General features: G+C 38.7%; 56 protein-coding genes and 1 tRNA gene (1 of these 57 running past the window's edge). 25 read left to right on the top strand and 32 right to left on the bottom strand.

Features of this window, described 5'->3' with window-relative positions:
• From ACESQI_RS04450 to ACESQI_RS04385, 14 genes are all read right to left on the bottom strand, one after another.
• Positions 1 to 455: the 5' end (the start) of a Gfo/Idh/MocA family oxidoreductase gene (locus ACESQI_RS04450; protein ID WP_122202034.1), read on the bottom strand. 604 nt of this gene lie to the left of the window's left edge; the window shows 455 of its 1,059 coding nt (coding positions 1-455); it begins with the start codon at positions 453 to 455; the stop codon falls past the left edge of the window.
• On the bottom strand, positions 446 to 1,255 hold the full coding sequence (locus tag ACESQI_RS04445; RefSeq protein WP_002560317.1) for a patatin-like phospholipase family protein: 810 nt from the start codon (positions 1,253 to 1,255) through the stop codon (positions 446 to 448). The genes ACESQI_RS04450 and ACESQI_RS04445 overlap by 10 nt, the downstream gene beginning before the upstream one ends.
• Before the next feature lie 160 nt (positions 1,256 to 1,415).
• Positions 1,416 to 2,939 (bottom strand): 4Fe-4S dicluster domain-containing protein, encoded by a 1,524-nt coding sequence (locus tag ACESQI_RS04440; protein ID WP_373125496.1) that lies wholly within the window; start codon positions 2,937 to 2,939, stop codon positions 1,416 to 1,418.
• A gap of 4 nt (positions 2,940 to 2,943) precedes the next feature.
• The gene (locus tag ACESQI_RS04435; protein WP_007485570.1) at positions 2,944 to 3,873 is read right to left on the bottom strand and encodes a DUF362 domain-containing protein; all 930 of its coding nucleotides are present in this window, start codon (positions 3,871 to 3,873) and stop codon (positions 2,944 to 2,946) included.
• An 85-nt stretch (positions 3,874 to 3,958) separates the two neighbouring features.
• On the bottom strand, positions 3,959 to 4,354 hold the full coding sequence (locus ACESQI_RS04430) for a phosphoribosyltransferase (protein ID WP_002560314.1): 396 nt from the start codon (positions 4,352 to 4,354) through the stop codon (positions 3,959 to 3,961).
• A gap of 4 nt (positions 4,355 to 4,358) precedes the next feature.
• Complete coding sequence (locus tag ACESQI_RS04425) at positions 4,359 to 4,868, bottom strand: hypothetical protein (protein WP_044095258.1); 510 nt, start codon at positions 4,866 to 4,868, stop codon at positions 4,359 to 4,361.
• 69 nt (positions 4,869 to 4,937) lie between these two features.
• On the bottom strand, positions 4,938 to 6,062 hold the full coding sequence (locus tag ACESQI_RS04420; protein WP_373125495.1) for a DUF362 domain-containing protein: 1,125 nt from the start codon (positions 6,060 to 6,062) through the stop codon (positions 4,938 to 4,940).
• 176 nt (positions 6,063 to 6,238) lie between these two features.
• A complete protein-coding gene (locus ACESQI_RS04415) occupies positions 6,239 to 6,655 on the bottom strand; it encodes a DUF3788 family protein (RefSeq protein WP_002560311.1) in 417 nt (138 codons plus the stop codon).
• A 431-nt stretch (positions 6,656 to 7,086) separates the two neighbouring features.
• Positions 7,087 to 8,622: an ATP-binding protein gene (locus ACESQI_RS04410; RefSeq protein ID WP_373125494.1), complete on the bottom strand. Its 1,536-nt coding sequence runs from the start codon at positions 8,620 to 8,622 to the stop codon at positions 7,087 to 7,089.
• A 173-nt stretch (positions 8,623 to 8,795) separates the two neighbouring features.
• A complete protein-coding gene (locus tag ACESQI_RS04405; protein ID WP_229127590.1) occupies positions 8,796 to 9,464 on the bottom strand; it encodes a vancomycin high temperature exclusion protein in 669 nt (222 codons plus the stop codon).
• On the bottom strand, positions 9,464 to 10,666 hold the full coding sequence (locus ACESQI_RS04400; RefSeq protein WP_007485574.1) for an MFS transporter: 1,203 nt from the start codon (positions 10,664 to 10,666) through the stop codon (positions 9,464 to 9,466). The genes ACESQI_RS04405 and ACESQI_RS04400 overlap by 1 nt, the downstream gene beginning before the upstream one ends.
• Before the next feature lie 103 nt (positions 10,667 to 10,769).
• Positions 10,770 to 11,618, bottom strand: a complete 849-nt coding sequence (locus ACESQI_RS04395; RefSeq protein WP_182416651.1) for a hypothetical protein — start codon at positions 11,616 to 11,618, stop codon at positions 10,770 to 10,772.
• A gap of 16 nt (positions 11,619 to 11,634) precedes the next feature.
• Positions 11,635 to 12,084: a GNAT family N-acetyltransferase gene (locus tag ACESQI_RS04390; protein ID WP_044157790.1), complete on the bottom strand. Its 450-nt coding sequence runs from the start codon at positions 12,082 to 12,084 to the stop codon at positions 11,635 to 11,637.
• Between the two features lie 15 nt (positions 12,085 to 12,099).
• Positions 12,100 to 12,813, bottom strand: a complete 714-nt coding sequence (locus tag ACESQI_RS04385) for a DUF169 domain-containing protein (RefSeq protein ID WP_002560304.1) — start codon at positions 12,811 to 12,813, stop codon at positions 12,100 to 12,102.
• A 249-nt stretch (positions 12,814 to 13,062) separates the two neighbouring features.
• Between ACESQI_RS04385 and ACESQI_RS04380 the strand changes: the two genes are divergently transcribed.
• The 5 genes from ACESQI_RS04380 (at position 13,063) to ACESQI_RS04360 (ending at position 18,018) form a co-directional block, all read left to right on the top strand.
• Positions 13,063 to 14,565, top strand: a complete 1,503-nt coding sequence (locus tag ACESQI_RS04380) for a glutamine synthetase family protein (RefSeq protein ID WP_002560303.1) — start codon at positions 13,063 to 13,065, stop codon at positions 14,563 to 14,565.
• Positions 14,566 to 14,702: 137 nt separating this feature from the next.
• A complete protein-coding gene (locus tag ACESQI_RS04375) occupies positions 14,703 to 15,419 on the top strand; it encodes a DUF4396 domain-containing protein (protein ID WP_002560302.1) in 717 nt (238 codons plus the stop codon).
• Positions 15,420 to 15,494: 75 nt separating this feature from the next.
• The gene (locus tag ACESQI_RS04370) at positions 15,495 to 16,064 is read left to right on the top strand and encodes a Crp/Fnr family transcriptional regulator (protein ID WP_007485576.1); all 570 of its coding nucleotides are present in this window, start codon (positions 15,495 to 15,497) and stop codon (positions 16,062 to 16,064) included.
• Between the two features lie 529 nt (positions 16,065 to 16,593).
• Complete coding sequence (locus tag ACESQI_RS04365) at positions 16,594 to 17,310, top strand: SDR family NAD(P)-dependent oxidoreductase (protein ID WP_007485577.1); 717 nt, start codon at positions 16,594 to 16,596, stop codon at positions 17,308 to 17,310.
• A 132-nt stretch (positions 17,311 to 17,442) separates the two neighbouring features.
• A complete protein-coding gene (locus ACESQI_RS04360; protein WP_007485578.1) occupies positions 17,443 to 18,018 on the top strand; it encodes a phosphatase PAP2 family protein in 576 nt (191 codons plus the stop codon).
• A 730-nt stretch (positions 18,019 to 18,748) separates the two neighbouring features.
• On the opposite strand, the gene ACESQI_RS04355 is transcribed toward ACESQI_RS04360, so the two are convergent.
• The 7 genes from ACESQI_RS04355 to thiD all read right to left on the bottom strand — a co-directional run bounded on the left by ACESQI_RS04355 (position 18,749) and on the right by thiD (position 23,653).
• Positions 18,749 to 18,919, bottom strand: a complete 171-nt coding sequence (locus ACESQI_RS04355; protein WP_007485580.1) for a hypothetical protein — start codon at positions 18,917 to 18,919, stop codon at positions 18,749 to 18,751.
• Positions 18,920 to 19,020: 101 nt separating this feature from the next.
• Positions 19,021 to 19,230, bottom strand: coding sequence for a hypothetical protein (locus tag ACESQI_RS04350; RefSeq protein ID WP_025866387.1), 210 nt, complete (start codon positions 19,228 to 19,230; stop codon positions 19,021 to 19,023).
• Between the two features lie 84 nt (positions 19,231 to 19,314).
• Positions 19,315 to 19,779, bottom strand: a complete 465-nt coding sequence (locus tag ACESQI_RS04345) for a cold-shock protein (RefSeq protein WP_002560295.1) — start codon at positions 19,777 to 19,779, stop codon at positions 19,315 to 19,317.
• Between the two features lie 53 nt (positions 19,780 to 19,832).
• Positions 19,833 to 20,906 (bottom strand): nitronate monooxygenase family protein, encoded by a 1,074-nt coding sequence (locus ACESQI_RS04340; protein WP_007485581.1) that lies wholly within the window; start codon positions 20,904 to 20,906, stop codon positions 19,833 to 19,835.
• Between the two features lie 223 nt (positions 20,907 to 21,129).
• Complete coding sequence (locus ACESQI_RS04335) at positions 21,130 to 21,423, bottom strand: RNA-binding protein (protein ID WP_002560293.1); 294 nt, start codon at positions 21,421 to 21,423, stop codon at positions 21,130 to 21,132.
• Between the two features lie 405 nt (positions 21,424 to 21,828).
• Positions 21,829 to 22,716, bottom strand: a complete 888-nt coding sequence (gene fabD / locus ACESQI_RS04330; RefSeq protein WP_002560292.1) for an ACP S-malonyltransferase — start codon at positions 22,714 to 22,716, stop codon at positions 21,829 to 21,831.
• Between the two features lie 91 nt (positions 22,717 to 22,807).
• Positions 22,808 to 23,653: a bifunctional hydroxymethylpyrimidine kinase/phosphomethylpyrimidine kinase gene (thiD, locus tag ACESQI_RS04325; RefSeq protein ID WP_025866385.1), complete on the bottom strand. Its 846-nt coding sequence runs from the start codon at positions 23,651 to 23,653 to the stop codon at positions 22,808 to 22,810.
• A 196-nt stretch (positions 23,654 to 23,849) separates the two neighbouring features.
• Here thiD and ACESQI_RS04320 point away from each other — a divergent pair, with 196 nt between their 5' ends.
• From ACESQI_RS04320 to ACESQI_RS04280, 9 genes are all read left to right on the top strand, one after another.
• On the top strand, positions 23,850 to 24,281 hold the full coding sequence (locus ACESQI_RS04320; protein WP_007485583.1) for a DUF3788 domain-containing protein: 432 nt from the start codon (positions 23,850 to 23,852) through the stop codon (positions 24,279 to 24,281).
• 6 nt (positions 24,282 to 24,287) lie between these two features.
• On the top strand, positions 24,288 to 25,412 hold the full coding sequence (locus ACESQI_RS04315) for a GyrI-like domain-containing protein (protein ID WP_234130120.1): 1,125 nt from the start codon (positions 24,288 to 24,290) through the stop codon (positions 25,410 to 25,412).
• 12 nt (positions 25,413 to 25,424) lie between these two features.
• The gene (locus ACESQI_RS04310) at positions 25,425 to 25,895 is read left to right on the top strand and encodes a GyrI-like domain-containing protein (protein WP_007485585.1); all 471 of its coding nucleotides are present in this window, start codon (positions 25,425 to 25,427) and stop codon (positions 25,893 to 25,895) included.
• Positions 25,896 to 26,284: 389 nt separating this feature from the next.
• Positions 26,285 to 27,016, top strand: a complete 732-nt coding sequence (locus ACESQI_RS04305) for an NUDIX domain-containing protein (protein WP_002560287.1) — start codon at positions 26,285 to 26,287, stop codon at positions 27,014 to 27,016.
• Positions 27,017 to 27,132: 116 nt separating this feature from the next.
• The gene (locus ACESQI_RS04300; protein ID WP_195659892.1) at positions 27,133 to 28,623 is read left to right on the top strand and encodes a xylulokinase; all 1,491 of its coding nucleotides are present in this window, start codon (positions 27,133 to 27,135) and stop codon (positions 28,621 to 28,623) included.
• 80 nt (positions 28,624 to 28,703) lie between these two features.
• A complete protein-coding gene (xylA, locus tag ACESQI_RS04295) occupies positions 28,704 to 30,020 on the top strand; it encodes a xylose isomerase (protein WP_002560285.1) in 1,317 nt (438 codons plus the stop codon).
• Positions 30,021 to 30,151: 131 nt separating this feature from the next.
• Positions 30,152 to 31,615: a D-xylose transporter XylE gene (gene xylE / locus ACESQI_RS04290; RefSeq protein ID WP_373125493.1), complete on the top strand. Its 1,464-nt coding sequence runs from the start codon at positions 30,152 to 30,154 to the stop codon at positions 31,613 to 31,615.
• Positions 31,616 to 31,869: 254 nt separating this feature from the next.
• Positions 31,870 to 32,502, top strand: a complete 633-nt coding sequence (locus tag ACESQI_RS04285) for a peroxiredoxin (protein ID WP_002560283.1) — start codon at positions 31,870 to 31,872, stop codon at positions 32,500 to 32,502.
• 212 nt (positions 32,503 to 32,714) lie between these two features.
• Positions 32,715 to 32,960, top strand: a complete 246-nt coding sequence (locus tag ACESQI_RS04280) for an RNA-binding protein (protein ID WP_002560282.1) — start codon at positions 32,715 to 32,717, stop codon at positions 32,958 to 32,960.
• Between the two features lie 78 nt (positions 32,961 to 33,038).
• Here ACESQI_RS04280 and ACESQI_RS04275 read toward each other — a convergent pair whose 3' ends face one another.
• Both ACESQI_RS04275 and ACESQI_RS04270 read right to left on the bottom strand, forming a co-directional pair.
• Positions 33,039 to 34,427, bottom strand: a complete 1,389-nt coding sequence (locus ACESQI_RS04275) for a cytochrome c peroxidase (RefSeq protein ID WP_256142244.1) — start codon at positions 34,425 to 34,427, stop codon at positions 33,039 to 33,041.
• Positions 34,428 to 35,778: 1,351 nt separating this feature from the next.
• A complete protein-coding gene (locus ACESQI_RS04270) occupies positions 35,779 to 36,828 on the bottom strand; it encodes a DUF2776 domain-containing protein (protein WP_007485590.1) in 1,050 nt (349 codons plus the stop codon).
• 225 nt (positions 36,829 to 37,053) lie between these two features.
• On the opposite strand from ACESQI_RS04270, the gene ileS reads away from it, so the two are divergent.
• From ileS to ACESQI_RS04245, 5 genes are all read left to right on the top strand, one after another.
• Positions 37,054 to 40,479: an isoleucine--tRNA ligase gene (ileS, locus tag ACESQI_RS04265; RefSeq protein WP_373125492.1), complete on the top strand. Its 3,426-nt coding sequence runs from the start codon at positions 37,054 to 37,056 to the stop codon at positions 40,477 to 40,479.
• 34 nt (positions 40,480 to 40,513) lie between these two features.
• Entirely contained in the window at positions 40,514 to 40,894 is a 381-nt protein-coding gene (locus ACESQI_RS04260) for a TraR/DksA C4-type zinc finger protein (RefSeq protein ID WP_002560277.1), read from the top strand.
• 108 nt (positions 40,895 to 41,002) lie between these two features.
• Positions 41,003 to 41,635 carry a lipoprotein signal peptidase gene (locus tag ACESQI_RS04255; RefSeq protein ID WP_221651433.1) on the top strand — a complete coding sequence of 211 codons (633 nt, stop codon included), beginning with the start codon at positions 41,003 to 41,005 and terminating at the stop codon, positions 41,633 to 41,635.
• A gap of 8 nt (positions 41,636 to 41,643) precedes the next feature.
• Complete coding sequence (locus ACESQI_RS04250) at positions 41,644 to 42,684, top strand: DUF4296 domain-containing protein (RefSeq protein WP_002560275.1); 1,041 nt, start codon at positions 41,644 to 41,646, stop codon at positions 42,682 to 42,684.
• A 17-nt stretch (positions 42,685 to 42,701) separates the two neighbouring features.
• Positions 42,702 to 42,953, top strand: a complete 252-nt coding sequence (locus tag ACESQI_RS04245) for a hypothetical protein (protein ID WP_002560274.1) — start codon at positions 42,702 to 42,704, stop codon at positions 42,951 to 42,953.
• On the opposite strand, the gene ACESQI_RS04240 is transcribed toward ACESQI_RS04245, so the two are convergent.
• The gene (locus tag ACESQI_RS04240) at positions 42,904 to 43,668 is read right to left on the bottom strand and encodes an RNA methyltransferase (RefSeq protein WP_320969723.1); all 765 of its coding nucleotides are present in this window, start codon (positions 43,666 to 43,668) and stop codon (positions 42,904 to 42,906) included. The genes ACESQI_RS04245 and ACESQI_RS04240 overlap by 50 nt on opposite strands.
• Positions 43,669 to 43,854: 186 nt before the next feature.
• Here ACESQI_RS04240 and ACESQI_RS04235 point away from each other — a divergent pair, with 186 nt between their 5' ends.
• The 3 genes from ACESQI_RS04235 to ACESQI_RS04225 all read left to right on the top strand — a co-directional run bounded on the left by ACESQI_RS04235 (position 43,855) and on the right by ACESQI_RS04225 (position 47,976).
• Positions 43,855 to 44,217, top strand: coding sequence for a BlaI/MecI/CopY family transcriptional regulator (locus tag ACESQI_RS04235; protein WP_002560272.1), 363 nt, complete (start codon positions 43,855 to 43,857; stop codon positions 44,215 to 44,217).
• Between the two features lie 14 nt (positions 44,218 to 44,231).
• Complete coding sequence (locus ACESQI_RS04230) at positions 44,232 to 45,515, top strand: M56 family metallopeptidase (protein WP_303071576.1); 1,284 nt, start codon at positions 44,232 to 44,234, stop codon at positions 45,513 to 45,515.
• A gap of 151 nt (positions 45,516 to 45,666) precedes the next feature.
• The gene (locus ACESQI_RS04225) at positions 45,667 to 47,976 is read left to right on the top strand and encodes a BamA/TamA family outer membrane protein (RefSeq protein ID WP_373125491.1); all 2,310 of its coding nucleotides are present in this window, start codon (positions 45,667 to 45,669) and stop codon (positions 47,974 to 47,976) included.
• On the opposite strand, the gene ACESQI_RS04220 is transcribed toward ACESQI_RS04225, so the two are convergent.
• The 7 genes from ACESQI_RS04220 to ACESQI_RS04190 all read right to left on the bottom strand — a co-directional run bounded on the left by ACESQI_RS04220 (position 47,930) and on the right by ACESQI_RS04190 (position 55,024).
• On the bottom strand, positions 47,930 to 48,382 hold the full coding sequence (locus ACESQI_RS04220; protein ID WP_195659899.1) for a hypothetical protein: 453 nt from the start codon (positions 48,380 to 48,382) through the stop codon (positions 47,930 to 47,932). The genes ACESQI_RS04225 and ACESQI_RS04220 overlap by 47 nt on opposite strands.
• A 78-nt stretch (positions 48,383 to 48,460) precedes the next feature.
• Positions 48,461 to 49,015 carry a DUF3332 domain-containing protein gene (locus tag ACESQI_RS04215; RefSeq protein ID WP_002560268.1) on the bottom strand — a complete coding sequence of 185 codons (555 nt, stop codon included), beginning with the start codon at positions 49,013 to 49,015 and terminating at the stop codon, positions 48,461 to 48,463.
• Between the two features lie 121 nt (positions 49,016 to 49,136).
• Positions 49,137 to 49,580, bottom strand: coding sequence for a DoxX family protein (locus ACESQI_RS04210; RefSeq protein ID WP_007485597.1), 444 nt, complete (start codon positions 49,578 to 49,580; stop codon positions 49,137 to 49,139).
• Positions 49,581 to 50,047: 467 nt separating this feature from the next.
• Positions 50,048 to 51,346 (bottom strand): NAD(P)/FAD-dependent oxidoreductase, encoded by a 1,299-nt coding sequence (locus ACESQI_RS04205; RefSeq protein ID WP_025866381.1) that lies wholly within the window; start codon positions 51,344 to 51,346, stop codon positions 50,048 to 50,050.
• 421 nt (positions 51,347 to 51,767) lie between these two features.
• Positions 51,768 to 52,904, bottom strand: a complete 1,137-nt coding sequence (locus tag ACESQI_RS04200; RefSeq protein WP_373125490.1) for an AAA family ATPase — start codon at positions 52,902 to 52,904, stop codon at positions 51,768 to 51,770.
• On the bottom strand, positions 52,882 to 53,610 hold the full coding sequence (locus ACESQI_RS04195) for an RNA ligase family protein (protein WP_002560262.1): 729 nt from the start codon (positions 53,608 to 53,610) through the stop codon (positions 52,882 to 52,884). The genes ACESQI_RS04200 and ACESQI_RS04195 overlap by 23 nt, the downstream gene beginning before the upstream one ends.
• A 16-nt stretch (positions 53,611 to 53,626) precedes the next feature.
• Positions 53,627 to 55,024: an RtcB family protein gene (locus ACESQI_RS04190; protein WP_195659902.1), complete on the bottom strand. Its 1,398-nt coding sequence runs from the start codon at positions 55,022 to 55,024 to the stop codon at positions 53,627 to 53,629.
• 459 nt (positions 55,025 to 55,483) lie between these two features.
• On the opposite strand from ACESQI_RS04190, the gene ACESQI_RS04185 reads away from it, so the two are divergent.
• Positions 55,484 to 55,556, top strand: a tRNA-Lys gene (locus ACESQI_RS04185).
• A 331-nt stretch (positions 55,557 to 55,887) separates the two neighbouring features.
• Positions 55,888 to 56,475, top strand: coding sequence for a lipocalin family protein (locus ACESQI_RS04180; protein WP_007485603.1), 588 nt, complete (start codon positions 55,888 to 55,890; stop codon positions 56,473 to 56,475).
• A gap of 32 nt (positions 56,476 to 56,507) precedes the next feature.
• Here ACESQI_RS04180 and ACESQI_RS04175 read toward each other — a convergent pair whose 3' ends face one another.
• The gene (locus ACESQI_RS04175) at positions 56,508 to 57,086 is read right to left on the bottom strand and encodes a Crp/Fnr family transcriptional regulator (protein ID WP_007485604.1); all 579 of its coding nucleotides are present in this window, start codon (positions 57,084 to 57,086) and stop codon (positions 56,508 to 56,510) included.
• A 125-nt stretch (positions 57,087 to 57,211) separates the two neighbouring features.
• Here ACESQI_RS04175 and ACESQI_RS04170 point away from each other — a divergent pair, with 125 nt between their 5' ends.
• Entirely contained in the window at positions 57,212 to 57,532 is a 321-nt protein-coding gene (locus tag ACESQI_RS04170; RefSeq protein ID WP_025868087.1) for a multidrug efflux SMR transporter, read from the top strand.
• The last annotated feature ends 139 nt before the right edge of the window (positions 57,533 to 57,671 follow it).

Raw genomic sequence — 57,671 nt, 5'->3', positions numbered from 1 at the left:
GCAAAAGTAGATTCATATTCTACCAGTCGTCCCAGCAACCCTTTGGAAATGATCTCCTGTACAGTCTGGAAATCCGCATCCCATCTCCGATTTTGATATACACTAAGCATAAGCCCCATTTCGGCAGCCAATGCTATCAATTCTTCTCCCTCTTCCGTAGTTGAAGTAAAAGGTTTCTCAACAATGACATGCTTTCCCGCTTCAAGAGCCAAACGGGCATATTCATAATGCGTACTATCTGGAGTATTAACTACAATCAACTCTATTGCAGGATCTTTTATCAACTCTTCGAAACTGCGTACAATTGTAGCATCAGGATAGCGTTCCTTTGAAAGCTCCTTACTACGCTCTACTATTTTGCAAAGTTCAAAATGAGGATTGGTACTGATAAACGGAGCATGAAAAACTTGTCCTGACATTCCGTAAGCAGCCAAACCTACTTTTATTATCTCCATATTCTTCCTTTCTCCTGAAACAGATTTTCCAATATTTCATTGGCCGTTTTATATCCCTGATCAAATATCTCTTCTGCCTTTTCCAACTCCCGGTTGCTATATCCATTCAAGTTGTACGGTTCTATTAACAGATCGCAAAGTTCGCGTTCCGGAAATGTATTGGCACGAAACATGAAATGATAGGATCGCATCGCAATGCTGACAATATTCATTTTATATTTCTCTGCTTCTAAAGGGCTAACATTGATGGCAACTACTTTTTCACATTCTTTGCGGAGGGTAGATACCGGCAGATTCATCAACAGCCCACCATCCACGTAATGTGTACCGTTTATTCTGACTGGCGTAAACATTACCGGCATACAACATGAAGCAGCAACCCGCTCAGCGATGCTGCCTTTTCGGAAATGCATGCTTCGTCCGTGATCCAGGTCTGTAGCAGTTATAATAAGGGGGATTTGTAACTCTTCCAACTTCTGAGCTTTCAGATTACTTTTGAGGAAATCTATAAATTCTCCCAGTTCGAAGAGTCCTACTTTGGGAATCACCATTTTTGTAAGATCTTGAAATTTATGTCCGGAAAAGTAATCCAGGACTTTGTGAGGTTCGTTACCATCAGCATAAAATACACCAGCCAACGCACCTGCACTTACACCCGAAATTATATCCGGCCTGATATCATGCTCCAAAAGGGCCTGCATCACTCCTAAGTGGGCAAAGCCTTTAATAAACCCACCACTAAGTGCATATCCTATCTGAAATTTTCTGTGTTCCCAATCGGTAGTTACTACATCCTCCATTTGCTTCTTTTTATATTGTTCGCCACGAAATTAGTAAAATTCTGCAAAGAAGAACTTGATATAGAGAAAAAAGTTCACCACTGATAACACAGATTAGTACTGATTGTCTCTTCGAAAAGAAAAAGTCAGTACTAATCTGTGTCGTCAGTGGTGAATATAATCAGAATCCGAATCCGTCTATCTCGACCTCTTCCTTTTCTGCTTCTTTAAATGGTTTAGCTGCTTTCTGTATCGGATTACCTTCTATATAAACTGCACGGAACGGACGAGAGGGGCATACATATTCACAACCGCCACATCCTACACAGATATCTGTATTCACATGCGGAATTGTCAGTCCACCTTTGTACGGCACCATCGCTATAGCTTGTGTCGGGCAGTGTTCTGAGCAGGCACCACAACTGGTACCATCTGTATACACAATACAGTTTTCTTCAATAAAGACTACATATCCCATTTGCGTCAGATGTTTCTCTTCCACAGTCAATGGTTTTATGGCTCCATTGGGACATACATCTCCACAAACAGTACAGTCAAAGTTACAAAACCCTTTTTCGAAATTCACCGTAGGTTGTATGATTCCTCCTAATCCATATTCTGTGAATGCAGGTTTCAGCACATGCGAAGGACATTTACTGACACAAAGATGGCAAGATGTACAGTGATTCTGGAAGTACTCACGACTAACAGATCCCGGAGGCGTTATTGGGTTCTTTTTTTGATATGCTTTTTGACCTCCCAACAGGGTTGCCGCCGTTTCTTTAACTTGTGCCAATACTTTGGGCGCAGTAGCTGCTGTTATTGCCCCTGCCATTAAAAAACGACGTTTAGAACTATCTGCGCTCTCTTTTTTTATAGATTCTGAAGACGGAGCATAAACCAACGCATGCTTATTGCATACTTCCAAACAGTCAAAACAGTCTACGCAGCGACTATAATCAACAGCATGGTTTTTACTGTCTATGCAAGCAGCTTTACACTTAGTCGCACACAGACCACAACCATTACACTTATTCTGATCAATCCGAACTTTAAATAGGGAAAAACGGCTTAAGAATCCTAAGACAGTTCCTACCGGGCAAATTGTATTACACCATGTACGCCCATGTTTCCAAGCAAGAAACAGGATGATGATAAAAGTGAGTAATGCTATCACAAGTGAAGCCACACTCAAGACAGAAGCATCTACCTGATAGAAGGTATAATTTTTAAATTGGGAAAATACAGACTCCAATAAATTATTGCCCAACATATACACCGGTTTAAATACATTGACTACTATCCGGCCGTATGCACTATAAGGATCAAGCAGCCCAAGTATCGCAGTAAAACCACAGAAAAAGGAAATAGCTGTGATCCCTACAACAATCCAACGTAGAATATTCTTTGCCGGACTATAACTATATCTTTTCTTTTTCTTTCCAACAAACTTTGAGCCCCGTGCCACTACATCCTGAAAAATACCCATAGGACAAATAATAGAACAGTAAATCCGACCAAACAATAATGTCAATACAATTAGAAAAATCAGTACACCAATACTAAAGGACAAAAGCGCCGGAATAAACTGTATGTGTGCCAGTCTATGAAAACTATTGGGCAATATACCCGCAAAATCCAAAAAATAAAATGTAATCAGTGTAAATAGAGCCACTGATATACCTATACGTATTTTTCTCAACATGTGTTTATAACTTAATTCGCTTCACGTTCAGTTTGTCCAGATTCATTGTACCTATTTTCAAGGCTTCCCCTTTGGCAAGATGCCCTACGGTATCCAAAGGCATTTCGCGTACTTGATTGAAAAATTTAGCGGCAGCTGTATCTACGGCTACTATATCAGGTGAGATAAAAAGACCTTTAGCCAGTACAACATCTGAGGCAGAACGTCCACGCGGACCATTGGTTTTCATAATACGGTAAGCATCTACCACATTCAATACTGCCTTTTTTTGCATAGTACAGATATCAGCTATGCATTGTTGCAAATCATTCTTATGAAAATAACCTCTATCCCATACTATTCCCATATGATTTTTCATCGAAATAGTAAGGTTTGCACCACCATGATTTTTTAAGACAGGCACATTGATCCATACATCACTATTCAATATAGCTTCGTGTATTTTGGCTTTCTTCAGATTTTTTCCTTTTGGCAAATCCACAGAACGGTAATATGATTCCAGATGGGCAGGCATTACTTTGGCTCCGGCAGCTTTAGCAGCAGCTTCAATTCCGCTGTTCTTATAGCATTTTTGCCAATCGTCACAAGTATGGTCAAATACAGTAACTTCTTTGGCTCCGGCGGCAAAACACTGTTTTACAATTTCAGCAACCAACTTAGGATTGGTATTGCCTGCCAATTCCGGAACTTTGTCCCATCCTATATTGGGTTTTACCACAACTTTCTGTCCCGGTTTCACAAACTGTTTCATACCTCCCAATTCAGTAATTGCACGCTGGAACATCACTTCCGGTTCGCCACCCATTACAGCTACGAGATCTGGTTTACCAGTATTATTTACGGCTTGTGTCAGTACTTCCATTGCTTCTGAGCGCTGTATAGTCATTGCCGCACCCGCTATCGCTACTGTTTTCAGAAAATCTCTTCTGTCCATCTTTTATTTTTAATTTATTCCCTACAGTCATGACCATGATCCGATCTGTATCACATAGGTACGTTATCTATTTACAATCTACTATTCAGACAATCCACGGAAATTTAAAACAAGCTTCATCAAAAAGAGCATAGTCCGCATTTCCGTTAACGGCGAAAGTTTTTATCATTCTGGCTTCTTGCATCAATTCCTTGGCTAATTTTATAGTAGAACCGGTTTTTATACGGTCATCCACCAAGAGAATACGTTTATCTCTGAAATCGAAGTCAATTGGTGCCAGAAGTTTGGGCTGATCATACTTTGGATGTTGATATTCGTCTCTCAAATTGATTTTCAGCAAATGAATCTCTTTTTGTAAACGCTGATTAATGATACCCGCCGGAACAATTCCACCATTGGCAATGGCTACAATCATATCAAATTCATCCTCGAAGGCGATAGAACGAAAACGTTCCATCACCTCATCAAACGTTTTTGCCATATTGTCAGATTCTTGCAATAGCTTTGAGCAATGCATAACCACCAAACCATTGAATAAGCATTCCCGGAACACCTATACGGAAATCTTGTACAGCAGCAAAGAAGTCTCCTAAATAGGCCCATTCAAGGGCTGTACCTACAACCTGATAAGACAGTACTGCAAGCAGGATGGCTAATAACGAAACTTTTTTTGCATAACGGGCAGCCAATGCAGAAGCTCCCGCAAGTAAAGCAGATTTAGTAAGGATAACAGGCAGTGCAGCAGCTGCAGGCATTGCAAATAGTAAATGATTGATAACTGGTGATAAAATAGCAGTCAGTAAGCCTACACGAAAACCATATTTATACGATGCAATCAGTGTGAAAAAGTAAATAGGCAATAGGGTAGGACCACCGGCAGGCACCAAATGACACAATTGAGGTAATGCAATATTGCCTGCTACAAATAGCAAAGCGAACAAATACGTTTTCACATTACTGTAATTCAAAGAATAAAGTTTAACTGTTGTTTCCATTTCTATTCTGTTTTTGATTGATAACATTGTATTTAAAATTAGATTGTATATTTAAAGAATGGTTTAATTTCACACACGAATTAATTCATAATCCATTGTTCCTAATCCTATTTTCTCTGCATGTTTTAATCCAGCCAACCAGTCAGTATCGGGATGCATCAGATGGAATTTATCACAACCGCATAAATCATCCTGTTCATGTTTGTCAGATAAGCGGTTTCCACTATGCAGGATAGGTGCTTGTATCACTAAGTCGGCACATGCTTTATCCAGAGCTACCGGATCAAAAGATGCTAAGATCCCTAAATCGGGGACAATAGCAGCATCATTATGATTCCAGCAATCGCATTCCGGAGATACATTCATAATAAAACTCACATGGAAGTGCGGTTTACCTTTAACTACAGCAAGTGAGTATTCGGCTATTTTGTAATTCAGGCGTTCAGAGGTATCTTCGTCACCCATTACAGCTGCATCATACTGACACAGAGCAACACATTGACCGCATCCGATGCATTTTTCGTAATCGATTTCTGCTTTACGATTTACATTCAAATGTACGGCATCATGTGCACAATGTTTTACACAGATATTACAGCTTTTGCAATTATCGATATTGATTCGGGGTTGAGAAGCACTATGCAACTCCAACTTTCCACCTACGCTGGCACATCCCATTCCGAGATTCTTCAAAGCACCGCCAAATCCTGTTTGCTCATGCCCTTTGAAATGATTCATGCTAATAATAACATCAGCATCGGCAATAGCCGTTCCTATTTTGGGAGCTTTACAATACTCTCCGTTTTTTAGTGGAATTTCCTTGCAGTCAGTACCTTTCAGCCCATCAGCTATAATGACCTGACATTGTGCCGATATCGGGTTAAAACCGTTTTCCATTGCACTCTGTAAATGGTCAACGGCATTGGCACGCTGCCCGGAATACAGTGTATTACAATCTGTCAAAAAAGGTTTTGCGCCAAAACTACGTAATAGGTTGGCCATTCGTGCTGCATAATTCGGACGTATATATGCCAGGTTTCCCGGCTCCCCAAAATGGATTTTAATAGCCACAAAATTATCTTTAAGAGGTATGGTTCCAATACCAGCTTTCTTTATCAGCCGCTCCATTTTGTCAAGTAGATTGGAGGTAGGTGTAGTCCGTAAATTCGTAAAATAAACTTTTGAAGTGTTCATAATTTTAATTCATGTAGCGCATATGCCATCAAAGGTAAATTAAAAAAGATATTTCAATAGCACATTGCAAATATATCATTTGTTCTTTATTTATTGTTCTATAAAAAATATACTGAATAGTTATTGATACATTTTCTATAAAGATTGAGAGAATATTAATAAAGAGCCTCCCTCTTTTATTTCAAACTCCTTTTAAAGCGTAAAACAGTTAAAACATCTTCCAGCTTTTCTTTATCACCAACTACTATTGACATTGGCAGTAATTTGCCAACGGGTTTCATCTCATAAAAATCTTCTTTTATATAATCTGATATATTCAGATCTGCAATAGCAGATAAGTGTCTTTCCATGAAAAAAAATGATACTCTGAAGAATCCATCGTAAACATGCAACCAACCCATATTCTTCTTCTTGAACATCATTTTACACAACCAGGCTTTACCATCTCTGTAATAATTCCATTCCGGCCGTATCTCCATAGAAATCAACAAAGCGTTCAATTCTTCAAACGCCGGATAACTACTACCCAAAACAGCTTCTAAGACTTCTTGTGTTGGAAGTATATCCCCATCTCTCAGTGCCAATGTTTCCATTCTTGCGTGTTTTTTTGATTATTCATTGGAAAAATCATGTTATTATGCTGATACCCATAGTTCAACAATCTTTAATGTTGATGCAAAAATAACAGTTTTTTCTTTGCTTACCCTATCGAATTTCATAAATCAGTAATAAAGGTATATATATCAGTAATCGGTATAACAATCTATTGGTAAAATCGGAATAATTTTACACTGTAGATAGCCTGTGCAGTATTGAAAAAATGATTAATAAAGAAATATATTACAAAGTGCATACCGTATATTGGTTTTCTCTGTACATTGAATGCACTATCATGTATCAATGAGATAATTCCTGAAAATTAGTAATTCTGAGGTTACAAAAAAAGAGTGGGTAAACAAATGATTTGTTGCCCACTCTTTTTCTCTATTACAGAAGAGTTCTTTTTTCTTAGAAGAACAGATATTTACTTTTCGCTCATGGAAACGATACTTTTTGCCGGCAAAGTAAACCAGAAAGTAGAACCTTCACCTTCCTGTGAGAAAACTCCTATATTGCCACCCAAATGAGAAACAATGGTTTTACTAATAGAAAGTCCCAAACCTGTTCCCTGTATAAAACTGTTTAATTTAACAAAACGTTCAAATACCTCGTTCACCTTTTCAGCTTGTATACCATATCCTGTATCCTCTACATAAAAATAGAGTTCACCTGATGGATTTAGCTTGTAACCTATGTGAATATGTCCTTGGGGAGTAAATTTAATAGCATTGTTTACAAAATTGTGTATCACTTGTAACAAACGGTTTCGATCACTATTTACCACACATTCCGGCAGATGGTCAGTAAAGGCAATCTCCAGTTCAGGATTGTTTGCTTTCATTTGAGCGGTTTGTACTACCTCGACCAATAGATTATTCAAATCAATATCAGAATAAATAAATTCTAAAGTACCTGCTTCGATCTTAGACAAATCCAGAATATCACTGATCAACTGCAAAAGAAGAGCATTATTGTTCAAAATAATATCTGCATACTCTTTTTTCTCTTCCGGGTTATCTGTTTCCGTCAATAACTCTGAGAACCCAACAATTGCATTTAGTGGGGTTCTGATTTCATGGCTCATATTTGCTAAAAAAGCAGATTTCAGTGTATTACTTTGTTCTGCCTGTTCTTTGGCAAGCCTTAGAGACTCTTCCATATTTTTTTGTTTCGTAATGACCATACCTGAACCGATCACACTAATGGGACGTCCCTTTACATCATACCTGAAAACAGTTCCTTGCTTATTTACCCATTCATATTCACGGTCATTATACCAATGTATCTGATACACTTCATGAAATTCGGTTCGTTTTCCTTCACGTAATTCTCTGAATACAGTCGAAATATGTTCACGGAAGTCCGGATGAACTTTTTTCAGATATTCATCAATAGAAATGTTGTATTTCCCATTATCATCAGGTCCCGAAGCACTCTCATGGTGATAAAGATTATAATCGGTAGAGAAAGTATGCGTCACCAGATCAGCAGTCCATGGCAATACTTCGGCAATGCTCAAAGCAGATGAAAGTATTGAATTACTGGTCTCAAGTTCTTCTTTAGCCCGGTTAAGAGAGAGTTGTGTGCGTTCTAACTCCAGTTGTGAGATATATGCCTGAGGAATATCATGTGCGGTCATTATTACTCTATCTCTGTCAATCGGGGAGATTTGGATTTCATAACAATGCTTATTCCCGTTTTCTTCCAGATCAAGTTCAAAAAACTCAGACTTTCCGGAAGCAATAGCTTTCCGAAAATGTTTCATACAAATTCGTCCCGTTTCCCAATCTAAAAAAGTCTCTATTTTTTTTCCAATCATTCCCTCCGGATTAAATGGTAAGTTACAGCTGGGATTAATAATGTTCAAAAGTGTAGCTTGTTCATTATACACAAATATCATATCTGGCACAGTTTCTATAGTATGTTCATGTGCTCCTGTAAAAATTATATTATCCATCATTTTTTTCTCTGGTTTTGTATCAATCTTATCTGTTTCAATATAGTAGGCTGCCAAAGTCCTTTTCTTTTTACATTAAAAGAACAACAAATTATTGATTGAAAAGTTTTTAGAGGTATTATTTTATATAAACCGCTCACTCATTTAAACCATAGATGGAAAAATAGATATATATGTTATTTAATAATAATTTTTTCTCCCAGATATTTAGGGCTCTTATTTGTATATAAGTCCAGGAATAATTTAACTCTTGCAAATTTTTCGCGGAGCTGTGTTTTAAAACCACTGTAAGCATTCACATCTTCTGCATTAAAACCTACTACCTGCAAATCCCTGGCTTGGGCTATATAAATGGCCCGGCGGTTATGAAAATCCTGAGATATGACGGTAAAACTGGATTGGGCGAAGATCTTTTCCATACGTACTACAGAATCAAGCGTCCTAAAACCGGCATAATCCAGATAGATTTTATTTTTAGGAATACCTTCTTTCAGCAATTCAGCTTGCATGTCTTCGGGTTCATTATATCCCTCACGACTGTTGTCACCGCTAATAACAATCGCATCTATTTTCCGTGCTTTAAAGAGAGCAACAGTAGCCTGTATCCTGTTCCGGAAATACTGATTAGGATTACCGGAACGCAATGTTTTGGAAGTTCCCAATAATAGTCCGACTTTGTTATAAGGAATGGAGGCCGGCTCCTTATAGACCAATGAGTCAGTAGCATATTCAACAGTGTAATTAGCGGCCATTGTCATTGCAACAATCAAAAGTATTCCGATTGGAATAGCCCATTTGATTCTTCTTCTCCACCTGCCAGTTTTCTTTATTTTCATATTACGCATCATTGTTTCACTTTTTTCAAATCTGGCAGAAACCAGGTAACCAACCCAAGCAAAGGCATGAAAGCACAAACATTATAAACAGCTTCAATGCCGAATCTGTCTGCCATATTCCCCAGCACTGCAGATGCGATACCAGCAACTCCGAAGGCAAAACCGAAAAACAAACCGGAAATCAATCCAAGTTTATTAGGTAGTAATTCCTGTGCATATAACAGAATAGCCGGGAATGCTGATGAGAGCATCAGACCTACACAAAAACTAAGTACTACTGTCCATACAAGGCCTACATGAGGCATTAACATACTGAAAGGGGCTGTACCAAGAATTGATACCCAGATAACGTATTTCCGCCCGATACGATCTCCAATAGGACCTCCAACCAGTGTTCCGATAGCCGTAGCAATCAAAAAGACAAAAAGGAAAAGCTGTGACTGTTGCACACTGACTCCAAACTTATGAATCAGATAGAACGTATAATAACTGTTCAAACTTGCCATATAGATATATTTGGAGAAAATCAGAATAAGCAGAAGTGTAATAGAAAAAACAGTCTTGTTCATTGGCAATGGCATAGCAAGATGTGTATTCATTGTGACAGATTCACATTTTATCCGGTTTAAATACTTTTTATACCATCTGCAAACAGGAATCATTACTAAAATGGCCAAGAATGCCAAAATAGCGAACAAAGCTATGTGATGACGACCATAAGGAGCAACCAATAATGCCACCAACAGAGGGCCTAATGAACCACCCAGATTGCCACCTACCTGAAACAAAGATTGTGCAAGCCCCCTTCGTCCTCCGGAAGCAAGTGAAGTGATGCGTGATGCTTCCGGGTGAAGAACAGAAGAACCGATACCAATCAGAAACACCGAAAGAAGCACCCAATGCAGATTGGAAGCAAAAGCAAGATTCAACATCCCTGTCATTGTGAAAAGCATCCCTGCGGGAAGCGTCCATGCTACCGGACGTTTATCAAAAAAAAGACCGAATACAGGTTGGAATACCGATGCCGACATTTGATAAACCAATGTAATCAACCCGATTTGAGCAAAACTCAAAGCTAAATCATCTTTGAACAGGGGATAGGTTGCAGTTATGACAGATTGCAATAAGTCATTCAAACAATGAGAAATACTTAGTGCTATCAATATAGGAAAAGCAATTGAACTGACCGGACGTTGTGGATTTTGTATCATTTTATGACCTTTTGTTATCTATATATTCGTGAAATTGGCTGCAAATGTACAAAAACACAGCAGGTCTACACTAAACGAAATACTAAATAATTATTTTTTCAAGCTATAAAATGACTTCTTTGTATAAAGTTCCGTTAGTTCCGTTGTAAATTGCTCCCTGATACATATTGACCAACAGGTTACTATAATCCTGTAGAATAGTGTTACTATCCTTCGATAAATTGGCTGTTAATATTCCACTTCCAAGTATTCCCGGATTACAAGGAATGGTATTTCGTTCTATTATTTCAAGAATTAACTCTACACAAGCACATCCTTTTATTTTATTTTTTCGGAGGCCATTAAGAATATATGCATTCAATTGTTCTTTCACACTCAAAGTCATAAAGCCATACCATAAATAGCACTTTATACCTGCCTGTGCCGCTTCAAGAAACACATCAAAATAAGTAAAACCTCCCGGTTCTCCGGATTTATCTATTTCATACGGATCAATGTGTATAAAAGAAGAGACAGGAAGAGACGGTAATAGCTCCACCGTTCCTCTGATGGAATCCTGATTGAATGTTCTTATTCGGTTTCTAAATCCGTCTCGTTGGGCAAATGCTTCAATGTTTTTCAAAGGTTCCTTTTCGATATCAAAGAAAAGCAATTCATCCGAAGGAGAATTCAGAATATTCATGGCCAATCCGGGAGAACCTAAATACAAATGATCCCGGTATGCCTTTCTTTCCAGATTCAGATAATTTGAATCGGTAAATTCATTATATTCTGATACGTTATTCAAAAAATGGCAGATACCATATTGTTGCTCCAAACTATTACTTAGCATATATTCTGCACAAGCGGAATTCGTCTCTACATATAGGTCCGGTTTTTCTCTCTTTAGTACTTCACACAAGATGACATGTTTGAATACATCTGCTTGTTTTCCAAAATGCGTATAGGGCATAACGTTATTATCTTTTTTATTTTTGTCGTATGTATTTCATTGGAGTATATCTGATTCCATCTGTCAACTGCTCTTTTTCAACATCTGTAAATCCCAACTTGTGATAGAATCCCACAGCATAGCGAGAGGAATTGACAGTAATTTCTTTTGCATTACTATTTTCTAAAACTAAATTGAATAAACTACGACCTACTCCCCGGCAGTGAAACTCCTTGTTTATAAAAAATAATGAGATGTGACTTCCTGTACTTCTTGTTGCAATGATGCCCACAAGTTTGTTACCATCAAAAGCACCATAAGCATCAAGACTGTCCACCATTTCTTTATCATCAATGAAATTACGGAAGTTTCTCAATCCTTCTTCACTACAATCCGTATTATCAAACTCTACAAAAACATCCCATGACAATTGCATTGCAGTAACTTTTTCATGTTCTGCCAATTTTCTAACTATGATAGAATCCATATTAGTTTTATTTTTTTATTGAGGTTGCATGCGCTCTCTGATTTTTCCCCAGGCATGAGTGTCGAACAGGCAACTACTACGCATGGTTTGATACATTTCCCTAAAACGGGACATAGGAATTGTATAACTTAATACATCCGGTTCAAAGTAAGGGCGCACGGACGGATCAAAAAAGCCCACAAAAGTTCTTCTTCCACCTTTCCGGTTTTCAAGAATTGTTTGAGTCACTACAGTGCTACAACCGGAGCCAAACTGTGATGTCACCGCATCCTCTGAGTTATTATCGAAACAAGCCCATGTTGTAAGTCCGGAAAGCATGTCGGGTGTTGCGAGAAATAAGATTCCTTCAATTAGATCAAAAGTATCTACCTTATCTATAGGCGCAAAGTGGAGATAGTTCTTTGTAGCCCTTGGCACTCCCAGACGTTCAATAAACTCTGTTACCATTTCCGGTGTCTGTTTGTACTTCTCTTTCAGGGAAACAAAAGTCGGCACATGTTCCGGCATATCGGTAAAACCGGTATAAAACTTTCCACCACCACATCCGATGACATCTGCATTTAAGCTGATAATATGTCCGTCTCTTACCTTTTTCATGTTCTTAAAAAAACAACCATTGATCTTTTCTGTCTGGCTTTCAGGAGTATCAGAGTACCAAAATACAATTGGTAATTCTGCCGTCTCTCCAAAAGCTTCCCGATAGTTTGCTACAAATGTCTTTATTTCCATTTTCTGATTTTTTTTAAAAGTTCGTACTAAGTAGAAGGGCAATATTCGCAAATTTAAGATAAAGAATGGTATTTATCAATGAACAAGCGTTAAATAGCTGGAAAAAGAAGATAATAGCCGAATCGCTAACATTTGTTAAGTAAAGGTGTTTTATTATCAACATATATAACTTGACTAACTAACTTTTTGTTATCTTTGGTTCAAAATATAACTGTTAACCATGTAACAATAAAAAACAACCGACGTATTATGAACCAAGAACTATCAATGAGTCCCCATTCGCTGGTGGCCTTCCTTCAAAAACCAGCTTCCGAATTTACGAAAGCTGACATCATCACTTATATTCAGAAGAATGACATCCGGATGATCAATTTCATGTATCCTGCAGCAGACGGACGATTGAAGACTTTGAATTTTGTCATCAACAATGCTGCCTATTTAGATGCAATCCTGACATGTGGCGAACGTGTGGATGGCTCCAGTCTGTTCCCATTTATAGAAGCAGGTAGTAGTGATTTATATGTAATTCCCCGGTTCCGTACAGCTTTTGTTGATCCTTTTGCAGAATTGCCAACAGTTTCCATGCTTTGTTCTTTCTTTAATAAAGATGGTGAACCTTTAGAGAGTTCTCCCGAATATACATTACATAAAGCTTGTAAGGCTTTTAAGGATGTAACCGGTATGGAATTTCAGGCAATGGGAGAGTTGGAGTACTATGTGATTTCAGAAGATGAAGATATGTTTCCGGCAACAGATCAGCGTGGCTATCATGAGTCAGCTCCTTATGCCAAGTTTAATGATTTCCGTACAGAGTGCATGGCATATATTGCACAAACGGGAGGACAAATTAAATATGGCCATTCGGAAGTTGGCAACTTTGCACTGGATGGCATGATATATGAACAAAATGAGATAGAATTCCTTCCGGTACGTGCAGAAGATGCAGCAGATCAGTTGATGATCGCCAAATGGGTAATTCGTAACCTGGCTTTTTCTTATGGATACAACATTACATTCGCTCCCAAAATTACTGTTGGAAAAGCAGGATCAGGCCTGCATATCCACATGCGTATCATGAAAGACGGACAAAACCAGATGCTAAAAGAGGGTATACTGTCCGAAACCGCCCGTAAAGCAATTGCCGGTATGATGGTACTTGCACCTTCTATCACTGCTTTTGGAAATACGAATCCAACTTCTTACTTCCGTCTGGTACCGCATCAGGAGGCACCTACCAATATTTGTTGGGGAGATCGTAACCGTTCGGTATTAGTACGTGTACCATTAGGCTGGTCGGCTAAAACTGATATGTGTATGTTGGCCAATCCATTGGAGAAACCAGCCAATTATGACACTACTCAGAAGCAAACTGTAGAAATGCGTTCTCCGGATGGTTCGGCAGATATCTATCAATTGATAGCCGGACTTGCAGTAGCCTGCCGTTATGGTTTTGAAATGGAAAATGCGCTGGATATAGCCGAAAAGACCTATGTCAATGTGAATATCCATAAACAAGAGAATGCAGATAAGCTGAAAACGCTGGAACAACTTCCGGATAGTTGTGCAGCATCTGCAGATTGTCTCGAGAAACAACGTGCTTTCTTTGAAAAGTACAATGTATTCAGTCCGGCTATGATTGACGGTATTATCACTAAGCTGCGTGCATACAATGACAGCACATTGCGTAGTGATATAAAGGATAAACCCATAGAGATGATGGAATTAGTGGAAGAGTTTTTCCACTGCGGATAACACATTACCAAATTTTAGAAACAAAGGGTCCCGATATTTCTGCAAATACCGGGACCCTCTGTTTATTTACTACCGGTAGAGTGAACCATTTAAAAAAGCGACTGTTGTACTTACAATTATTTTAAAACTATAAAAGTATGTTCAATCTGATTGCTGTATTTTTTGTATGTTCCGGAATTGGTATTGCCGTTCATATCGCATATGATCTTACCAGCCATAAACAATCTATGAAAATAATGAATGTAGTGTGGATATTAACTGCATTATGGGGAAGTTATCTTGCACTATGGGCTTACAATAAATTTGGGCAAAGTAAAACCTCTAAAATGGTAATGCCTGAACAGGAAATGACCGGCGAAAGCATGAAAATGGACATGAATATGGAAATGGATATGAGCAATGCTCATCCACAATGGCAGTCCGTGGCTCTTTCCACTTTACACTGTGGGGCAGGATGTACATTAGCAGATATTATCGGAGAGTGGATTACACATTATATTCCTATAAGCATTGGTGGTAGCATGATTTTAGGGAATTGGATACTTGATTTCATTCTGGCTTTGATAATAGGAGTTTATTTTCAATTCTATGCCATTCGGGAGATGGAAAAAATCTCGGTATCAAAAGGTATAACCCGTGCTTTTAAAGCAGATTTCCTCTCATTGACCTCCTGGCAGGTAGGCATGTATGGTTGGATGGCCATTGTTTATTTCATACTATTTGTAAATTTCCCGTTAGCAAAAGATTCATGGCAATTTTGGTTCATGATGCAAATTGCTATGCTCTTCGGTTTTATTTGTGCTTTCCCTATGAATGCTCTGCTCCTGAAACTGGGGATTAAAAAAGGAATGTGACGGATTAATAGAATACACTCCTGTTACTTTTCAATATATTCTGTAACTTTGTACAGTAAAATAAATAAAGTAACAGTGAGTGATTTCAATAAATATACATCCAAAATTGATTATTCTGCAATAATAGAATTCGCACTTCAGAACGGAGAACTGATGCATTATAAAAAAAGAGAATACTTCAACCGTCAAGGTGAAGTTTGCTATAAAATGGGGTATGTTGTTTCCGGTTCTTTTCGTTATTGTTGTATCAATAGTTCGGGGGAAAGCAAAGTAGTAGGATACACATTCGAAAATTCCTTTGTTGGCAATTATCCGGCTTGTCGTCTTGAAGACCATTCAAATGTTGAGATACAGGCACTATGTGATTGCTCCGTATACGTTGTTTCAAACAAGCAGATCACTCAATTCTACGAACAGAACATTGAAAATCAACGGCTGAGCAGAAGTATTGCAGAAACATTACTGTGGGAAGTATACGACCGTATGATTGCTATGTATAGCATGACACCCGAAGAACGTTATATAGAAATCCTTGACCGTTGTCCTGCGTTACTCAATCTTATCTCCCTCAAAGAACTGGCATCTTATCTTATGATCTGTCCTGAAACACTAAGCAGACTCCGAAGAAAATTAGTACAAAAGTAAGAGCCTGTCTAAACTTTAATCAGTTTTCTCTATCATTGTCCGATTCACAAGCAATAACCTTATTAACAGGGACTATATAAAGGAATCCAAGATGTGTTATAATTTCAGATGCACATAAATACTAAATAGACAGATAAAGGATGATTTGAACATTGAAAATGCACAACATTTCAACATGTTATAAGAATATTGATAATCAACGTGTTATATAGTCTATTTTTTCCTCTACGAGAATCACCTCGTTTCTCTACGGAGATCGGGTCGAAACTCTACGAGGAACGGGTCGATTCTCGTAGAGGAAAAAACTAACCATCCATAAGATATAACAATTTGCATAAACATAAAAACGGAGACAATTATTAATTGTCATGAAAACAGAAAATAAAGTCAGAGATATCTTTTTTTATAAATAGTTGGTTTTAATAGAGCATACGAGAAGAAAATTTGAACAGACTCTGAAATCTTGATTTCAATCAAGACTTTTTTTATTCTGATGGGATACTTTTGTACCGGACGATAAAAAATGAAAATGAAAAAGGTTATTATCATAGGTGCTACATCCGGCATTGGACGTGGATTGGCAGAGACTTATATAAATGAAGGGTGTATTGTCGGCATTGTTGGTCGCCGGGAATTAATGTTACAGGAGATCTGTTCACAAAGTGAAGATTGCCATTACAGAGTATGTGACATTACCAATGACAATGATACACTTTATCAACTCAATACACTCACTAATGAAATGGGAGGTATGGATATTCTGGTGATTTGTTCCGGTGTGGGGGAAGTAAATCCAGAATTGGACTATCGGCTGGAGAAACCTACTCTTCTGACAAATGTAATTGGATTTACTAATATTGCGGATTGGGCTTTCCTATTCTTTCAACACCAGCAGTCAGGACAACTTGTTGTTATATCTTCCATTGGCGGTATTCGCGGAAGTGGTGTTGCCCCGGCATATAATGCAACCAAAGCATTTCAAATGAACTACACCGAAGGGCTAAGGCAGAAAGCTGCAAAATTACCTTATCCTCTATATCTCACAGATATACGCCCCGGTTTCGTTGATACAGCTATGGCAAAAGGTGAAGGCTTATTTTGGGTGACACCTCTTGATAAAGCAGTACGCCAGATATACAAAGCTATTACACGGAAAAAGAAAATATACTATATATCCAAACGCTGGAGATACATAGCATTGCTTCTGAAACTAATTCCTTCTTATTTGTATTGCAAAATGATGTAGAGTGATACAATTCCGGTCATTTGTCAATCTTAAAATCATATAGAAATATGTTTTTGTTTAATAACAATCGACTTTATATCCGATATCTTTTAATACCTTTGAGCATTATTTACAACAAAATCAGATGAGGGTATGACGAATTTCCGTAAACTATTTCTTTGGATATTAATTTGTATATTGACATTGTGTGCTTTAAGATATGGGGGCTTAGAAAGCGCGAATCAGTACATATATAATCTTCGTAATACACATATTCCTTCTTTTGCCTACCGTTATGATGATTTTCTGCCATATCTTCCGCTAACAATTATGTTCGGATTAAAAATAGCAGGAATAAAGAGTCGAAGTAACTGGACACAAATGTTGGTTGCTACTGTTTTTTCATTTGCATTGATGGTAATTACTGTTTCTTCAATCAAGTCATTGGCTGGAGTATTAAGACCGGACGGATCTGATTTGCTATCTTTTCCTTCGGGGCACACGGCAACCGCTTTTACATCAGCATGTTTGTTGTACAAGGAATATGGCAGGAAAAGTATCCTGGTAAGTGTAGTGGCCTATTTACCGGCCGTAGTTACAGGTATTACCCGCCAGCTTAATAACAGGCATTGGTTAAGCGATGTAGTGGGAGGAGCAGTAATTGGAATTGTTGCAGTAGAAGCAGGGTATTTCTTTACGGATTTACTGTTCAAAAAGAAACAGAACTAAGATACAGATCTGATCTCTATACAATCAAAAAGGAGTCCGGCAACTACCGGGCTCCTTTTTCAAACGTTTCTTTCAATAAAATTCTGATAACAACTTTTTTACTCATGGAGCATCACATACCCCCAAATCATAGAATCGGCATTTCCGATTCTATCTAACAATCTTTTTACCCATTTCATAATTTAAACATTTAATATTATACCTTGAAAACACTGCAAATGTAATGCAGAAATGTTACGATTGAATTGATCTAAAGCAAAAAATAGATTTCAAAGCTCTGGTTTTTGATGTATGTCAATAAAACCACACATTTGTATGACGATTATAAACAAAAAAGAAGCTTTTCGGGCATTACTTTCTGTACCCCGAAAAGCCTCTTTAAATATAGCAGCTAAAAACTCTATTTTTTTATTGGATTCATCCGACAAATATATAATTCATTAATATTGTTAATGCGTTTTTTTAACATTTCTGATTTACTTTACAAGAGTGTACATTTTAGTTTATCAAGAACGTACATTCTTGCATGATAAAAGTGTACAATTAATACTTATATAAGTGTACACCCTTGTCCTCCTTTAAACACAAGGTCAATAGTCGCTATAAATCAACCGATTACACCAGGACAAACATTCATATCCTGTCTCACATACTCTTCTTAAATAAATGCTGTAATTGCTTTTTTGACCATTACGCATTTGTCAGACGAACCCTTTATTTTACATCCCGATCAGTCATTGTTATCTTCTTCACCATCAACCAGGTTATTTAATTCAATTTCCAAATCGACTAACTCCTGTTCCCACAGCTTTATAATATCTTTGGGAGTATCTTTAGGAGCCTTTTTAATCCTTTCCTGAGCAACAGATACCTGATGCTCCAACTGGCTGCGCCTACCCATATCGTTTATTTATTTATGATTATATAAATTAATTATCAATATAAATAACAGCCACCGAAAGTAAAAGTTTGATTACTTAAAACTTTTATTACACTAATATTTTATACTTTTGAACTATGCAGCTTTTTATAAATCTCTATACGAAGATCTCTTTCTGCCTGGGATAAGTGTGCAGGAAGTTCAATGGATGTTCGTGGGCTGATTGCCACAAGCACTACATCACCTACGCTCTTTTTATACTCTTTAAGTACATTCTCTGTCAACTGATTGGACGAATTCATTTCAGATCGTATCATATTACCTTTTTTCATAATTCAAATTGTATTATTTTAGTTTTTATATTTTTTAGAAATGATTCTTGTTCCATCTACTTTTAATCAGAGTCTGACGTACTATCAATTTCCTGTTTTTTGTTCATTCTCGAAGCAAATATTCACAGCATTCATACCTTTTATCCCTCGTTCGAGGTCGAATGTCACAATGTCATTCTCTGAAATATCAGCCATTACATTGTTCACATGAAAGAAGTATTTTTCGGTTCCCGAAAGGTCTTTGATAAAGCCAAAGCCTTTGGAAGTGTTGAAGAATTCTACCCGTCCTTTCATCACGGTTGGAACTTCTTTTTCTTTTTTAGGAGTAGATATAACTATTTCCTCCTGCTTTATTTCTTCTTTTTTGATATTCTCTGTTGGTGGTGTAGAGGTTATCATACCATTTTCATCAACATAGGCAATCATATCATCCAGGCTATTCGCTTTGGGTGATAGTTTTTTTTCTTCTTTTCTTTTTTGTTTTTCCGCTCGGCGAGCGAGTCTTTTCTTTTCGTTCTCACGTTTGTCAACTGTTACGGATTTTGCCATCTAAATTATATTTTGATTAATACTTAAATATCTCAACGTTTGCAGCTTTCTGATTATACCAGCTTATGAGTTGCTAAGAAGAATTCGCTTTCCAGTTTATTCATTACCTCTTTCACACTACTTATTTTTTCTGCCAGAAAAGCATTACTGCCGGCAAATGCATATCCTCTTCTCATATTACCTTTTGCAGCATTATAAAGTGCTTTAATTATGCAATATGGACTTTTTTGATAATCACATGTCTTAATACAATGGAATGAGCATTTTTTAGGTTTTTCCATACCGCTTTCTACGTTATGGATAAACTCTCCATTGATGGCTCGTCCCGGCATCCCGACAGGGCTTTCAATGATAAGTACATCTTCTGGTTTGGAATGAATGTACACTTCTTTGAAAGTTTGGGAAGCATCACATTCCTGCGTTGTCACAAAAATACTTCCCATCTGTACAGCCGAAGCTCCCAATTCCATAAAGCGGGCAATATCTTCACCTGTAGAGATTCCACCGGCAGCAATTACCGGAATATTCTTCTTTTCACTGTAACTATTGGCTATCGCTACCACTGCCGGAATCAATGATTCTAAAGCATAACTTTGATCCTGTAGTTGTTCCTTCTTAAATCCTAAATGCCCGCCGGCTTTGGGACCTTCCACCACAATCGCATCGGGCAGATAGTTATAATTGGCCAGCCATTTATCACAAATAATTTTTGCAGCTCTTGAAGAAGATACGATAGGTACCAATTTAGTAGAACTATCCGGTGTTAAGTAGGTAGGTAAGTCAAGAGGAAGTCCTGCACCCGAAAATATTACATCAATTTTTTCATTGATTGCCGTACGAATCATGTCGGCATAGTTGGAAAGTGCCACCATAACGTTCACTCCAATAATTCCGTTCGTCTTTTTACGTGCTTTTCTGATTTCCTCTTCCAATCCACTAATACATTTTTCAGTATAAGTTCCTTTTCTTTTAGGATATAGCAATCCTAAACCGGCACACGAAATTACACCCAATCCTCCTTCATTTGCCACTGCTGATGCTAAACCGGACAGTGAGATTCCAACACCCATTCCACCTTGTACAATAGGTATTTTGATTTCAATATTTCCTATAAAAAATGATTCCATAAATTTATTTTGTACTATACTATAAGCCGGATAAACAACCTTGAATATACTTTATGCTAAAGAGTTGACGCATGTATCGACCCAATGAAAAGGTACAGGATTGGAAATTCCTGATATTATATAGAAGAACGGAAAATTAATAAATATTCCCTGAATAAGTAAAAATGAGATAATTTTAATGCAAAAACAAAAGAAGATCTTCTGTTTTTGCATTATCTGGATATTAATATCTTCTGGAGTTATTATAGTTTCTTCCTCCGTTTGATGTTTTTTCTGTACGTGGACGTGCAATGCTTACTGCAATCACTTTTTGATCGTATTCTACTCCGTTAAGTTCGTCAATCGCTTTCTGACCTTCTGTATCGTTTGTCATTTCTACAAAAGCAAATCCTCTTGACTTTCCTGTTTCTCTGTCTAAGATTACTTTAGCTGAAGATACTTCTCCATACTCTGCAAACAAATTATTTAAGTCAGCATCATTTGCGCTAAAGCTTAAACCTGAAATGTAAATGTTCATTTAAAATTTTATTAAAATAAATACTAATTCTGGAGTGAGGGAGATAATTAAAGGAGAGACCTGCTTAATAATACATAAAAAGGAGAACTATGCGATAACGACTTCGTAACTCAAACTCTGAGTACAAAGATAGTACAATAAATCAGAGAATCATACTTTGTTGCTTAATTTAAAAATTAAAAGTGTTCATTGTCATTTATTAGTAGAGCATATTCACTATAAAGCATACGGAGTTTTATTGAATAAAACGCAAATTAACACTGATTTTGCAAATGAATAACATTACTTGAAGTGAGTTGCATTGCATTTCAAACAAAGGTTTTCAAACGGGTATATCTAAAAAAAGAGAATTTCCTGTGACGGAAATCCTCTTCATTTTTCATTTATTGTATAAAGGAAAATATCTTATGCTATCCCATGAGCAGAAACCGTAGAATCAATTTTTTTAATCAATCCTTGAAGCACTGCACCCGGACCACACTCTGTAAAGTCGGTAGCACCATTGGCAACCATATTTTTCACAGTCTGAGTCCAACGTACAGAAGCAGTGAGCTGAGCAACCAGATTCTTTTTGATCTCAGCAGGATCAGTATGAGGTAATGCATCTACATTCTGATAAACCGGGCATTTTGGGGTATGAACTTCTGTTGCATTGATAGCAGCTTCCAATTCTATTTTTGCAGGATCCATCAATGGCGAATGGAAAGCACCACCTACCTTTAAAGGAAGAGCACGTTTTGCTCCGGCAGCTTTCATTAGTTCGCAGGCTTTCTCGATACCCGGCACGGAACCTGAAATAACAATCTGGCCTGGGCAGTTATAGTTAGCAGGAACACAAACTTCGCCTTCAGCTGTAACTGTAGCACAGATTTCTTCTACTTTTTCATCAGGCAATGCAATGATAGCAGCCATTGTAGAAGGAGTCGCCTCACATGCTTTTTGCATAGCCATAGCACGTGCATAAACCAGTTTCAAACCATCTTCGAATGAAAGTGCACCGGCAGCAACCAATGCGGAAAATTCACCCAATGAATGACCGGCAGTCATTTCCGGCTTAAAATCGTCACCCATGCAAAGAGCTGAGATTACCGAATGAAGGAAAACAGCAGGCTGAGTCACCTTTGTCTGGCGAAGGTCTTCGTCAGTACCATTGAACATAATATCTGTAATGCGATATCCAAGGATATCATTTGCTTTTTCGAACAATTCCTTTGCTAACGCAGAGTTGTCATACAAGTCTTTACCCATACCCACAAACTGGGCACCTTGACCAGGAAATACAAATGCTTTCATATTTTCGTTCTAAATTTAAATTTGCGGGTGCAAAGTTATATATTTTTGTCATACAACAGCACAGAATCTGCAATTTTGTGCAATGAAGATACTATTTTCCTTCTATTCTATCTGCCTTATCATCAATTATCTGCGCTTTCTCAGGATTCCAAAAATGGCACAACGGTCCATTCCCTTTTCCTGCAACTATCTCTTTACCTGCGTCAATAGCTTTACTCAAGTAGTTTTTAGCTTTACCTACCGCTTCATTCATGGTATACCCTAATGCCAGGTATGTAGCAATGGAAGAGGAGAGGGTACATCCCGTACCATGTAGATTTTTACTTACTATCTTCTTCTCCTTATATATGAATAAGTTTCCGTCGGCACACAAGATATCTTGCATCTCATCTCCCGGCCAATGCCCCCCTTTTATTAATACGGCAGTCCGGTAAATAGCTGAAAGCTCCCTGGCAACTTGTTGCATATCTTCCAATACAACAATCTTTTTACCCGTTAAAACTTCTACTTCGTCCAGATTTGGGGTAAGGAGAGTCGTTAGTGGAAAAAGTTCTTTCTTTATGATTTCAATAGCAGCATCGTTCATTAACTTTCGCCCACTGGTAGACACCATCACCGGATCATATACCACATGTTCGGGACGAAATTTACGTAAACAATCAGCTATAGCCCTTACTGTTTCTTCTTCGCTTACCATCCCTATCTTAACAGCATCGGGATGCAAATCTTCCATTACGGCTTCTATCTGTCCGCAGACAATTTCAGCAGGAACAACATGTACAGCGCGTACTCCTACTGTATTTTGTACGGTTACAGCTGTGATGGCGGATGCAGCATACCCTCCTAAAGCAGATATGGTCTTGATGTCTGCCTGTATACCTGCTCCGCCCGAACAATCGGAACCAGCAATGGAAAGAACCACCGGATAATGTTTCATACTTGTTTTTTATATTTTCAGGGAACAAAGTTAGTATAAATTCATACTCCTGTCAGAAATTGTTTTAATTTTCCTTTTAAAATTCGTTTCTTTGATTTTTAATATAAAGATGCCTATTTAGGACAACTGATTATGGAAGAAACGTACTACTTTTGCTGTATAAGCTCTATTTAGAATCAATCGTAAATGGAATGTCATGAAACACCCTTTTCAAATACCAACTTCTGAAAAGATAGAAAACTTAATAGGAGAGGATCTTTATTATGTATGGACCTCTTTGTGTCAGCTCATCGAACAAAAATATGAGATGGAACGGCTTTGGAACAATGGTGGTAAAACCTGGACGTATGAATACAAATATCGTAGAGGAGGTAAAACCCTTTGTGCCCTATATGCTAAGGAATATACTTTCGGCTTTATGATTATTCTGGGTAAAGATGAACGCGCTAAATTCGAAACACAGCGGGCGCTTTTCTCAAGGGAAGTACAAATGAAATATGATGAAGCAACTACTTTTCATGACGGCAAATGGATTATGTTTGAATTAAAAAACACAAACTTATTCAGTGATATGGAACGGCTGTTGCAGATTAAGCGAAAACCCAATCGCGCAACTACAAACAGATAAAAATAAATGGTTATAAATAAAAGATATTGCCAAAGTTGCGGAATGCCACTCCGCTTTGATGTAGAAGAGTGGTTAGGTACTAATTCTGATAATTCCAGAAGCGATCAGTTTTGTTACTATTGTCTGAAGGACGGAAAATATACCGTTGATATATCCATGCAGGAGATGATTGATATCTGGATAAAATACACAGATAAGTACAATGGCTATGCAAATACTGCATATTCTCCGGAAGAACTAAGGGAAATCTTAAACAAACGTTTGCCTGCATTGAGCCGCTGGAAGCAAAAGCAGGAAACAAATAATATCCATCATCAAACAATTCAGAATGTTATCATTCACATTAACAATCATCTGTTTGACAGAATGGATGCGGATACACTTTGTACGATAAGTGGCTTGTCCAAATACCATTTCAGAAGAGTTTTTCAGGCAGTGACAGGAGAAAATATCGGAAGTTACATACAACGCCTACGTATAGAACACATAGCACATCTGTTAATATCAACAGACTATACCATAAATCAAATACTGGAATATACGACTTATCAGACCAAATTCAGCATTGCCAAGGCATTCAAAAAACATTTTGGTATATCTGCATCCCAATACAGGGAAAAGTATAAGCCGGCAGGTAATGAACAAAACACAGTGCTCTTTCCTGAAATAAAGACTCTCAACCCCATTAAGATATTCTGTATCGAAGTGGGCGAAGCTTACAAAGATAAGTTTCGGTACAGGCTAATCTGGGATAAACTTATACATCATGCTAAACGATACAATATAGTCGGAAAGGATCGCAAATTTGTAAGTATAAGCATGGATGATCCATCCATCACTCCTGAAGAAAAATGTCGTTTCTATTTAGGTATAACCTTATGTAATGATAAAAAAACAGATTTAAATTCCGGAATAATGGAAATACCCGGCGGGCGTTATGCAATATTCAGACACACCGGAGACTATTCTTCGCTATATGAGTTCTACCGAATCATTTATGAAGAGTGGTTCCCCGCAAGCAGATATCGTCCTCAGAATACTTTAAGCTTCGAAATATACACGAATCATTCTTCTGCAACAACAAAAACGGAGCTAATAACAGACATATATATACCAATTACAAAGAAATAAAGATTCACTATTATGGCAAGGATTTCAGAAATAATGTTGTTACAACAACCGGAGCAACCGGTATTGATAGTCGAAGTACATACAGATATGAATGGAATGACTAAAGCGATCGGAGATAACTTTATTAAAATAGATTCCCTATTTAAAGAGCAAAATGAAGTTACAACAGATATTCCTTTTGTTGAGTATCCCCACTATGAAAGCCTAACTGAACAGGACATCAGAATGATCATTGGCTTTAAATCATCCGGAAGGTTGCAAGGTAAAGAAGATATAAAATCAGTGATAGTACCTGCGCGTAAAATAGTCTCCTGTCTGCATAGAGGATCATATAATGAACTGGCTGCTCTTTATAATGAGATGACGGAATGGATAAAATTGAATGGATATAAAGCTTCCGGTTCATCCATAGAATATTACTATAGTAATCCGGATGTACCGGAAGCAGAACAAGTCACAAGAGTTGAAATGCCCGTATTTTAATATTGAGTACTTCCCGTATGGGAATTAAAACAGGGGGCCTTCTCTTTTTATCTTTTTTTAACAATCTAATAATATCCCTTTCATGTCCTTTCCATAAATACAAATTGATATATCGTATAAAATACAATAAGTCTCTTTTTCCATATACAGAAATAAACCGACGAAACTAACTGAAAATAAAGACATCTGTGGTTTATGTACTTTATACAATTACTAATCTTCTGTAAAGCCCAAAATACATATTGTAAATTGTATGATAAGACAATTTGCAGTTACTGTAAAATAGAAGATATGTATATCTTTGGGAAACAATGTTTTAGAACATACGATTTTCTATTTATAAAAACAAAAACAGCCTCTATATTTGCATCGTTCAAAAAACAAGTGATATGCAAAATATACAGCAACAAGCCCCATTGGCAAACAATCACATCTCAGTGGACTGTGTGGTGATTGGTTTTGATGGCGAACAATTAAAAGTACTGTTAGTAAAACGAATGGGAGAGGAGAACGGTGAAATATACCATGATATGAAACTCCCCGGAAGTCTGATTTATATGGATGAAGATCTGGACGAAGCTGCACAACGTGTATTATGTGAACTGACAGGTATCAAAAATGTAAATCTGATGCAGTTCAAAGCATTTGGCTCTAAAAACAGAACAAGTAATCCTAAAGATGTACACTGGTTGGAACGTGCCATGCAGTCGAGGGTAGAACGCATTGTGACCATTGCCTATTTATCAATGGTGAAAATAGACCGGGCACTGGATAAGAGTTTAGATGAACATCAGGCATGCTGGGTAGCTTTAAAAGATATAAAGGTATTGGCTTTTGACCATAATCTTATCATTAATGAAGCGCTGACCTATATCCGTCAGGTGGTAGAATTCAATCCCTCAATGCTTTTCGATCTGTTACCACGAAAATTCACAGCTTCTCAACTACGTATACTCTTTGAATTAGTATACGACAAACCGGTAGATGTGCGCAATTTCCATAAGAAAATAGCCCTAATGGAATATGTCGTTCCTCTCGAAGAAAAACAGCAAGGCGTTGCCCACCGTGCAGCCCGCTACTACAAATTCGACAAAAAAGTATACAACAAAATAAGACGGTAGGAGGAAATTATAAATTAAAAAGATTCTCCAACTGTAAATTGTAAATCGTTAACGCTCCTATGTGTTAAAGATCAGATAATGGTCATGACCGTAGGGAATAAATCGTAAATAACATCATGTATCTATTAGGTTATGACATAGGTAGTTCGTCAGTGAAGGCGAGCCTTGTAAACGCTGAAACAGGCAAGTGCATAGCTTCGGCATTTTTTCCAAAAACAGAAGCTGCTATTATTGCTGTTCATTCCGGATGGGCAGAACAAGATCCGGAGAACTGGTGGGAAAATTTAAAACTTTCCACACAAGCCATCCTGGCAGAATCGGGTATAGACGCTGCTGATATTAAAGCGATTGGCATCTCTTACCAAATGCACGGACTGGTATGTGTAGACAAGAACCAGAAAGTACTTCGTCCTGCTATTATCTGGTGCGATTCGCGTGCTGTTCCCTATGGACAGAAAGCCTTTGAAACCCTCGGAGAAGAACTTTGCCTTTCTCACTTATTAAACTCTCCGGGCAACTTTACAGCATCCAAACTAGCGTGGATCAAAGAAAATGAACCGGCTGTCTATGAGCAGATTTATAAAATAATGCTTCCGGGTGATTACATCGCAATGAAATTGAGCGGAGACATCTGTACAACCGTAGAAGGGCTCTCCGAAGGTATATTCTGGGACTTCAAAAACAACCGGTTAGCCGATTTCCTGATGAAATATTACGGTTTTGATGAATCGCTGATTGCTGATGTTAAACCGACTTTTGCAGAACAAGGACGTGTAAGTGCAGCTGCTGCGAACGAACTGGGCTTGAAAGAAGGTACACCTATCACTTATCGGGCAGGTGACCAACCCAACAATGCTCTTTCACTGAATGTATTCAATCCGGGTGAAATTGCATCTACAGCGGGAACATCCGGCGTGGTATATGGAGTAAATGGTGAAGTAAACTATGATCCTCAATCACGTGTCAATACCTTTGCACACGTTAATCACAGTGTCAGCCAGACCCGTCTCGGAGTATTACTCTGTATCAACGGAACCGGTATTCTCAATTCGTGGGTAAAACGCAATGTCGCTCCCGAAGGTATTTCATATAATGATATGAATGTATTAGCTGCAACAGCTCCCATTGGTAGTGCCGGGCTTAGTATACTTCCCTTTGGCAATGGTGCCGAACGTATGCTATGTAACAAAGAAATAGGTTGCAGCATCCGCGGTCTGGACTTCAATGCACATGGCAAACAACATATCATTCGTGCAGCCCAGGAGGGGATAGTATTCTCCTTCAAATATGGTATTGATATTATGGGACAAATGGGTATCCCGGTACAAAAAATCCATGCAGGACAGGCCAATATGTTTTTAAGCCCCGTCTTCCGTACTACTCTGGCAGGTGTAACAGGCGCTACCATCGAACTTTATGATACGGACGGATCTGTAGGGGCAGCCAAAGGAGCCGGTATCGGAGCAGGTATTTACAAGGATAACAATGAAGCATTTGCCACATTGGATAAACTGGAAGTGATTGAACCTGATACTGCCAAACAACAAGAGTATGCAGAGGCTTATGAAAGATGGAAATTCTGTCTGGAACAATCAATGAATAAATAATCTAAAAAAACAAAGTATAAACCTTGTAGCCGATGTATAATCAGTGTATATATCAGTTACATAATCAATTAATTTAAATTATGGCAACAAAAGAGTATTTCCCCGGAATTGAAAAAATTAAATTTGAAGGTAAAGATAGTAAGAACCCAATGGCATTCCGCTACTACGATGCTGAAAAGGTGATCAATGGTAAGAAAATGAAAGACTGGCTGAAATTTGCCATGGCATGGTGGCATACACTCTGTGCGGAAGGTGGTGATCAGTTTGGTGGTGGAACAAAACAGTTCCCATGGAATGGCGAAAATAATCCCGTTCAGGCTGCTAAAAACAAAATGGATGCAGGCTTTGAATTCATGCAAAAAATGGGCATCGAATATTACTGTTTCCACGATGTAGACTTGGTGACAGAAGCTGACACAATTGAAGAATATGAAGCTAACCTGAAAGAAATTGTCGCTTACGCTAAACAGAAACAGGCAGAAACAGGCATCAAACTGTTGTGGGGTACCGCCAACGTATTTGGCCATGCACGTTATATGAATGGTGCAGCTACCAATCCGGATTTTGATGTAGTGGCTCGTGCTGCTGTTCAGATTAAGAATGCAATTGATGCAACGATCGAATTAGGTGGTTCTAATTATGTATTCTGGGGTGGACGCGAAGGTTATATGTCACTGTTGAATACGGATCAGAAACGTGAAAAAGAACATCTCGCTCAGATGCTGATGATAGCCCGTGACTATGCCCGTGCACGTGGTTTTAAAGGTACTTTCCTGATTGAACCCAAACCAATGGAACCTACCAAACATCAATACGATGTAGATACCGAAACTGTGATCGGCTTCTTGAAAGCTCATGGGTTGGATAAAGACTTTAAAGTAAATATCGAAGTAAACCATGCAACATTGGCAGGTCATACTTTTGAACACGAACTGGCAGTAGCAGTTGACAATGGTATGTTAGGTTCTATTGACGCCAACCGTGGTGACTATCAGAATGGTTGGGATACAGACCAGTTCCCTATCGACAACTATGAACTGACACAGGCTATGATGCAGATTATCCGTAATGACGGATTAGGTAATGGGGGTACAAACTTTGACGCCAAAACCCGTCGCAACTCTACCGACCTGGAAGACATCTTTATAGCTCACATTGCCGGTATGGATGCCATGGCCCGTGCTTTGGAAAGTGCAGCCAATCTGCTGAATGAGTCTCCATACAAGAAGATGCTTGCTGATCGTTATGCTTCATTTGACGCCGGTAAGGGTAAAGAATTTGAAGATGGTAAATTGTCTCTGGAAGATCTGGTTTCATATGCTAAAACAAACGGTGAACCCAAACAAACCAGCGGCAAGCAAGAATTGTATGAAGCAATCGTAGCGATGTATTGTTAATAGTGATGAGTTTTTTAGTGATAAGTGATTAGTGCCATGCGGTATGTAGCGCATAGCAGCTACTCACTTATCACCACTTACTTATCACTACTTACTTATCACTAATCACTACTCACTTATCACTATTTATTATGAATAATACAAATGAAGGTAGCAAACTCTACCTATATTCCATAACATCAGTAGCCATTCTGGGCGGATTGTTGTTTGGTTATGACACCGCAGTGATCTCAGGGGCGGAAAAAGGGCTTGAAGCCTTCTTCCTTACTGCCACCGATTTTCAGTATGACAAGGTTATGCACGGCATCACTTCTTCAAGTGCTTTGATAGGTTGTGTGCTGGGGGGTGCATTATCCGGAGTCTTTGCCTCCCGACTGGGACGTCGTAACTCATTACGGCTGGCAGCTGTACTTTTCTTCCTCTCTGCATTAGGTTCTTACTATCCCGAATTTTTGTTTTTTGAATATGGTAAGGCTGATATGAATCTGCTTATCACATTCAATCTGTACCGTATTTTAGGAGGTATCGGAGTAGGACTGGCATCTGCCGTATGTCCGATGTACATTGCCGAAATAGCTCCATCCAATATTCGCGGAACATTGGTTTCCTGTAACCAGTTTGCCATTATCTTCGGTATGCTGGTGGTATATTTCGTTAACTATCTTATTATAGGCGATCATCAGAATCCGATCATCAATAAAGACGGAATGACAGGTGTTCTTTCTGTCAGTAGCGAGTCTGATATGTGGACTGTATATGAAGGATGGCGTTACATGTTTGGTTCTGAGGCATTCCCGGCAGCCATGTTCGGTCTGCTGCTATTCTTCGTTCCCAAAACTCCGCGTTATCTGGTGATGATAGATCAGGATCAGAAAGCATACTCTATTCTGGAGAAAGTAAATGGTGCTTCGAAAGCAAAAGAAATATTAGCAGAAATCAAAGCCACTTCCCAGGAGAAGACAGAAAAACTATTTACATACGGTGTTGCAGTAATCGTAATAGGTATCCTGCTTTCTGTATTCCAACAGGCTATCGGTATTAATGCTGTACTATACTATGCTCCGCGTATTTTTGAAAATGCCGGTGCTGAGGGTGGGGGTATGATGCAAACGGTCATCATGGGTATTGTAAATATCATCTTCACATTGGTTGCCATCTTTACTGTAGATAAGTTTGGCCGTAAACCACTGCTTATTATTGGTTCCATCGGTATGGCATTCGGGGCTTTTGCTGTGGCTTTGTGTGATAGTATGGCTATTAAAGGTATTTTCCCGGTAGTATCCGTTATCGTTTACGCTGCCTTCTTTATGATGTCATGGGGACCTATCTGCTGGGTGTTAATCTCAGAAATCTTTCCGAATACGATCCGTGGCAAAGCAGTTGCCATTGCAGTGGCATTCCAATGGATATTCAACTATATTATATCCTCTACCTTCCCTGCACTCTACGATTTCAGTCCGATGTTTGCATACAGCCTTTACGGAATTATTTGCGTAATTGCCGCTATCTTTGTAGGACGCTGGGTACCGGAGACGAAAGGTAAAACTCTGGAAGATATGAGTAAACTTTGGAAAGATAGAAAAAAAGGAATTTAATATATAGGTTCTTTCATATATAGACTATGCATTTTAAATATGCGTTAATTAGGTTATTAACACATACTTAAAATGCATAGTTTATATGTATAAAGTACGTACTTTTATAATCGTTGATATTCAATAGTTTACGAATGTGTTTTCATACGAAATAGAGAAATATTATGTATCGTTAATCTTTGTTTTACGAACAAAGACCGGTGTACTTTGTTTTTCCGGTAATCATTAAATAACATCTAAAACAGAAGATAATTATGAGATCATTAATTGGAAAACAAGCGCCGAAATTCAATGCCACGGCAGTAATCAATGGGCATGAAATCGTTCCGAATTTCTCACTGGACCGATATAAGGGTAAAAAGTATGTAGTATTTTTCTTCTATCCGATGGATTTTACATTTGTATGTCCTACCGAACTGCATGCTTTCCAGGAAAAATTTGCCGAATTTGAAAAACGGAATGTTGCCTTGGTAGGTTGCTCAGTGGACTCCGAATACTCACATTACTCCTGGCTGCAAATGCCGAAGAATGAAGGAGGTATTCAGGGGGTGAAATATCCTATTGTATCCGATTTCTCTAAATCAATCTCTGAGAGCTATGGAGTACTGGCTGGAAGTTATGCTCCCGATGAAAATGGCAATTGGGTATGTGATGGGGCTCCGGTAGCTTTCCGTGGATTGTTTTTAATTGACAAAGAAGGTATTGTTCGTCATTGTGTTATCAATGACCTCCCATTAGGACGCAATGTAGATGAAGTATTACGTATGGTAGATGCGTTGCAGCATTTTGAAGAATACGGTGAAGTTTGTCCGGCTAACTGGTCTAAAGGCAAGGATGCTATGAGTGCAACCGAAAACGGAGTGGCTGACTACCTGAGCAAGCATTAATAAAAAGAGATACTAAAATATGAAAAAGGGTGTTTATTAAAAAATAAATGCCCTTTTATAGTTGATATTCCAAATATTATGACGTTATTTGCGCTGAAAACAATGGATCGTTTTATTATACTCTATTTTCTACCTAATCAGTTGAATCCGGATTTAATTTCAAACCTCTCTTGTTTCTAAATTTATTTATCAATTTTTATTTTTTGTATTTTATGAACATGTACATTGGAAACCTTAGCTATCGTGTTAAGGAAGCAGATCTGAGACAGGTAATGGAAGAGTATGGAACAGTAGATTCAGTAAAACTGATCATCGACCGTGACACTCGTAAATCTAAAGGATTCGCATTTGTAGAAATGCCTAACGACGATGAAGCTAAGCATGTAATTTCAGAACTGAACGGTGCTGAATATGAAGGTCGTGCAATGGTAGTAAAAGAAGCTTTGCCTCGTAACTAATCCATTCATATAGAAGTAATAAGTAAGGGGATGTATTGTTGACAATACATCCCCTTATTATTTTTAAGAGTCCGGAATCTATAGTTCCTTACTATTATCATTAGTCAAAGGTTTACCCTTATATTCTCCTGTAAGAGTTTCCAGAAAGGCTACAATCTCGCCTAACTCTTCATTAGATAAGATAGCATCTACTTGATATTTTGCCATATAATCAACAGCATCTTTCATTGTTTTTATACTTCCATCGTGGAAATAAGGAGCTGTTAAGGCAATATTTCTCAAACCGGGAACTTTAAAGCGGTGTTTGTCACGATCTGTTTTAGTCTGTTTGAAACGTCCGTTGTCCTCTTCAGTCATTTCCGAACCGCGATCAGCGAAATAATCTCTTTTCACTCCCATTAGCTCATAAGATTGTCCGCCAAGCGTTTCACCAACATGGCATGTTGCACAGTCATATTTTTTGAAAAGCTCATATCCAGTCAGTTCTGTATCATTGATTGCACTCTTCTCACCCTTCAGATAACGGTCGAAACGAGAGTTGGGAGTAAGCAGTGTCTTCTCAAACTCTTCGATAGCATTGGTTATACTTTTTTCCGAATAACCTTCCGGATACACTTCTGTAAAAGCTTTTGTGAAGTTAACATCTTGCTGCAACTTAGCTATAATTTCGTCAAAAGAATGACAAGCCATCTCTACCGGATTTAAAGGAGGGCCGGCTGCTTGTTCAGCCAGTGTATTAGCACGTCCATCCCAAAACTGGACGAAGTTATAAGCTGCATTATAAACGGTAGGTGCATTTACACCTCCAAATTGCCCGCCAACCCCTTCAGAATAGCGTTTGTTATCTACACCGCCGGTGTTCAATCCATGACAAGAAGCGCAGGAGATACTATTGTCTGCCGAAAGACGGGTATCATGATACAGCATATCTCCTAAAACAACTTTGTGCATATCTACCGGCAGTGAATCTGCAATGGGACGTATGGGTTCATTGGCAAATTCAGCAGCAGCAAGTCCATTAGCGTAATATGCCAAACGGTGTTGTTTTACCCAGGCAAGTGCCATCTCTTTTTTCGCATCGGTAGTAGTAGATCCCCAATGCACCATATAATATTGATGCAAAGGCATTCTGCCATCCATCATTACCTTCTCTACCTTTGCTAAAGCTACTTTACCAACAGATTTACCAGCTTTTAAGGCTTCGGCCATTTCTGTCATGTCAAAAGTGCGATAACCGGCAGTGACATCTTTCATAATCATACCATTGGCAACAGGCCAGTTCGCATAAAAAGGAAGGTCGGGATTGGAAGAGTGACAGCGTAAACAACCACCGGAGGTAATAATCTCCTGCATTTGTACATCAGCAGTAAGCTCCTGCGACGGAGCTCTGTTTACTACGCAATAGGTGACAGTCAGAAACCCGACTACTACCAGTGATACGATAATTAGTTTTGTGCTCTTTTTCATTGTGCATTCTTTTTAGTTAGTTATTGTGATTGTATAAATCTCCGGACATAAAAGCAACATCTACATCAGATAGCTGGGGAAATGAACCTATTATCGGACTGCCTCCAATTAATATTGAAATAGAAAGTATTCTTGTGTGTGATGCTAATAAAAAGACGGGATAATATTGGCCTACTGCCTTCTTTGTACAAATGCTGCAACAAATACCCCCACGCCATAATCCAAATCATATTAAAAGGAAATGCTAAAGAAAGCGGGAAATTACCTATCGTTGCTTGCAACAATACTGCCAAGGTAAAGTAAAATGTTGCTAATAATGATTGCTTGTGCATGATGGTTTTCGTTTAACGCCACAAAGCTAATTAAAATTATGCATATAAACGTATAAAGTAACAACTAATTTGTATTAAGTACAATTATGGATTAAATTTAATAGGTAAATCAAAAGAGATACAAAAGAAAACGGTTCCGGATTTATAAATAATACGAATCAGTTGTTGAAATCAATTAAGGGCTAGTTTTGTATGGTTTTGAGTGTATTTCACCACAGAGTAACACGGAGTTCCACAGAGTTTAAATCTTTATTGAAACGTAGATGAACGCAGATTTTCGCAAAGGGGAAGAAATCTAAGATAAAGAAATACAGCCTTTTAATCGGTGTTTATCTGTGTTAATCCGCGTTTCATCAGATAAATAGTACTCTGCGGTGAGTTTTGCTCATTTTTATTCTGTTTTGAGCTTAATGGCGTTTGTCATTGCTATCAGTCTCTTTCTCTGGTATTGATAAAGCGCTATCTCGTAGAGTAACGTATGAAGCCTCGGTGTGTAGTCTTATTTTAGATGTACATGTAAAGCAGCATGAGATGCACATGTCGTGCTGTCCCACATGCACATGTCGTACTGCTTTACATGTACATCTAAAACAAGACTGCACACCGGGGAAAGGAACGTTCCTTTCTGAGAAAGACAAAGTACAACACCGGACAACGGTAACAATGCCGTCTACGGATACTTCCTCCATCGAAAAGATAGGATCATAATCTTCGTCACTGTACGGTTTTGAGTGTATTTCACCACAGAGTAACACGGAGTTCCACAGAGTTTAAATCTTTATTGAAACGCAGAATTTCGCAAAGGGGAACAAATCTAAGATAAAGAAATACAATTTTTTAATCTGTGTTTATGTATTAATCCGCATTTCATCAGATAAATAGTACTCTGTGCTACTCTGTGGTGAGTTTTGCTCATATCCATGTAGCTTTGAACTCAATAGCCAACTACTATAAAAAGCCGGCAATCAAAGAAAAGTCTTCGATTGTCGGCATTATTAATAGACAAATGATGTTTTTCGTTATTTGGAGGATGTACCACTTTCCAGAATACTGACGATAGAAAAAAGAGTAAAACAAATAGCTCCCAAACCTGTCAAGACACGGGCAGGAATGAAATAATCTTCGTGAATGGTTCCTAATTCAAAGGTAAACGCTGCTAAAAACAAACATGATAATGCTGTCAGGACAGGGATAATTGGAATGCGACTGGATAAAGCAAACTCATGCCGCCAAACTTTGGCCAACAAAATTACTTTGCTGGAAATGCTGTAGCAAACCAATCCTAATCCAATCATTATATAACCAATTACTCCGTTTGTAGTACTCGAATCAGCAAAAATAACAAATACTCCCCAAACAAAAGAAATAGTCCCCATTAACAGTACCAGTTTGGGCCATCGGTTACGCTCTGTAGCCGAATATACATTCCTTACCTGACGGGCAATGGTTGCTACCAAAGCAATCAGACTGGTACAAATACAAGCAAGCCCCACCATTACATGTCCAACCACGAAGTAAGCGGGATGTATTTCACTTTGCCCCAACAGAAAGAAAGCCCATATCCAGGCAACACCAGATGCCATAATAGCTATTCCTTTTAAAATACGTTCTTGTCCGGCTGTAAAAGCTTTCTGAGGAATATTATGTCCTGTATCTTTAGCATTGGTGGGAATCAAAGAAAAACGGGTAGAAGAGGTGGCAGCAGTTGCCACACAAATTGTAATTAACCCTACTCCGGTCACTACATGCCCGGCGACGAATGAATGGGAGTCATCAGAAGAAGTAAAGAGAACAATACCACCAATGATTGTAATTACGGCAGCCAAATAGGCGATGACAGGCAAAGCATATTGAGAATTTCGTCCATATGTATGAATTATCTGGCGTATGATAGTAGCAGCCGTGGCAAAGAGTGCAATGCAAATCATACCCAATGAAAATACAACGGGGCCTGCTACCAAACGGTTAGGATCGTCCCCCAATACATAGATAAATGTCCCGTAACCGAAACACAACAAAGCCATCGCCAACGGAATAGCCCTGAATAATACGCTTATACCGTAATTCATAATCCTATATAGTTTTAAAATTTCCCACTACAACAAGGTTTAACGTAATTTGTTTCTATCCGGTTACTGCTTTTTAGAGTCTTTTCACAAGAGGGCTATTTCTACCAAATTGAAATTAAAAAGCCTTTTCTTGTATGCAAACGAATGTTTTTGTACATTTGCACCCTTAAAATAAGGAGGGTACCTCCAACTGTAATTGTAAATAGTAAAATCGTATCTATAGTCATGAGCAAGAAGTTCGCCGAATATTCGCAGTTCGACCTTTCACAGGTAAATAAGGACGTATTGAAAAAATGGGACGAAAACCAGGTTTTCGCCAAGAGTATGACAGAACGTGAAGGCTGCCCTTCGTTTGTATTTTACGAAGGACCTCCCTCAGCTAATGGAATGCCGGGCATTCACCATGTGATGGCTCGCTCTATCAAGGATATTTTCTGCCGATACAAAACGATGAAAGGCTATCAGGTAAAACGTAAAGCCGGTTGGGATACACATGGATTGCCTGTAGAGTTAGGGGTGGAAAAAGCGATGGGTATCACAAAAGAGGATATCGGTAAGACTATTTCTGTGGCCGAATATAATGCAGCTTGCCGTAAAGATGTGATGAAGTTCACCAAAGAATGGGAAGATCTGACTCATAAAATGGGATATTGGGTGGATATGCAACATCCGTATATCACGTATGACAATCGTTATATCGAAACCTTGTGGTGGCTATTAAAACAGTTATATAAAAAAGGATTACTTTACAAAGGATACACTATTCAGCCCTATTCTCCAGCTGCCGGAACAGGATTGAGCTCACACGAGTTAAACCAACCGGGTTGCTATCGCGATGTGAAAGATACAACTGTAGTAGCACAGTTCAAGATGAAGAACCCTAAACCAGAAATGACAGAGTGGGGGACTCCTTTCTTCCTTGCATGGACTACTACGCCATGGACTCTGCCTTCAAATACTGCGCTTTGCGTAGGTCCCAAAATAGATTATGTAGCTGTACAATCATACAATGCATATACCGGCCAGCCAATCACAGTGATATTAGCAAAGCAATTACTGAATGCTCACTTCAACCCAAAAGCTGCCGAACTGAAGCTTGAAGACTATAAGCCTGGTGACAAGTTGGTTCCATTCAAAGTGATAGCCGAATATAAAGGCACTGACCTTGTAGGTATGGAATATGAGCAACTGATCCCATGGGTTAACCCAGGCGAGGGTGCATTCCGCGTCATCTTGGGTGATTATGTAACCACTGAGGATGGTACAGGTATCGTACATATTGCTCCGACATTTGGTGCAGACGATGCTCAGGTAGCAAAAGCAGCCGGCGTTCCTCCTTTGCAGTTAATCAATAAGAAAGGTGAGCTCCGCCCTATGGTAGATCTTACCGGTAAATTCTATACTTTAAATGAACTGGACGAAACGTTTGTAAAAGAGCGGGTTAACGTAGAACTATATAAAGAATATGCAGGGCGTTTCGTAAAGAATGCCTATGATCCGAATCTTACTGATCAGGATGAGTCATTGGATGTGAGTATTTGCATGATGATGAAAGCCAACAACCTGGCATTCAAAATAGAAAAGCATGTGCACAACTATCCGCACTGCTGGCGTACGGACAAACCGGTATTGTACTACCCGTTGGATAGTTGGTTTATTCGTTCTACTGCCTGCAAAGACCGTATGATAGAGCTAAACAAAACAATCAACTGGAAACCGGAATCTACCGGAACAGGACGTTTTGGCAAATGGCTGGAAAATTTGAATGACTGGAACCTGAGCCGTTCTCGTTATTGGGGTACCCCGCTACCCATCTGGCGTACGGAAGATAACAGTAGTGAAATATGTATCGAATCTGTAGAGGAGTTATACAACGAAATAGAGAAATCGGTAGCTGCCGGATTTATGAAATCTAATCCTTATAAAGAGAAAGGGTTCGTTCCGGGACAATATACAGATGATAATTACGATAGAATAGATTTGCACCGTCCGTATGTGGATGATATCATCCTGGTATCCGAAGACGGAAAGCCTATGAAACGTGAGACAGACCTTATCGACGTATGGTTTGATTCAGGCGCTATGCCCTATGCACAGATTCACTATCCTTTTGAAAATAAAGAATTGCTGGACAGCCATGAGGTATACCCGGCAGACTTTATCGCAGAAGGTGTGGACCAGACACGCGGATGGTTCTTTACACTGCATGCTATTGCAACAATGGTATTCGACACCATATCTTATAAAGCTGTTATCTCTAATGGCCTGGTACTGGATAAGAATGGGAATAAAATGTCCAAGCGCCTGGGCAATGCTGTTGATCCGTTCTCTACAATCGAAAAATACGGTTCCGACCCGTTGCGTTGGTATATGATAACGAACTCTTCGCCATGGGATAACCTGAAGTTTGATATAGATGGTATCGAAGAAGTTCGTCGTAAATTCTTCGGTACATTATATAATACATATTCATTCTTTGCGCTTTACGCCAATGTAGATGGATTTGAATACAAGGAAGCGGATGTGCCTATGGAAGAACGTCCGGAAATAGATCGCTGGATACTTTCTGTACTGAATACACTGATCAAAGAAGTGGACACTTGTTACAATGATTACGAACCAACCAAAGCAGGACGACTGATCTCAGATTTTGTGAACGATAATCTGTCTAACTGGTATGTTCGTTTGAACCGTAAACGTTTCTGGGGAGGTGAGTTCACACAAGATAAATTGTCTGCTTATCAAACGCTGTACACATGTCTTGAAACAGTAGCCAAACTAATGGCACCGATTGCCCCGTTCTATGCAGATCGTTTATATAGCGACTTGATTGTTGCTACCGGACGTGACAATGTCGTATCTATTCACCTTGCTAAATTCCCTGAGTACAATGAGGAAATGATAGACAAAGGGTTGGAGGCACGTATGCAAATGGCACAAGACGTCACTTCTATGGTATTGGCATTACGTCGTAAGGTAAACATTAAAGTTCGCCAGCCGTTGCAATGTATTATGGTTCCTGTAATAGACGAAGAGCAGAAGGCTCACATCGAAGCAGTGAAAGCATTGATTATGAATGAGGTGAATGTAAAGGATATCAAGTTTGTAGATGGTGCTGCCGGTGTATTGGTGAAAAAAGTGAAATGTGATTTCAAAAAACTCGGTCCGAAGTTTGGAAAGCAGATGAAGGCCGTAGCCGCTGCTGTTGCAGAAATGTCACAAGAGGCTATCGCCGAACTGGAAAAGAACGGTAAATATACACTGAATCTGGATGAAACAGAAGCTGTGATAGAAACGGCAGATGTAGAAATCATCAGTGAAGATATACCGGGATGGCTGGTTGCAAATGAAGGTAAACTGACAGTTGCCCTTGAAGTTACCGTTACTGAAGAACTTCGCCGTGAAGGTATTGCCCGTGAATTAGTGAATCGTATCCAGAATATTCGTAAATCAAGTGGATTTGAAATAACTGACAAGATTCGGATAACAATCTCTAAAAATCCACAAACAGATGATGCGGTAACAGAATATAATAATTATATTTGTAACCAAGTTTTGGGTACATCCCTGACTTTGGCAGATGAGGTAAAAGACGCTACGGAGCTTAATTTCGACGATTTTTCTTTATTTGTCAATGTAGTAAAAGAATAATTCTAATACCAATAACCTCTAAAAAGTAAAAATTATGGCAGAAAAGACAAGATATTCGGATGCGGAACTTGAGGAGTTCCGTGCCATTATAATGGAGAAACTGGAGTTGGCACAACGTGATTACGATCAGTTGAAACTCAGTCTGATGGGTCTTGATGGAAACGATACTGACGATACATCACCCACATACAAAGTACTGGAAGAAGGAGCTAACACACTGTCAAAAGAAGAAACGACTCGCCTGGCACAACGTCAGTTGAAGTTTATTCAAGGATTGCAGGCCGCTCTTGTACGTATTGAAAACAAAACGTATGGTATTTGCCGTGAAACAGGAAAGCTGATCCCTGCAGAACGTCTACGTGCTGTACCTCACGCTACACTCAGCATTGAAGCAAAGAATAGTGGCAAGAAATAAAAATAGTGACGAGCTATAAGCTACAAATAACATGTACTGTGTGCTATTGGCAAGTACTTGTAATCTGTAACTTATAGCTCGTAGCTTATATAACTTGTATTCAACAAAATGAAAAAACTACTCACGAAAGGACAAATAGCCCTACTCGTCATCTTCTCGGTGCTGATTATAGACCAGATTATTAAAATCTGGATTAAAACCCACATGTATTGGCACGAAAGTATCCGGATTACCAACTGGTTCTATATCTATTTTACGGAAAACAATGGTATGGCATTTGGTATGGAGATTTTCGGAAAATTATTCCTTACTACTTTCCGCATTATTGCCGTAGCATTGATAGGATGGTATCTGTATAAGATTGTAAAGAGAGGATTTAAGACAGGATACATTGTTTGTGTTTCTTTGATTCTTACCGGAGCATTGGGAAATATCATTGATAGCGTATTTTATGGAGTACTGTTTAACGAGAGTACACATTCACAAATTGCCAGTTTTATGCCCGAAGGGGGAGGATACTCCACTTGGTTTTATGGTAAGGTAGTAGATATGTTTTATTTCCCGATTATTGATACTACCTGGCCTACATGGATACCGTTTGTTGGGGGAGAGCATTTTATATTCTTTAGTCCCATCTTTAACTTCGCTGATGCCGCTATCAGTTGTGGTATCATCGCATTGCTTCTTTTTTATAGTAAATATCTGAATGAGTCTTATCACTCACACGAAAAAAAGGACTAAGACAGAAAATGAAAAGAGATTTCCGGTGCCGGTTGTATATTATGTGCCTGTTAGTGGTATTTGTTGTTGGTTGTAAGGTTAAAAGACCCGATGGAGTCCTTCCGGAAACAACAATGGAAAACCTGTTATATGATTATCATATAGCGAAAGCGATGAGTGATAATCTGCCATACAATGAGAGCTATAAAAAAGTATTGTATACAAATGCTGTATTCAGCAAATATGGTACAACGGAAGCTGTTTTCGATTCGTCTATGGTATGGTATACTCGTAACACGGAAGTACTGGCCAAAGTCTATGAAAGAGTTAGTAAAAGGTTAAAAGCACAACAAAATTCGATCAATCACTTAATTGCCATACGCGACAAAAAGCCGATGACATCTACTCCTGGTGACAGTATTGATGTATGGGCATGGCAACGTATGAGACGCTTAACGGGAATGCCAATAGATAATAAACTGACGTTTGTCCTGCCTTCGGATTCTAATTTCAAGAAACGTGATACATTGGTATGGGAAGTTCGTTATCATTTCCTTGAACGTGTTAAGCCGGATACGACTCTGTACGCATTAATGGGTATGCAGATTCAATTTGAAAATGACAGTATTATAAGTGAAACCAAACGAGTGACAGAGTCGGGGATACAGCGTATCCGCCTGCAATCGGATACGTTGGGAGCTATCAAGGAAGTGAAAGGATTTATCTATTATCCAAGGAAAAAAACACCGCATACCTTATTGACTGATGATATCACACTCATGCGTTATCACTCCAATGATACACTGCCGGTTTTGAATGATTCTTTAAAAACAGATTCTCTTAAGCAGGATGTAGTGAAAGAGGTAGTTTCGAAAAAAACAGCTGATACAATAGAGAAAGCAGATCAGCAACCTCAGCCAAGATTAACTCCGGAAGAGATGAATCGCCGTCGCAGCAATCTGCAACGTGAAGTGAAACCGGAACAACTCGAAGTAGAGAAGCACATACAAATGGAGAAACGTGAGATAAGACAAGAACGGCAGATGAATCAACGTCGCCGTTCACAGTAAATTTCAGAACTAAGGAGATGAAACGCTTTGCTTCTCATTATTTGTATGCGCCGGATACCGGTTTTCTCAAACAACAGGTAGTAGAAATGGAGGGAGAATACGTTGTGAGATTCTTCCCCCTTACCGAAGAAATAGAATCGGTAGAATGGTTACCGGGCGTCATAGAGCTAACCCAGGTGAAAGATAAATTCTGTGCTTATCTTTTATTTCCTTTTGATTTTACAATGATGCAGCCTGTCGCCGAAACTCGGCGCAGACAATTGCTGTAGCAATAGCTACATTGAGCGATTCGGAAGTTTCTCTCTCCTGAGGATAATTAGGAATATATAGTTTCTGATTGATTAGTGCTTCCACCTCTTTACTAATTCCATTTCCTTCATTTCCCATCACAATCAATCCATTACGGGATAGAGGTTGGCCGTATATATTCTTCCCATCCAGAAATGTTCCGTAAACCGGAATATCACCAAGAGAACGAATAAGGTCGGGCAGAGGAGTATAATATGTTTTTACACGAGCTATACCGCCCATAGTAGCTTGTACCGTCTTAGGGTTATAAACATCCACCGTATTAGATGAACAAATGATATGCTCTATGCCAAACCAATCGGCAAGACGAATAATTGTACCTAAGTTTCCCGGATCCTGTACATCATCCAGAGCAAGGCAGAGTGAATTACGAAGAATAGAAGTATTTAAAATATATTCCGGTTGCCTGAATACAGCGAGTACCTGTTGAGGAGTCTTCAACAAACTGGCACGTGATAGTTCATCTTGAGTAACTTCTGCTATTTCATCTGCCTGAACAGATGTATGTTCTTGTAACCAGGAAGAAGTAGCAGCCAGAAAGCTACAGGATAGGTGTCCAAGTAAGTCACCTACCAGTTTCGGACCTTCAGCCAGAAAGACTTTTTCTTCTTTACGTATCTTTTTTAGCTCCAATGAGCGAATGTACTTTATTTTATTTTTGCTTAATAGAGTCATATAAACCTGATATTTACGGCAAAGCTATAAAGATATTTCCAATATACCACTTTCTCACGATTCTTTTTCTACATCTATTTTCTTATGATTAACATTATTTATGCCAATAAATATATACTATCTACTTAATTATCGTAGATTTGCTTAAAAATAGTAGACTGGTTATCAGTAATAAATAAAAATAGAATGGAAAGACTTACACAGCAAGAAGAAGAAGTAATGCTTTACTTTTGGAAGATAGGGCCAAGTTTTATAAGAGATGTGCTGAATCAAATGCCTGCACCAAAGCCTCCTTATACCAGTGTGGCATCTGTAGTACGTAATTTAGAGAAGAAACAATATCTGTCTCCTTTCAAACTGGGCAACTCTATTCAGTATCATCCCATAATTAAAGAGAGTGATTACAAACGTTATTTCCTTAGTGGAGTGGTAAGTAATTACTTTACCGGATCCTATAAAGAAATGGTTTCATTTTTTGTGAGAGATCGTAAAATCAGCAAAAAGGAACTGAAAGAACTTATTAATATCATTGAAGACGAAGAATCTTAAAAACAACCAGAGATATGACACTTTTTATTCTATACTTCATGAAGGTAAATATAGCATTAGTTGTGCTGTACTTCTTTTATAAATTATTGTTTAGTAAAGATACCTTCTTTGGATTACGCAGACTGATGTTGATTTTAATCTATATCATCGCATTCACATATCCTTTGTTTGATCTTTCTGCCTGGATGATAGCAGACAATAATGTAACCGGTGTAGTAAACACCCTATATCAAAAGGTATTGCCCGAAATAACAATCGTAAGTGGAACAGCTGATAATGCATCATCTTTTCCATTGGTTACAATAGTTCTTACAGGGCTTTACATAGCAGGAGCGATTATCTTATTAACCCGTACATTGCTGGAAATCAGCAAAACCTGTATCATGCTTCATCATAGTAAAAAAGTATATATTGATGGAATCCGTATATGCCAGCCCAAAGAAAAGCAAGAGCCTTATTCTTTCTTTAAGTGGATTTGTGTGTATCCGGGTATGTATAATGAAAAAGAGACAAAAGAGATATTGGTACATGAACAGACGCATGTACGCGAACTTCACTCGGCGGATATATTATTGGCACAGCTCGTAATCATTCTTTGCTGGTTCAATCCTTTTGCCTGGCTCATGCGAAGCGAAATGCGTATTAATCATGAGTATCTTGCCGACAGGAAAGTAGTAACAAGTGGTTACGACAGAAAAACGTATCAGTATCATCTCTTAGGACTCAAGCAAAACCAACCGGCTGCAGCAAATTTATATAATAACTTTAGTGTATTACCTTTAAAGAACCGAATTAAAATGTTAAACAGAAAAAGAACCCGTAACATCATGAGAAGCAAATACCTCATGTTTATTCCTGTAACCGCTTTGTTGATTCTATTCAGTAACTGTACAAACACAGGCAAAGAAGAATCAACAGAAGAAAAAGCGGAAGTAAAATACGTCCCGACAGAAGTCAAACCGGATACAGTGGACATCGCCAATGCTGTTTTCGATATGGTAGAAGAAATGCCGGAATTCAAAGGAGGCAATAAGGCACTGATGGACTATCTGGCTGCAAATCTCCAGTATCCGAAAGGAGCTGAAACCAAAGGAACACAAGGTCGTGTTATCGTACAGTTCATTGTTAATACGGATGGAAGTATTGACAATGCAAAAGTACTTCGCAGTGTTGATCCTGAATTGGATGCAGAGGCCTTGCGTGTGATCAATGGAATGCCGAAATGGAAACCGGGGACACAAAAAGGTGAACCGGTACGTGTAAAATATACCGTACCAGTTGTGTTCCGTCTGAAATAAACGGCGGTCAGAGATAAAACATTGAAATCACCAATAGTTCGCCCCTACGATGTTGTAGCAACTTCTTAGGGGCGAATTAGCATTTATTATTTCCCCATACAGAAAAATTCGCCTATATTTGTAGGGTATTTGAGGCAACTAATAAAACCCTATGAGGAGAGGATATCTTTACACGTTACTTTCTTTTACCATTCTGACGCTGGCTTCGTGTTCCGCTACCAAGTTTGTGCCGGATGGTTATTATTTATTGGACGAAGTTAAAGTATCTACTAATAACAAAGAAGTAAAACCTTCCAGCCTACGCAATTATGTACGTCAAAATCCCAATGCAAAATGGTTTAGCCTGATAAAAACACAGTTGTACGTTTATGATCTTTCAGGACGTGACTCCAGCAAATGGTACAATAAATTCCTTCGTAAAATAGGAGATGCTCCGGTTATTTACAACGAAAGCGAAGCACAACGCTCACAGGAGGAAATAACAAAAGCTGTCCAGAATATGGGATATATGAGTGCTTCCGTTAAGCGTACGACGAAAACAAAGAAAAAGAAACTGAAGCTTTATTATGAGGTAACTACAGGTAAACCTTACACTGTACGTACGCTGAAATATGATATTGGTGATCCCAAAGTAGGTGAGTATATGCGAAAAGATTCTGCAAATACTTTATTGAAAGAGGGTATGCTGTTTGACGTAAATGTATTGGACGCAGAACGGCAACGAATAACGGACCATCTATTGCGTAACGGATACTATAAATTCAATAAAGACTATATTTCATATACAGCTGATACTGTACGCAATACTTATCTTGTAGACCTGACTCTACATCTGCAACCCTATAAAACGCACACTGCCGATGCACCTCAAGCACATAATCAATATCGTATCAACAAAATAAATTTTATCACAGACTACGATGTTCTCCAGTCTTCTGCGTTGAGCAGTATTGAAATTAATGACTCCATACACTACAATGGTTATCCCATTTATTATAAAGACAAGTTATATCTGCGACCTAAAGTATTGACAGATAACCTACTGCTCTTTCCGGGTAACCTATATAACGAACGTGATGTACAACGGACTTACTCAAACTTCGGACGCCTACCGGCATTGAAATACACCAATATTCGTTTCTTTGAAACCCTGGTAGGAGACAGTACCCTGTTGAATTGTTATGTGATGCTAACCAAAAGCAAACATAAGTCAATCTCTTTTGAGCTGGAAGGAACAAATTCTGCCGGTGATCTCGGAGCAGCAGCTTCTGTATCTTTCCAGCATCGGAATCTCTTTCGTGGTTCCGAAACTTTTATGATGAAATTTCGTGGTGCATACGAAGCAATCACCGGATTACAGGGCGACTATCACAATAACAACTACACAGAATACGGTGTAGAAACGAGTATAAACTTTCCAAGCTTCTTATTTCCTTTTCTGAGTTCTGATTTTAAACGTAAAATACGTGCTACCACAGAGTTTGGCTTGCAATATAGTTACCAGCTACGCCCGGAATTCTCACGTACAGTAGCTTCGGCTTCGTGGAGTTACAAATGGACACAGCGCCAACGGGCACAACACCGTATTGACTTGATAGATATCGGCTATCTGTATTTGCCCTGGATCTCCCAAAAGTTTCGCGAAGACTATATCAACAAGGGGCAGAATCACATTTTTGAATATAACTATAAGAACCGGCTTATCGTACGCATGGGTTACAGTTATAATTATAACAGTGCCGGAAATGCTTTGGTGAACAATACCATCAGTTCTAATTCTTACTCCATCCGTGCCAATATAGAATCGGCAGGAAATATTTTGTATGCATTCTCTAAAGCAACCGGTATACGTAAAAACGATGATGGCGAATATGCTATTCTCGGTATTCCGTACGCACAGTATCTGAAAGGTGATTTTGACTTTGCCAAGAATATCCGGATAGATGATCGTAACTCATTGGCATTTCATGCCGGTTTTGGTATTGCGGTTCCATATGGTAATGCAAAGACCATTCCATTTGAAAAGCAATACTTCTCAGGAGGTGCCAACAGTGTGCGCGGATGGTCTGTACGTGATTTAGGGCCGGGTTCATTTCCCGGTGACGGTAATTTCCTGAATCAGTCAGGCGATATCAAACTGGACGCGAGCATCGAGTATCGAAGTAAATTATTCTGGAAGTTTCAGGGGGCTGCCTTTATTGATGCCGGTAATATCTGGACAATCCGTGATTACGCCAATCAACCGGGCGGTGTATTCAAGTTCAATGAATTCTATAAGCAGATTGCCGTTGCTTATGGTTTAGGTTTACGTTTGGATCTGGATTTCTTTGTTTTACGTTTCGACGGTGGAATGAAAGCCATCAACCCGGCTTATAAAAATGGTAAAAAACGCTGGCCCATTATTCATCCTAAGTTCAGTCGTGATTTTGCATTCCACTTTGCAGTGGGTTATCCATTTTAACCAACCATCTTTCACCCTCTTTTACCAAATGAATGGTGTCCTGTTTCTCGGAAAGAATAGCAGATGTGCCATTAAAGAAATCAGCTTTCAGATAATTTTTTACCGAACAGATAACGGTTGCATGCCCTTCTTCCGGATTCATTTGCTCACTAATTACAGTCACAACAACCGGTCCTTTTGCATTTACCTTGTCAATGAGCTCCTGGGTCGTGTTTGTAGCCATATAACTAAGATATGGGAGGGAAGCCGGAACAACCAATTCTTTGGTAGCCGCATAATCAAGATCATAAAAGGTTTCACAGAATGCTATTGCATTGCGTACAACTTCACTTTGAGGTACCTGTTTCTGACAGGCAGCAGCCAAGCCCATAAAAGCAATGAGAGAGAATATTCGTAGTATTTTCATAATTTAGTGAATAAAAAAGATGAAACATCTCTTTGTGCAGAGCATGTTTCATCTTTTGACATTTCTTTATGCATTAAATTAACGGGCAGCAAACAGCAGACCGTTCATTACCATCTGACGTGCTGCAAGAGTTCCCTGAGCATCCAGAGTGACAGTCATTGACTCGCCATTAGGCAAATACATCTGCGCTGTACCATCATTGTTCATTTTCAGAAGTTCGGTACTCTCACCATTAGCTACTACATTCCAGGTATTTGCTTCCTTGTTGTAGATCAGTTCCATAGCAGTTTTCTCACCCTCTTTTGTAATCGAATAACCATTCTCCAGAGTTTCTACCAGATAGTTGCCATTTTCGCCTTTTACTTTCTTTACATCTCCAGCGTTTGCCATCGGGTTAGAACCGCTCCAAAACTCAATAGAGTTGATAACCAAAGCATCCGCCAAATATGCAACGCCATATACCGGAACGATGTTCAGTGCAAGAAACACAAGTTCGTTTACAAACTTATTTCCTACTGACTGATTCCAGGAAGAAATGCGATTGAATAAACCAAATGAACCTACACATGAACTAAACAAAATAGTACCGCTCAGAGCAAAAGCTGCGACCAATGTCAATCTGTTTTTTTTCATAATTTCTGTTTTTTAGTTGTTATTTTGTGAAACGATAAAAAGACCTATAATAGCTATAAGTCCTTTATACAGTTGCAAATATAAACCTTTTAATTAATAGAAACAAAACATGGTGCAATTTCTATTTTACATTTTTTCTTCGCTTCCGAAGTTCATTCCCTAATAAATAGTCGACAGAAAACTTACCGGGACCGGATATATACATCAATATAAATACAACTAAATAGATGAGTGCCAGTTCTTTTACAGCAAAAGCATCATTACCGTGAATGACAAAGAATGCCATGCCCATTGTAAAAATCATAGGCAACATAGCCAAACGATATAATACGCCGACGATAAACGCCATTGAACAAACAAGTTCTCCAAAGATAGCCAATCCTAAAGATACCGGGCTCCCTACACCCAATGGATCGGGGAAAGCTATGGATAGTTCCTGATAACTACTCCATTTCTGTATGCCGTGATTCATCAATAGCAAACCAAAGAAAATACGCAATGCAAGTAAGAATAAAGATGCCCCTGTACTATTGGGCTTTGAGGGAAATAAAAAATTGTAGATCATAAGTTTCATTTATTAGTTTGATAATTTATACAATATAAACAAACCTTAGCTTCACATTGTTTAAATTGATTCATATTAAATAAAGCATTACAGAGATAAAAAGTATAAACTCTTTTTGTCTACCTTTGTTATTAGATATATATTACATTAACAGAAAGGAATAATTATGAAAAAGGTAAAAGATTTCTTCAAAGATTGTCTCGAAGAAATAGGTAGAGGCATACTCCATGAATATGGCTACTTTGAAGAGGATAACAAATAATAAAATAGAAAAAGGAAGTGATATACTTCCAGAAACCTTCTCATACCTCCGGAGTATATTCTATTACTTCGGGGGTATTTTATATATTCCGGTTCTCAATATTGAAAGTATAACTATTATAACTCTAATACTATTTGCAGAAAAAAAGGAATAAGTCATCGCGACATTCCCTTTTCCATATCTACTAAAATGAGAGTAACCTATATCATTTCTTCGGTTTTACTCTTTTCACAGGCTTTATTATTAATCGCAACGAAGGGTCATAAGTGAAATAACTCCACATCCAGTCTATGAAAATGAAAAGTCTGTTCTTTACACCTACAATACTCATTAAGTGAATGAATAGCCAGACTGCCCAAGCAGGAAAACCACCAAAACGGATATTCTTCAACTCCACAATAGCGTTATTTCTTCCGATAGTAGCCATCGAACCTTTATTATGATACACAAAAGGTTTAAGTGGAAGTCCCTTTTCTATGTTGTTCAGATTCTGAACAAGAAGCTTAGCCTGTTGAATAGCCGGCTGAACAACCTGAGGGTGCCCCCTCGGATAATCTTCTGAAATCATCAGAGCAGTATCACCAATAGCAAATACATTGTTAGTACCGGTTACCTTGTTGAAAACATCTACATTCAGTCTATTCCCCGGTCCGTAAGCGTCCTGTGGAAGTCCTTCAATACTGTTAGCTTTCACACCTGCTACCCAATAGATATTTGTAGAAGGTATGGCCGTACCATCTCCCAGAGTAAGTAAATCATTTTCATAATCTACCACCTTGGAATCCACCTTTATTTCAACTCCTTTTTTTGCCAGATAGTCCTGTACTTCGGTTGACGATTTTTCGGAGAAAGCCGAGAGTAGGCGAGGGCCTGCATCGATAAGGACAATACGCATCTGCTCTATATCCAGATCGGGATAATCTTGTGGCAAAATGAACTTACGCATCTCTGCCAATGCACCCGAAAGTTCTATTCCGGTAGCTCCGCCACCTACAATTATAAACGTCATCAATTTTTCCCGTTCTTTCAAATTACTCGTGTTCTGCGCTTTCTCAAAGCTTTCCAGTACTTGGTTACGGTTATAGAGAGCTTCTGCCGTCGTCTTGAGAGACATGGTATGGAGAGCCATCTTATCGTTACCAAAATAGTTGGTATAACATCCGGTTGCAATTACCAAATAGTCGTATTCAATAACTCCAATGGAAGTTTCCAATATATTTCGTTCCGGAATAACCCGTTGGGCTTCACAGATACGAATATGAAAATATTTACGCTTTTTAAAAATCTTGCGGAAAGGAAAAGAGATTGCACTCGGTTCTATACCGGCTGTAGCTACCTGATAGAGAAGAGGCTGAAACAGATGATAATTATTTTTGTCTAACAGAACAATTTGAAAATTGTCATTTTTTAGTTTACGTGCCAGCTTTAATCCTCCAAAACCACCGCCTACAATAACCACTCTTTTTCTTTTCCCTTTATCGGGAATATCTATTTTATTCATCATGTTATCATTATATTAATCTGATAGTATATTAACATCACGGAAGGGAAAATTGTTTTTGTTATCCACTACCTCCAAACATGTTTTTGTCAAGAGCTGATTTATTGATTATTAACCTGAAAGCGACTTTCTCAGAAGATAATATCAGTTGTATTGCAACACAATAGCATTTACATCGCAACATACCGAGAAATGCATCGTAACATAGTAACAAACGAACCGTAACATACCATGTAATCTTGAATAAGTACCGGGAAAAACTCCAATAGATACCTGTCTATATACCTTCAGAAGCCGGTATAAAAAAATAAAGGAGAAAGCCATAGCTTTCTCCTTTACAAGTATTCTAACTGAATCTACTTTATGATTACAATTACAAAGATACTGTTTTTTTGACTAAAAGTCAAACATCCGATGTATTATTTCATAGAAAATCTTTTTTATTTATCTCATTCTCTACCAGATACTCCACTTCGTGAGCTTCTGTCAATTGAGGTACCTCAAGCTTACCAAGCATACCGTCCAACACACTCTCCGGAAGCGGATATTCTCTTTCACGGTTCTGTTTTCGCCAAACGGAATAGTCTTTCTCAACATAAACCACTTTAACACGAGCCCCATACCCGGCAAAGAGATTGATAAGCTGAAAACGCATCAGAGTAGTAATATTAGTTGCATTCCATATGAAATCCTGCCCTTTACGCAAATAAGCGCGGGCTATCTTTTTAGCTTCCTGCACCACCCATCCATTTGCCGATTTATCAGTAGGACTCAGTTTATTTTTACGGCGAATATCATCCAGGCTAATAACAGGAAGAGCTATACCGGACGTTTCAATATAATGATCTTTTCCCATTCCCGGTAACCCGGATAACAGAACAACATTACACTTAAACTTTTCATACGGAATGTAATCTATATAGCTTTCTTCCGTGTGAAAGTAACGAAAACGGGCATGATCAGTGGTAAATTCTCTGCTCTTTTTCCAGCACCCCTGCTCACGGCAGAAGATTTCAAATAACTCCAGCGATTCCAATAAAGTATCTTTATCCTGACAGATACGTCCTTTTATATCAGCTTCGGCAAGTAGACGGAGCTGCGAAGTGTCCACTCTGAAAGCTGCCCTGGCAACCTGTCTCATAGGGTCCTGTTTTTCCATCAGCCATAAAGGGAGCCCGTGAAACCTTACAAGTGATGCTATCTTTTCACGAATGATAAAAGGAGTTGATATATCCTTGTATAAAAGCGTACGCACAGTATATTCTCCCTTACGGGCATGCCCTTTGGCAGTGATACTGCCATCTTCCTCAATGACTGTAGTAGAACGTTTTTCTACATCATGCAGTAGTGCAGCCGTCCAAAGTATTTCCTTATCCTGCTCTGTAAGGGCAAGATAGCCGGGTAATTTCTGTAATTCTTCTATCACCCGCCAGGTATGTGTAGCCACATCTCCTTCGGCATGATGAAACTGGTCCTGAGGAATCCCATTCATATCGCGTAACCATTCGAATTGTAGTTCGAGTGAGTTACGATCTTTCTTATCTGTTAATGTCCAAATCATATTTTTCTTTATTTTCATTAAACTCCCAGAAAAGCCGGGCACGCTTCCAGTGACGTGTCCAATGCTCATCTGTTTTCACATGACCTTTACGCACATACTTGAATACATTGTGTGCAAATTCGCTAACCGGATATTCATCTGTATTCCGCACTACCAACCCTTCACGCGTACAATCTTCTCCGGTAAAAGGGTCTTTTGTACCAAAGACTCCCGGTTGCCGGGCAAGAGTAAGTATCTGTTGTCGAAGTTGCTCCTGAGAAAGTTCTGCAACGGACTCTAATCCCAATTCGGGAACTGTTGGCAAATCAAACATAGCAGCATAAAACTTTACCTCTTCCCAGGATAACCATTTATCGAGGCAACGCACGGCAAAAACATAGAAATACGATTCTAACCGTTTGTATTCAATAGAGTGAACAGCATACAGATTTTCACCAAATAATTCAAGACTGCCCAAATCATGCTTCATTAATTCCCAACGTTCACGCAGTTGTCGTGTCCATGGAGAAGTAGCAGGTGCAGCATGTGACCGTGCAAATACGCCGGCGCTGTTCAGGCAATTATTCTCACCATCCAATTTTTCGGTATATACAAGCGTGTCAATCCGCTGGATATCTTCCCAATAAGTATGGTTGATGCGGTCGTCACTTGTAGTTCCCGGTGAGAAAGGGAAGTGATACGTACGACCATATTTTTCTGATAACATTTTGTTTTTAATTTAATTATTCTTTATTCATTCTTACGATGCGGGGCATAAAACGCCCTTGTATCTCTACCAGGTTTTCTTGTGCCCGCATCACCCTTTCGATGTCCTTATAGGCAAGAGGCATCTCTTCCACACTACCTCCGATGAGGGTCACACCCGCTTGTGCCAAAAATTTCTTTAAGGCAGACTGCGTGAAGGTACTTTGAGCCTGCTGTCTTGACATCGCCCGTCCGGCGCCATGAGAGGCCGAAAAGAGAGATTCACGTACTCCTTTGCCACAAACTAGATATCCGGGAGTAGCCATACTGCCCGGAATAAGTCCGGGTTGCCCCTCATAAGCAGGAGTAGCTCCTTTGCGGTGAACAATGGCAAAGTTACCTGGTGCTATTTCCTCCTCCCAGGCAAAGTTATGGTGATTGCTGACATTAGCAATCGGAATCAATCCTAAGGCTTTGGCAAGGTTAAGATGAATCCTTTCGTGACAAGCCCGGGCATAATCTCCGGCAAGATTCATACTCATCCAATACGCCTGCCCCTCTTCCGAATGGAGATCAAGCCAGGCAAAGTGCTGGGCTTCGCGAGGTAATTTACAAGATTCACGTGCCAGAAAACTATAATGTTGTGCAATAGCAGCTCCCAATCCCCGTGAACCTGAATGAGACAACAAAGCAACATAATTCCCGGCAGGTAACTGTAAAGTATTGTCTGCCTCCAGTTCCAGTTCTCCGAAGTTTACAAAATGATTCCCTTGCCCCGATGTTCCTAATTGTCGGACAGCCTTCCCATGCAACTTTTGTAACAGGGGCGTCAATCGGAATTCTTCCCTGTCCAACACTTCATGCTCCTGTGTAAACTCTAGTCCACCATCCATACCAAAATGTGTGTATTCCTTTAATGCCACTTTTGTCTGATGAGCATATCGTTTCAGAAAATCCGGTTTCGCATCAAAAACCGTCAGACTCATCCGGCAGCCAATATCCATTCCTACGGCATAAGGTATTACTGTATGATCCGTTGCCAGTACACCGCCGATGGGCAAACCATATCCGGCATGTGCGTCAGGCATCAACGCTCCTGCCAGCGTTACCGGGAGTCGCATGGCCAGTTCCATTTGTTGCTTGGCAGAATTTTCTATAAACTTGTTACCGTAAGTTTGGTGCATCAACGGCACTTCTCTCAGATCATAAACCTGAAACTTCCTTTCTATAATGGTGGGAGAGAAGTGTTCCGCCAGTTTCCCCCATACTTCATCCTTTTTATATGCTTCGGGATTATCAAGCACATTTGCTAAACGAACCAGAATTTCTTCTTTACTTTCATACTTGCAATGTTTGCTTACAATAGCAACAGCCAGACTCCGCGCCACATTATTTGTATATCCCAGTTTGCTTAAATCTTTTAAACGTATTCCCATGATTTCTTTCATAGCACACTAATCTCATCCCCGGAATAAACATATAATGTTCCGAAGTAATGAGGCAATATGCCTGTTACCAGTGCAGAAAAAGGCAGAACATAACATCTCTGCTTCACCACACTGAAGTGATTAAATAATAAAATAATAAGGATTGTAGGACTAATCAATTTTTCTCCGGCAACAGTTTCGCGGAGTGTTCAGATAATAAAATTATTGGGGCTCTTCATCCCGATGAGCCGCTTAGTCCCGATTTTGATGTGTTATTTCTCCAACATAATTAATACCCTTTCCACAGTTTAAAGGGTGAATACTAAATTTATCGCTGCAAATGTAATTCCTTTTTTAGTTATAGCAAAGCGAAAGAAAATAAATTTAAAAAATAATAGCTACAAGGCTTGCTATTTTAAAATAAAGCTTTACCTTTGCACCCGAAATCAAAAAAAGCATAATACCAATGCACTCTTAGCTCAGTTGGTAGAGCAACTGACTCTTAATCAGTGGGTCCAGGGTTCGAATCCCTGAGGGTGTACAAAAAGGAGACTATTTTTAGCCTCCTTTTTTATTTGTCTTAAGTCGATAAAAACTTTAAGACCAATGAGAAAAGAACATCGTTAATACAATGAAAATCAGACATTAAAAGAATGTACATTTTTGTATATCAAGAATGTATATTCTTGTTATGTATCATTGTACACTTTTGCAATACATAAATGTACACTCTTGTGATTCCCCTTCATACGGGTTAGTGTAACACCTTCATTTCTTTTCGGAAGAGAGTACAGTTCTTCAGATAAAAATGTAAATTAAAAAATATAAATATTACCTTTGTTTCATTGTTACTATTTTAAAATTAATTGAATATGAAAAAATTAGTTTATCTATCGACTTCAGTAGTATTTTTATTGGCTGGCATTATTTCATGCAAACAAGCTCCAGTCACTCAGATCATTAACGGAATCGTGTATGATGCAAGCATGAACAACCTGACAATTATCTCTGATCAGGGAGATACGGTAAACATCAGCACAATGGATGCCAATCCACAGAAAGTGCCCGGAGTATTACTCAATGATTCTGTCAGAGTAACCTGCACCCATGAAGATATAGACGGAGTTAAAATTCTAAAAGCCGATGAGCTAACAATTACCGTACATTCTCCTTATTACTATATTCAGGGAACCTGGCTTGAACCCAATCCTATAAATCTCAAAGAGATGCAAGGATTCACACTCAATCAAAACGGAACGGCCAGTTCTGTGAATATGGCAACTTTACTGATAAAAAACTGGAATCTGGATAATTGGACACTGACTCTGCAATATGAAAGTATTGGCAACAAACAGACCATTACAGGAACCGATACCCTGAATGTAGTTAAAATCGATGCAGATTCACTTGTACTGGCACGAAAAACAAATGTAATGTGGCGACTGGCAAGGCAAAAGTAACCGGATTCTACCGCAATTCATAAATACCTTATTTATATTGTCATACTTTTAGTGCTGGCACGTATCCTACTCAGGTGCTCCGATGAAATACCAAGATAGGAAGCAATATGCCGCAACTGTACACGCTGTAAAATCTCCGGTTTCTCTTTCATAAGCCGGAGATAGCGTTCGGTTGCCGTCATAGACAAACTGGAAATAAGGCGATGTTCAGTTCCTACAAATTCTTTTTCTATGAATTGCCGTGCCCAATTGCATACTTCCAGATCTTGCTGATACAATTCATGCAACTGTTTTAAATTCATTTTGTACAACACGGAATCCTCTAAAAGCTCTATCGTCTCATACCCTTTCTCACCATTCACATATCCCTGAGCAGATATAATAATATCATTTTCCTTCCCAAACCAGATTGTAATATCTCTTCCGTCCACTTCAATATATGCCCTGGCGATACCTTGCTTTATCAGATATACATCACGTTCTATCTTATCTTTAGTGAACAAAATAAATCCTTTAGGATAGGAAATTTCATCCCATATAGACTCCAATTTATTCATTGTATTCTGTAAAATGGTATCCTTTGAAGGACAGGAAAATGATGTGATATCCATAACATGACTATATTTTGCCCGACAAATATAACTGATTTTATCTATTAAAATACTTAATTGATAATTATCAATTACTTTTTCTAACCAAGCTCATATCTTTACTGAAAATTTTAAATAATTAAATTATGGCATGGTTATTATTGATTGGAGCCGGACTACTGGAAATAGGATGGCCTTTGGGGTTCAAACTGGCAAGTATTTATGAGAAATATTTCTATTTATTCATCACCATATCCATTGTTTCTATGGGAGCAAGTGGTTTCTTGCTATATCTTGCACAAAAGACAATTCCTATTGGCACTGCATATGTCATCTGGACAGGCATCGGAGCAATAGGGACAGTTCTTATCGGTATCTTCTTCTTTCATGATTCAACAAATATATTCAGACTGCTGTTTGTACTGCTGATTCTGACGGGAGTAGTAGGACTGAAGATGGTACATTAGAAATAAGCCAGAAACAGAGGCTCAGTTGTAATTCTTGGGGGATTAAGTTTTGTCAAGTCCCCTCATGCATATACCTTTGCTAGCCTAAAAAGGAAGAAGCTCATATCCACTACTCCTCTAAATGATGCCCTAAATGCTT

It is taken from the genome of Bacteroides sp. HPS0048 (assembly GCF_964240755.1).
Lineage (GTDB): Bacteria > Bacteroidota > Bacteroidia > Bacteroidales > Bacteroidaceae > Bacteroides > Bacteroides nordii.
This window is presented reverse-complemented; position numbering and strand designations above follow the sequence as displayed.

Coding starts and splice junctions, on each gene's coding strand:
- ACESQI_RS04230 (WP_303071576.1), top strand. CDS start 44,232: ATGACACTTTTTATTCTATACTTCATGAAGGTAAATATAGCATTAGTT.
- xylE (WP_373125493.1), top strand. CDS start 30,152: ATGAATAATACAAATGAAGGTAGCAAACTCTACCTATATTCCATAACA.
- ACESQI_RS04270 (WP_007485590.1), bottom strand. CDS start 36,828: ATGAATTACGGTATAAGCGTATTATTCAGGGCTATTCCGTTGGCGATG.
- ACESQI_RS04205 (WP_025866381.1), bottom strand. CDS start 51,346: ATGATGAATAAAATAGATATTCCCGATAAAGGGAAAAGAAAAAGAGTG.
- ACESQI_RS04300 (WP_195659892.1), top strand. CDS start 27,133: ATGTATCTATTAGGTTATGACATAGGTAGTTCGTCAGTGAAGGCGAGC.
- ACESQI_RS04240 (WP_320969723.1), bottom strand. CDS start 43,668: ATGACTCTATTAAGCAAAAATAAAATAAAGTACATTCGCTCATTGGAG.
- ACESQI_RS04235 (WP_002560272.1), top strand. CDS start 43,855: ATGGAAAGACTTACACAGCAAGAAGAAGAAGTAATGCTTTACTTTTGG.
- ACESQI_RS04310 (WP_007485585.1), top strand. CDS start 25,425: ATGGCAAGGATTTCAGAAATAATGTTGTTACAACAACCGGAGCAACCG.
- ACESQI_RS04195 (WP_002560262.1), bottom strand. CDS start 53,610: ATGTTATCAGAAAAATATGGTCGTACGTATCACTTCCCTTTCTCACCG.
- ACESQI_RS04335 (WP_002560293.1), bottom strand. CDS start 21,423: ATGAACATTTACATTTCAGGTTTAAGCTTTAGCGCAAATGATGCTGAC.
- ileS (WP_373125492.1), top strand. CDS start 37,054: ATGAGCAAGAAGTTCGCCGAATATTCGCAGTTCGACCTTTCACAGGTA.
- ACESQI_RS04410 (WP_373125494.1), bottom strand. CDS start 8,622: ATGATGGATAATATAATTTTTACAGGAGCACATGAACATACTATAGAA.
- ACESQI_RS04435 (WP_007485570.1), bottom strand. CDS start 3,873: ATGGACAGAAGAGATTTTCTGAAAACAGTAGCGATAGCGGGTGCGGCA.
- ACESQI_RS04430 (WP_002560314.1), bottom strand. CDS start 4,354: ATGGCAAAAACGTTTGATGAGGTGATGGAACGTTTTCGTTCTATCGCC.
- ACESQI_RS04395 (WP_182416651.1), bottom strand. CDS start 11,618: ATGCCCTATACGCATTTTGGAAAACAAGCAGATGTATTCAAACATGTC.
- ACESQI_RS04255 (WP_221651433.1), top strand. CDS start 41,003: ATGAAAAAACTACTCACGAAAGGACAAATAGCCCTACTCGTCATCTTC.
- ACESQI_RS04380 (WP_002560303.1), top strand. CDS start 13,063: ATGAACCAAGAACTATCAATGAGTCCCCATTCGCTGGTGGCCTTCCTT.
- ACESQI_RS04385 (WP_002560304.1), bottom strand. CDS start 12,813: ATGGAAATAAAGACATTTGTAGCAAACTATCGGGAAGCTTTTGGAGAG.
- ACESQI_RS04390 (WP_044157790.1), bottom strand. CDS start 12,084: ATGGATTCTATCATAGTTAGAAAATTGGCAGAACATGAAAAAGTTACT.
- ACESQI_RS04355 (WP_007485580.1), bottom strand. CDS start 18,919: ATGGGTAGGCGCAGCCAGTTGGAGCATCAGGTATCTGTTGCTCAGGAA.
- ACESQI_RS04340 (WP_007485581.1), bottom strand. CDS start 20,906: ATGGAATCATTTTTTATAGGAAATATTGAAATCAAAATACCTATTGTA.
- ACESQI_RS04360 (WP_007485578.1), top strand. CDS start 17,443: ATGACGAATTTCCGTAAACTATTTCTTTGGATATTAATTTGTATATTG.
- ACESQI_RS04445 (WP_002560317.1), bottom strand. CDS start 1,255: ATGGAGGATGTAGTAACTACCGATTGGGAACACAGAAAATTTCAGATA.
- ACESQI_RS04285 (WP_002560283.1), top strand. CDS start 31,870: ATGAGATCATTAATTGGAAAACAAGCGCCGAAATTCAATGCCACGGCA.
- ACESQI_RS04215 (WP_002560268.1), bottom strand. CDS start 49,015: ATGAAAAAAAACAGATTGACATTGGTCGCAGCTTTTGCTCTGAGCGGT.
- ACESQI_RS04320 (WP_007485583.1), top strand. CDS start 23,850: ATGAAACACCCTTTTCAAATACCAACTTCTGAAAAGATAGAAAACTTA.
- ACESQI_RS04415 (WP_002560311.1), bottom strand. CDS start 6,655: ATGGAAACATTGGCACTGAGAGATGGGGATATACTTCCAACACAAGAA.
- ACESQI_RS04305 (WP_002560287.1), top strand. CDS start 26,285: ATGCAAAATATACAGCAACAAGCCCCATTGGCAAACAATCACATCTCA.
- ACESQI_RS04190 (WP_195659902.1), bottom strand. CDS start 55,024: ATGGGAATACGTTTAAAAGATTTAAGCAAACTGGGATATACAAATAAT.
- thiD (WP_025866385.1), bottom strand. CDS start 23,653: ATGAAACATTATCCGGTGGTTCTTTCCATTGCTGGTTCCGATTGTTCG.
- ACESQI_RS04170 (WP_025868087.1), top strand. CDS start 57,212: ATGGCATGGTTATTATTGATTGGAGCCGGACTACTGGAAATAGGATGG.
- ACESQI_RS04315 (WP_234130120.1), top strand. CDS start 24,288: ATGGTTATAAATAAAAGATATTGCCAAAGTTGCGGAATGCCACTCCGC.
- ACESQI_RS04365 (WP_007485577.1), top strand. CDS start 16,594: ATGAAAAAGGTTATTATCATAGGTGCTACATCCGGCATTGGACGTGGA.
- ACESQI_RS04425 (WP_044095258.1), bottom strand. CDS start 4,868: ATGGAAACAACAGTTAAACTTTATTCTTTGAATTACAGTAATGTGAAA.
- ACESQI_RS04280 (WP_002560282.1), top strand. CDS start 32,715: ATGAACATGTACATTGGAAACCTTAGCTATCGTGTTAAGGAAGCAGAT.
- ACESQI_RS04260 (WP_002560277.1), top strand. CDS start 40,514: ATGGCAGAAAAGACAAGATATTCGGATGCGGAACTTGAGGAGTTCCGT.
- ACESQI_RS04225 (WP_373125491.1), top strand. CDS start 45,667: ATGAGGAGAGGATATCTTTACACGTTACTTTCTTTTACCATTCTGACG.
- ACESQI_RS04275 (WP_256142244.1), bottom strand. CDS start 34,427: ATGAAAAAGAGCACAAAACTAATTATCGTATCACTGGTAGTAGTCGGG.
- fabD (WP_002560292.1), bottom strand. CDS start 22,716: ATGAAAGCATTTGTATTTCCTGGTCAAGGTGCCCAGTTTGTGGGTATG.
- ACESQI_RS04350 (WP_025866387.1), bottom strand. CDS start 19,230: ATGAAAAAAGGTAATATGATACGATCTGAAATGAATTCGTCCAATCAG.
- ACESQI_RS04245 (WP_002560274.1), top strand. CDS start 42,702: ATGAAACGCTTTGCTTCTCATTATTTGTATGCGCCGGATACCGGTTTT.
- ACESQI_RS04210 (WP_007485597.1), bottom strand. CDS start 49,580: ATGATCTACAATTTTTTATTTCCCTCAAAGCCCAATAGTACAGGGGCA.
- ACESQI_RS04220 (WP_195659899.1), bottom strand. CDS start 48,382: ATGAAAATACTACGAATATTCTCTCTCATTGCTTTTATGGGCTTGGCT.
- ACESQI_RS04405 (WP_229127590.1), bottom strand. CDS start 9,464: ATGCGTAATATGAAAATAAAGAAAACTGGCAGGTGGAGAAGAAGAATC.
- ACESQI_RS04440 (WP_373125496.1), bottom strand. CDS start 2,939: ATGTTGAGAAAAATACGTATAGGTATATCAGTGGCTCTATTTACACTG.
- ACESQI_RS04250 (WP_002560275.1), top strand. CDS start 41,644: ATGAAAAGAGATTTCCGGTGCCGGTTGTATATTATGTGCCTGTTAGTG.
- ACESQI_RS04200 (WP_373125490.1), bottom strand. CDS start 52,904: ATGATTTGGACATTAACAGATAAGAAAGATCGTAACTCACTCGAACTA.
- ACESQI_RS04345 (WP_002560295.1), bottom strand. CDS start 19,779: ATGGCAAAATCCGTAACAGTTGACAAACGTGAGAACGAAAAGAAAAGA.
- ACESQI_RS04400 (WP_007485574.1), bottom strand. CDS start 10,666: ATGATACAAAATCCACAACGTCCGGTCAGTTCAATTGCTTTTCCTATA.
- ACESQI_RS04375 (WP_002560302.1), top strand. CDS start 14,703: ATGTTCAATCTGATTGCTGTATTTTTTGTATGTTCCGGAATTGGTATT.
- ACESQI_RS04180 (WP_007485603.1), top strand. CDS start 55,888: ATGAAAAAATTAGTTTATCTATCGACTTCAGTAGTATTTTTATTGGCT.
- ACESQI_RS04420 (WP_373125495.1), bottom strand. CDS start 6,062: ATGAACACTTCAAAAGTTTATTTTACGAATTTACGGACTACACCTACC.
- xylA (WP_002560285.1), top strand. CDS start 28,704: ATGGCAACAAAAGAGTATTTCCCCGGAATTGAAAAAATTAAATTTGAA.
- ACESQI_RS04175 (WP_007485604.1), bottom strand. CDS start 57,086: ATGGATATCACATCATTTTCCTGTCCTTCAAAGGATACCATTTTACAG.